The 56702-nt window shown below is 73.9% G+C and carries 48 protein-coding genes (1 of these 48 running past the window's edge); 24 read left to right on the top strand and 24 right to left on the bottom strand.

The features are described from left to right. Both IEZ31_RS38965 and IEZ31_RS38960 read right to left on the bottom strand, forming a co-directional pair. A protein-coding gene (locus IEZ31_RS38965; RefSeq protein WP_190255128.1) for a response regulator crosses the window boundary here: on the bottom strand, positions 1–169 show its start. It extends 248 nt beyond the left edge of the window; the window shows 169 of its 417 coding nt (coding positions 1–169); the start codon lies at positions 167–169; its stop codon lies off the left edge, out of view. Positions 170–273: 104 nt separating this feature from the next. Continuing rightward, on the bottom strand, positions 274–1356 hold the full coding sequence (locus IEZ31_RS38960; RefSeq protein WP_190255127.1) for a hypothetical protein: 1083 nt from the start codon (positions 1354–1356) through the stop codon (positions 274–276). A 303-nt stretch (positions 1357–1659) separates the two neighbouring features. Between IEZ31_RS38960 and IEZ31_RS38955 the strand changes: the two genes are divergently transcribed. Continuing rightward, entirely contained in the window at positions 1660–2625 is a 966-nt protein-coding gene (locus IEZ31_RS38955) for a sodium:calcium antiporter (protein ID WP_190255126.1), read from the top strand. 47 nt (positions 2626–2672) lie between these two features. Further along, positions 2673–3047: an STAS domain-containing protein gene (locus IEZ31_RS38950; protein ID WP_229836305.1), complete on the top strand. Its 375-nt coding sequence runs from the start codon at positions 2673–2675 to the stop codon at positions 3045–3047. 22 nt (positions 3048–3069) lie between these two features. On the opposite strand, the gene IEZ31_RS38945 is transcribed toward IEZ31_RS38950, so the two are convergent. The 4 genes from IEZ31_RS38945 to IEZ31_RS38930 form a co-directional block, all read right to left on the bottom strand. Further along, positions 3070–3849, bottom strand: a complete 780-nt coding sequence (locus IEZ31_RS38945; RefSeq protein WP_190255124.1) for a hypothetical protein — start codon at positions 3847–3849, stop codon at positions 3070–3072. Positions 3850–4133: 284 nt separating this feature from the next. Further along, positions 4134–4799 (bottom strand): hypothetical protein, encoded by a 666-nt coding sequence (locus tag IEZ31_RS38940; RefSeq protein ID WP_190255123.1) that lies wholly within the window; start codon positions 4797–4799, stop codon positions 4134–4136. A gap of 124 nt (positions 4800–4923) precedes the next feature. Then, on the bottom strand, positions 4924–6207 hold the full coding sequence (locus IEZ31_RS38935) for a citrate synthase (protein ID WP_190255122.1): 1284 nt from the start codon (positions 6205–6207) through the stop codon (positions 4924–4926). Positions 6208–6464: 257 nt separating this feature from the next. Next, the gene (locus IEZ31_RS38930; RefSeq protein ID WP_190255121.1) at positions 6465–6713 is read right to left on the bottom strand and encodes a hypothetical protein; all 249 of its coding nucleotides are present in this window, start codon (positions 6711–6713) and stop codon (positions 6465–6467) included. A gap of 19 nt (positions 6714–6732) precedes the next feature. Here IEZ31_RS38930 and IEZ31_RS38925 point away from each other — a divergent pair, with 19 nt between their 5' ends. Together IEZ31_RS38925 and IEZ31_RS38920 are read left to right on the top strand one after the other, a co-directional pair. Continuing rightward, entirely contained in the window at positions 6733–7065 is a 333-nt protein-coding gene (locus IEZ31_RS38925; RefSeq protein ID WP_190255120.1) for a hypothetical protein, read from the top strand. A gap of 452 nt (positions 7066–7517) precedes the next feature. Beyond that, on the top strand, positions 7518–8147 hold the full coding sequence (locus tag IEZ31_RS38920; protein WP_190255119.1) for a class F sortase: 630 nt from the start codon (positions 7518–7520) through the stop codon (positions 8145–8147). Here IEZ31_RS38920 and IEZ31_RS38915 read toward each other — a convergent pair. Next, entirely contained in the window at positions 8113–9258 is a 1146-nt protein-coding gene (locus IEZ31_RS38915) for a hypothetical protein (protein ID WP_190255118.1), read from the bottom strand. The genes IEZ31_RS38920 and IEZ31_RS38915 overlap by 35 nt on opposite strands. A gap of 338 nt (positions 9259–9596) precedes the next feature. Between IEZ31_RS38915 and ung the strand changes: the two genes are divergently transcribed. From ung to IEZ31_RS38900, 3 genes are all read left to right on the top strand, one after another. Further along, positions 9597–10271, top strand: a complete 675-nt coding sequence (gene ung, locus IEZ31_RS38910) for a uracil-DNA glycosylase (protein WP_190255117.1) — start codon at positions 9597–9599, stop codon at positions 10269–10271. Between the two features lie 2 nt (positions 10272–10273). Then, positions 10274–11527, top strand: coding sequence for a MacS family sensor histidine kinase (gene macS, locus IEZ31_RS38905; RefSeq protein ID WP_190255116.1), 1254 nt, complete (start codon positions 10274–10276; stop codon positions 11525–11527). Positions 11528–12565: 1038 nt separating this feature from the next. Then, entirely contained in the window at positions 12566–13204 is a 639-nt protein-coding gene (locus IEZ31_RS38900; RefSeq protein ID WP_190255156.1) for a response regulator, read from the top strand. Between the two features lie 3 nt (positions 13205–13207). On the opposite strand, the gene IEZ31_RS38895 is transcribed toward IEZ31_RS38900, so the two are convergent. Then, positions 13208–13510, bottom strand: coding sequence for a hypothetical protein (locus IEZ31_RS38895; protein ID WP_190255115.1), 303 nt, complete (start codon positions 13508–13510; stop codon positions 13208–13210). Positions 13511–13617: 107 nt separating this feature from the next. Between IEZ31_RS38895 and IEZ31_RS38890 the strand changes: the two genes are divergently transcribed. Continuing rightward, positions 13618–17019: an SCO7613 C-terminal domain-containing membrane protein gene (locus IEZ31_RS38890; RefSeq protein WP_190255114.1), complete on the top strand. Its 3402-nt coding sequence runs from the start codon at positions 13618–13620 to the stop codon at positions 17017–17019. A 15-nt stretch (positions 17020–17034) separates the two neighbouring features. On the opposite strand, the gene IEZ31_RS38885 is transcribed toward IEZ31_RS38890, so the two are convergent. The 6 genes from IEZ31_RS38885 to IEZ31_RS38860 form a co-directional block, all read right to left on the bottom strand. Continuing rightward, on the bottom strand, positions 17035–17928 hold the full coding sequence (locus tag IEZ31_RS38885; protein ID WP_190255113.1) for a Gfo/Idh/MocA family protein: 894 nt from the start codon (positions 17926–17928) through the stop codon (positions 17035–17037). A gap of 296 nt (positions 17929–18224) precedes the next feature. After that, entirely contained in the window at positions 18225–19244 is a 1020-nt protein-coding gene (locus tag IEZ31_RS38880) for a 1-acyl-sn-glycerol-3-phosphate acyltransferase (protein ID WP_229836303.1), read from the bottom strand. Further along, positions 19244–20080 (bottom strand): patatin-like phospholipase family protein, encoded by an 837-nt coding sequence (locus tag IEZ31_RS38875; RefSeq protein WP_190255112.1) that lies wholly within the window; start codon positions 20078–20080, stop codon positions 19244–19246. The genes IEZ31_RS38880 and IEZ31_RS38875 overlap by 1 nt, the downstream gene beginning before the upstream one ends. Beyond that, on the bottom strand, positions 20073–21713 hold the full coding sequence (locus tag IEZ31_RS38870; RefSeq protein ID WP_190255111.1) for a protein kinase domain-containing protein: 1641 nt from the start codon (positions 21711–21713) through the stop codon (positions 20073–20075). The genes IEZ31_RS38875 and IEZ31_RS38870 overlap by 8 nt, the downstream gene beginning before the upstream one ends. A 129-nt stretch (positions 21714–21842) precedes the next feature. Continuing rightward, positions 21843–23102, bottom strand: coding sequence for a glycosyltransferase family 4 protein (locus IEZ31_RS38865; protein ID WP_229836301.1), 1260 nt, complete (start codon positions 23100–23102; stop codon positions 21843–21845). A 217-nt stretch (positions 23103–23319) separates the two neighbouring features. Then, a complete protein-coding gene (locus IEZ31_RS38860; RefSeq protein ID WP_373294753.1) occupies positions 23320–25200 on the bottom strand; it encodes an amylo-alpha-1,6-glucosidase in 1881 nt (626 codons plus the stop codon). A gap of 153 nt (positions 25201–25353) precedes the next feature. On the opposite strand from IEZ31_RS38860, the gene IEZ31_RS38855 reads away from it, so the two are divergent. Beyond that, a complete protein-coding gene (locus IEZ31_RS38855; RefSeq protein WP_229836300.1) occupies positions 25354–28008 on the top strand; it encodes an MGH1-like glycoside hydrolase domain-containing protein in 2655 nt (884 codons plus the stop codon). A 14-nt stretch (positions 28009–28022) separates the two neighbouring features. On the opposite strand, the gene IEZ31_RS38850 is transcribed toward IEZ31_RS38855, so the two are convergent. Beyond that, positions 28023–30302 carry a LuxR C-terminal-related transcriptional regulator gene (locus IEZ31_RS38850; RefSeq protein WP_190255108.1) on the bottom strand — a complete coding sequence of 760 codons (2280 nt, stop codon included), beginning with the start codon at positions 30300–30302 and terminating at the stop codon, positions 28023–28025. Positions 30303–30366: 64 nt separating this feature from the next. On the opposite strand from IEZ31_RS38850, the gene IEZ31_RS38845 reads away from it, so the two are divergent. Further along, positions 30367–31191, top strand: a complete 825-nt coding sequence (locus IEZ31_RS38845; RefSeq protein ID WP_190255107.1) for a PP2C family protein-serine/threonine phosphatase — start codon at positions 30367–30369, stop codon at positions 31189–31191. A 7-nt stretch (positions 31192–31198) separates the two neighbouring features. Here IEZ31_RS38845 and IEZ31_RS38840 read toward each other — a convergent pair whose 3' ends face one another. Beyond that, positions 31199–32284 (bottom strand): FAD-dependent oxidoreductase, encoded by a 1086-nt coding sequence (locus tag IEZ31_RS38840; RefSeq protein ID WP_190255106.1) that lies wholly within the window; start codon positions 32282–32284, stop codon positions 31199–31201. A gap of 60 nt (positions 32285–32344) precedes the next feature. On the opposite strand from IEZ31_RS38840, the gene IEZ31_RS38835 reads away from it, so the two are divergent. Together IEZ31_RS38835 and IEZ31_RS38830 are read left to right on the top strand one after the other, a co-directional pair. After that, on the top strand, positions 32345–32860 hold the full coding sequence (locus IEZ31_RS38835; RefSeq protein ID WP_190255105.1) for a TetR/AcrR family transcriptional regulator: 516 nt from the start codon (positions 32345–32347) through the stop codon (positions 32858–32860). 63 nt (positions 32861–32923) lie between these two features. After that, entirely contained in the window at positions 32924–35557 is a 2634-nt protein-coding gene (locus IEZ31_RS38830; protein ID WP_190255104.1) for a putative bifunctional diguanylate cyclase/phosphodiesterase, read from the top strand. 168 nt (positions 35558–35725) lie between these two features. Here IEZ31_RS38830 and IEZ31_RS38825 read toward each other — a convergent pair whose 3' ends face one another. Beyond that, positions 35726–37078, bottom strand: a complete 1353-nt coding sequence (locus IEZ31_RS38825; protein WP_190255103.1) for a serine/threonine-protein kinase — start codon at positions 37076–37078, stop codon at positions 35726–35728. Between the two features lies 1 nt (position 37079). After that, positions 37080–38063, bottom strand: a complete 984-nt coding sequence (locus IEZ31_RS38820; RefSeq protein ID WP_190255102.1) for a LacI family DNA-binding transcriptional regulator — start codon at positions 38061–38063, stop codon at positions 37080–37082. Positions 38064–38275: 212 nt separating this feature from the next. Between IEZ31_RS38820 and IEZ31_RS38815 the strand changes: the two genes are divergently transcribed. The 6 genes from IEZ31_RS38815 (at position 38276) to IEZ31_RS38790 (ending at position 44978) form a co-directional block, all read left to right on the top strand. Further along, positions 38276–39094: a serine/threonine-protein kinase gene (locus IEZ31_RS38815; RefSeq protein WP_229836299.1), complete on the top strand. Its 819-nt coding sequence runs from the start codon at positions 38276–38278 to the stop codon at positions 39092–39094. 178 nt (positions 39095–39272) lie between these two features. Further along, complete coding sequence (locus IEZ31_RS38810; RefSeq protein WP_190255100.1) at positions 39273–39434, top strand: LPXTG cell wall anchor domain-containing protein; 162 nt, start codon at positions 39273–39275, stop codon at positions 39432–39434. A gap of 3 nt (positions 39435–39437) precedes the next feature. After that, complete coding sequence (locus IEZ31_RS38805) at positions 39438–40748, top strand: glycosyltransferase family 2 protein (protein WP_190255099.1); 1311 nt, start codon at positions 39438–39440, stop codon at positions 40746–40748. 123 nt (positions 40749–40871) lie between these two features. Further along, a complete protein-coding gene (wecB, locus tag IEZ31_RS38800; RefSeq protein ID WP_190255098.1) occupies positions 40872–42041 on the top strand; it encodes a non-hydrolyzing UDP-N-acetylglucosamine 2-epimerase in 1170 nt (389 codons plus the stop codon). Positions 42042–42103: 62 nt separating this feature from the next. After that, positions 42104–43906 carry a DUF2334 domain-containing protein gene (locus tag IEZ31_RS38795; protein ID WP_190255097.1) on the top strand — a complete coding sequence of 601 codons (1803 nt, stop codon included), beginning with the start codon at positions 42104–42106 and terminating at the stop codon, positions 43904–43906. Positions 43907–44051: 145 nt separating this feature from the next. After that, positions 44052–44978 (top strand): hypothetical protein, encoded by a 927-nt coding sequence (locus IEZ31_RS38790; protein ID WP_229836298.1) that lies wholly within the window; start codon positions 44052–44054, stop codon positions 44976–44978. 70 nt (positions 44979–45048) lie between these two features. Here the strand turns inward: IEZ31_RS38790 and IEZ31_RS38785 are convergent, their stop codons facing one another. Beyond that, a complete protein-coding gene (locus IEZ31_RS38785) occupies positions 45049–45414 on the bottom strand; it encodes a hypothetical protein (RefSeq protein WP_190255095.1) in 366 nt (121 codons plus the stop codon). A gap of 233 nt (positions 45415–45647) precedes the next feature. Here IEZ31_RS38785 and IEZ31_RS38780 point away from each other — a divergent pair, with 233 nt between their 5' ends. Then, on the top strand, positions 45648–46961 hold the full coding sequence (locus tag IEZ31_RS38780) for a glycoside hydrolase family 88 protein (RefSeq protein ID WP_190255094.1): 1314 nt from the start codon (positions 45648–45650) through the stop codon (positions 46959–46961). Next, positions 46958–47713, top strand: a complete 756-nt coding sequence (locus tag IEZ31_RS38775) for a 3-ketoacyl-ACP reductase (RefSeq protein ID WP_190255093.1) — start codon at positions 46958–46960, stop codon at positions 47711–47713. Before IEZ31_RS38780 ends, IEZ31_RS38775 begins: the two co-directional genes overlap by 4 nt. On the opposite strand, the gene IEZ31_RS38770 is transcribed toward IEZ31_RS38775, so the two are convergent. The 5 genes from IEZ31_RS38770 to IEZ31_RS38750 all read right to left on the bottom strand — a co-directional run bounded on the left by IEZ31_RS38770 (position 47673) and on the right by IEZ31_RS38750 (position 53152). Beyond that, entirely contained in the window at positions 47673–49085 is a 1413-nt protein-coding gene (locus IEZ31_RS38770; protein WP_190255092.1) for an MFS transporter, read from the bottom strand. The two genes, IEZ31_RS38775 and IEZ31_RS38770, sit on opposite strands and share 41 nt — an antisense overlap. 643 nt (positions 49086–49728) lie before the next feature. Beyond that, positions 49729–50442, bottom strand: a complete 714-nt coding sequence (locus tag IEZ31_RS38765; protein WP_190255091.1) for an ABC transporter permease — start codon at positions 50440–50442, stop codon at positions 49729–49731. Then, positions 50442–51353, bottom strand: coding sequence for an ABC transporter ATP-binding protein (locus tag IEZ31_RS38760; protein ID WP_190255090.1), 912 nt, complete (start codon positions 51351–51353; stop codon positions 50442–50444). The genes IEZ31_RS38765 and IEZ31_RS38760 overlap by 1 nt, the downstream gene beginning before the upstream one ends. Before the next feature lies 1 nt (position 51354). Further along, positions 51355–52221 carry an ABC transporter permease gene (locus tag IEZ31_RS38755; protein WP_190255089.1) on the bottom strand — a complete coding sequence of 289 codons (867 nt, stop codon included), beginning with the start codon at positions 52219–52221 and terminating at the stop codon, positions 51355–51357. Continuing rightward, on the bottom strand, positions 52205–53152 hold the full coding sequence (locus IEZ31_RS38750; RefSeq protein ID WP_190255088.1) for an ABC transporter ATP-binding protein: 948 nt from the start codon (positions 53150–53152) through the stop codon (positions 52205–52207). The genes IEZ31_RS38755 and IEZ31_RS38750 overlap by 17 nt, the downstream gene beginning before the upstream one ends. 247 nt (positions 53153–53399) lie before the next feature. On the opposite strand from IEZ31_RS38750, the gene IEZ31_RS38745 reads away from it, so the two are divergent. The 4 genes from IEZ31_RS38745 (at position 53400) to IEZ31_RS38730 (ending at position 56546) form a co-directional block, all read left to right on the top strand. Continuing rightward, positions 53400–53654 (top strand): DUF6412 domain-containing protein, encoded by a 255-nt coding sequence (locus IEZ31_RS38745; RefSeq protein ID WP_190255087.1) that lies wholly within the window; start codon positions 53400–53402, stop codon positions 53652–53654. Between the two features lie 140 nt (positions 53655–53794). After that, entirely contained in the window at positions 53795–54403 is a 609-nt protein-coding gene (gene yidC, locus IEZ31_RS38740; RefSeq protein ID WP_229836297.1) for a membrane protein insertase YidC, read from the top strand. Positions 54404–54534: 131 nt separating this feature from the next. After that, complete coding sequence (locus IEZ31_RS38735) at positions 54535–55668, top strand: inositol-3-phosphate synthase (protein WP_190255086.1); 1134 nt, start codon at positions 54535–54537, stop codon at positions 55666–55668. Then, positions 55665–56546: an SCO3242 family prenyltransferase gene (locus IEZ31_RS38730; RefSeq protein ID WP_190255085.1), complete on the top strand. Its 882-nt coding sequence runs from the start codon at positions 55665–55667 to the stop codon at positions 56544–56546. The genes IEZ31_RS38735 and IEZ31_RS38730 overlap by 4 nt, the downstream gene beginning before the upstream one ends. The last annotated feature ends 156 nt before the right edge of the window (positions 56547–56702 follow it).

Genomic DNA, 56702 nt, shown 5'->3' with positions numbered 1-56702 from the left:
AGTCGATGAGCGACAGCCCGGGCTGGAGGTCGTCGTCCCAGATCTGGTCGAGCGCGTCCTTGCCGTTGGTGGCTTCGCGCACCTCGAAGCCCAACGGCAGCAGGATCCGTTTCAGGATGCCCCGCATCGCACGCGAATCGTCGATGACCATGGCGAGCTTGGTGTCCATGCAGGCTTCCCCTCTCCGCACTGCCCATCGGCGGGGGCCCACAGATCCTGAAGGAAACCCCGGTGGGGCCGCCGGCGCACCGGCGGCCCCACCGGCCTCAGGGGTCACGGCGCGCTGCTCGTCCGCCTCATCTGGACCGTCATGGCCGGGTTGGTCAGGCTCATCGCCACCGAGCCGCAGTTGATCTTCATCGGCTGCGGGACCCGGGCGAGCAGCTTGCCGCTGTAGTCCTGCACGCCGTTGCGGAAGAACGTCTCGGTGCCGTTGGGGCGGGGGTCGCCGTACACGACCATGCCGTTCTCTACCTTGAACGTGTAGCTGATGTACCCGCTGAACACGTAGTCGAAGGTGCTGGTGCCGTTGGTGCCGGTGAGGTGCACGCCGTTGCCGTAGTCGAACACCGCGCGGCCGGTGTCGCTGTACCGCTGGAACGTCCCGCTGCTGCGGAACGGGAACACGCCGGTGTTGAGCACGGTGACCTGCTCGTCGTGCTGCTCCTCCAGCCAGACGCCATAGACGCAGGCGGCGTCGGCGGCCGCCGAGGCGCTCGGCGACGCGCTGGCCGACGGCTCCGCCGTCGCGGTGGCGGACGGGCCGGCGGTGACGGCCGGGCTCGCGCTGGCGGCCGCGGAGGCCGAGGAGGTGACCGACGGCGCGGCGGCCGGTAGGGCGTCCTCCTCGCCGCCGGACGTCGCCGCGTAGACGATCACGGCCCCGACGAGCAGCAGCGCGACGACGCCGAAGATCAGGCCGGGGATGAGCAGCGGGTTGCGCGGCCTTGGCGCCGGGACACCGGGATGGCCCGGCGGGTAGCCACCGCCGGACGTGGGCGGCACGGGCGGGAAGGGGCTCGTCGGCGACCGGCCGTAGGCGGCCGGGAACGGGCCGCCGGCGGGCGCCGCGGGGACCCCTCCGGTCGCCGGGCCCGGGGCCGCCGCGGGGAACGCGCCGGTCGCCCCGGCCGGGCCGGGGGTCGCCGGGCCGGGGGTCGCCGGGCCGGCGGGCTGGGCCGAGGTGGCGGGGTAGCCGTTGGTGGGCTGGGGACCGCTGGCGGGGGTCGGTGGCCGGCCGGGCGCACCGGGCTGGGCCGGTGGCTGGGCTGGGCCGGGCACGCCCCGGAAGAGGCGGCAGTTGGCGCAGAATCCCTGGGCGTCGATTCCGTTGGCTCCGCAGCGCGGGCACTGCACAGCGACCCCTCCCTCCGTAGGAGGCCAACCTATCGTGCGGCGCCAAACTCTTGCGACGCCCGACAGTGTCGTCGCACAGCGGGTCGTCCACTGTGGAGGGCCCGGAAATGGGCGAGACCGGCATCCACGGGGGAAGACGCCGGTCTCGATGAAAACTGTAAGGCCCGCCGGGCGTTTCCGCCAGCCGTGCGGGGGCCTGAAACTCCCGGAAACGATTTCGGGTTTCGCGACCGCCCGGCCGGGCCGCGACGGGCCGGCCGGTATGGTGTCCAGCCAGGTGGGCGCGACGCGATGAGGAGGCGGATGTCGACCCTGTTGGTGGTCGTGCTCGGCATCGCCGGCCTGGCCCTGCTCACCGTCGGCGCCGATCAGCTGGTCGTCGGGGCCGGGCGGCTGGCCACCGTGCTGCGGGTCGCGCCCGTGATCGTCGGGGTCATCGTCATCGGGCTCGGCACCAGCGCGCCGGAGTTCGTCGTCTCCGGGACCGCCGCCGTGCAGGGCAACGCCGGGCTCGCGCTGGGCAACCTCGTCGGATCGAACATCCTCAACGTAACGCTGATCCTCGGGGTCGTCGCGATCGTCTCGCCGGTGCTGGTCCGCTCGTCGGTGCCGGTGCGCGAGGCCCCGCTGATGGTGGCCGCCGTCGCCGTCTTCGGCGCCTTCGCGCTGGTCGGCATGAAATTCGTGGCGGGGGTACTGCTGGCAGCGCTCAGCCTGGGCGCGCTCCTCCTGCTGGGCCGCCTGTCCCGGGTACCGCCGGATGATCCGCTCCCGGACGACGTGGCCGCGTTCGTCGAGCCGTCCCCGCCGCCCGACCGCTGGTGGGTCGAGGCCTGCCGGACGCTGCTCGGCCTGGCCGCGACCCTCGGCGGGGCCCAGCTGCTGGTCGCCAACGCCAGCACGCTCGCGTCGCGGTGGGGCGTGAGCGACACGGTCATCGGCTTCACGCTCGTGGCGGTCGGCACGTCGCTGCCCGAGCTGATGACGTCCGTGCAGGCCCAGCGGCGCGGCGAGGGCGACCTCATGGTCGGCAACCTGCTCGGCAGCAATCTGTTCAACAGCCTGATCGGCGGGGCGGTCGTGGGCCTGGCGGCGGGCGGCGACACGATCGCGCCGTTCGGCTTCGCGGCCGTCACCGCGATGGTGCTGGCGGCGGCCCTGGCCTGGCTGCTGCTCAAGCGGGGCAGCCGGATCACCCGGCCCGAGGCGGCGGTGCTGCTGTGCGCGTACGCCGCGATCCTGCCACTGTTGATCTCCGCGAATCCGTGACGTTTCCTCTTCGACCGGTTGGGTACGCGGGTCGAATGGGCGACGCAATGGTCCGGACTCACCGCTCCGACGACGGTCCGGACAGCACGATCGTGGTGGAAGTGCTCGGGCCGCTGGAAGCGGCCACCGTGGGGGCGTTACGGTCGGTGGTCCTCGACACCGTGGATGCGTACCGGCCCCGGACGCTGACCGTGGACCTGCGACGGGTCCCGTTCATGGACTCGATCGGCATCGGGACGCTGGTCGCGATCAACAACAAGACCCGCGAGCACGGTGGCGTGATGGTGGTGAGCAGCCCGTCACCGTTCGTGCACCGCCTGCTGCAGGTGACCGGCCTGACCGACCTGTTCGGCCTGCCGGAGCTGCCCGAGGACGCCCCGGTCTCCGGCGCGGGCGTCATCAGCCTTCCGGAGCGTGGCTGACCGCCCGCCCCGTTCCTGCGTCCTACATGTGGTCGACCGTGATCGTGCCGACGCCCGACGTGGCGTCCAGGTCGTAACGGTCGGCTGCGGCGTCCCAGCCCGCCGACGCGAACGTGGCGCCGGCCGCGACGCCGTTGTTGCCGGCGCCGTCGAGGGTCACCGCACCCGCTCCGCCGCCCGCCCGGACCCGCACCGGGGTGCCCTTCGGGGCGTGCAGGGCCACCGTGTTCGCGCCGCCGGACAGGCGGACGGGCACCGTGCCGTGCGCGGCCGGCAGGGTCAGGTCCACCGCGGCGACGCCGCCGACATACTCGACCGCGGCGAGGTTGCCGAGGTCGCGCAGGTCGGCGGTGCTCGCGTTGGCGCCGGCGGTGAAGCGGACCGTCCAGCGGACGCCGCGGTTGAGGCGGACCTCCACGGCCGCGCCGCCGGGGCCGCCGCTGTCGCCGTCGAGGGTCAACTGGACCACGCCGTCGTCGGTGACCTTGGCCCGCGGCGCCAGCCGGCCGTCGCGCGGGGTCTCGGCCTCGAACAGCCGGTCGCCGAGGTCGGCCGCCTTGACGGTGACCGCGGTGGCGCCGCTGAGCAGGTCGAGCACGGCCGCGTCGCGACCCGCCGCGGGAGCGCTGACCACGTGGTCGCGGGCGTCGGCGGGGTTTTGCGGACCTGTTCGGTACACAACAACGGCGACGACGGCCAGGACCACCACGGCCAGCGCGATCATGCCGCCGATGAGCCAGACCGTGCGCGGCGGCGGGCCGGAGGGCGCGGCGTGGCGCGGCGGGATCTGGACGGTCGTCATGGCGAAGTCTTCTCCCGCATCGACGTGCGCGAAACCCTGCGGGCACCGGCGGGCGCGCGAAACCCCACATCACGGCAAAGGCCGGGGCCGCCGCCACGGGGGAAGCGGCGGCCCCGGCTGTCCTTGGGTTGCCACGCAATGTACTCCACCGCGCGCCGCTCCACAGCCCCTAAATCGTGCCGTCTTGGCGACGTTCGGGAAGTGTCCACTGTGGAGGACAGATCCGCACACGATCGAACAGAACCGCAGTGGCGCAACGGGTCCGGCGCACTACCGGTGCAACATCATCCGGCGGGTAGCTGGGCCGCCCGCCGGGACACCTCGGCCGGGGTCAGCAGCTCGCCGTCGAGGACGACCGCCCAGAAGGCGTCGAGCGGGATCCGCTCGAACAGCGGCGAGCCGAGGCCGCCGAAGACGGACTCGGGCACGAGCTTCAGCGAGGTGGTCACCACGATCGTGGGGACGCTGCGCGCCAGTGCGAGCGTGCCCTTGATGTTGAGGACCCGGGTCGGGCTGATCGCGTCGGCGCCGGCGAGGCCGGTGACCGGCTGCAGGCCCTCGGTGCCGGGGACGTCGACGGTCCCGGCGGGCAGGCCGGCGACGACCGCCTTCACGAGGGCACTGCTCGGCGCGGTGCGGGCCCAGCCGCCGCGCTGGTGCATCAGCCGGGTCGCGGTCGCGACGCTCCGCTCGACGTCGGTGTCGAGCTGATCGCGGATCGCACGCAGGGCGGGCCCCGGGTCGGCGCTGTTGGCGGCCCGGGCGATGTGCCACATCGAGGCGTAGCCGGGCAGCAGTCCCGGCAGGGGCGCGACCACGGTGCGCAGCGCCGGCGGGTCGTGCACGAACTCGGCGAGACCGTCGAGGACCTGCCTGGCCACGCCGGTCGCACCGGACGTCCGGTCCTGCACGGCGGCGGTCAGCAGCGGCGACAACGTTGGCGCGCTCATTTGGCTCAGTTTGCTCCTGTCGATAAAACGGACAACGACCCCAGACAGACTCATGTATGAGACAGCCGGGGTCGATCTCCGTCAAGTAGACAAACGAGCAAGAACCGGTTGGCGCTGCGGGTCTTTACCGACCGGCAATCGGGGCGTAATCGCGGGCGCCGTACCCGGTGTAGACCTGCCGCGGACGGCCGATCTTGGTCTCCGGGTCGTTGATCATCTCGCGCCACTGGGCGATCCAGCCGGGGAGCCGGCCGAGCGCGAAGAGCACGGTGAACATCGTGGTCGGGAAGCCCATGGCCTTGTAGATGAGGCCGGTGTAGAAGTCGACGTTGGGGTACAGCTTCCGGGAGACGAAGAAGTCGTCCGCGAGGGCGATCTCCTCGAGCTGCATGGCCAGGTCGAGCAGCGGGTCGGGCTTGGCCATGCGGCCGAGCACGTCCTGGGCGGCCTTCTTGACGAGGGCCGCGCGCGGGTCGTAGTTCTTGTAGACCCGGTGGCCGAAGCCCATCAGCCGGACGCCGGCCTCCTTGTTCTTGACCTTGCGGACGAACGCGCCGACGTCGCCGCCGTCGGTGTGGATCTCCTGGAGCATCTCCAGCACGGCCTGGTTGGCCCCGCCGTGCAGCGGGCCGAAGAGCGCGTTGACGCCGGCGGACACCGACGCGAAGAGGTTGGCCTGGCTGGAGCCGACGAGGCGGACCGTGGAGGTCGAGCAGTTCTGCTCGTGGTCGGCGTGCAGCAGCAGGAGCATGTCGAGGACCTTGACCTGCACCGGGTCGAGCTCATACGGCGTGGCGGGCACGCCGAAGGTCATCCGCAGGAAGTTCTCGACGTAGCCGAGGGAGTTGTCGGGGTAGAGCATCGGCTGGCCGATGGCCTTCTTGTACGCGTACGACGCGATCGTCGGCACCTTCGCCAGCAGGCGGATGGTGGAGATCTCGACCTGCTCCGTGTCGAACGGGTTGAGGCTGTCCTGGTAGAAGGTGGACAGCGCGCTCACGGCCGACGACAGCACCGCCATCGGGTGCGCGTCGCGGGGGAAGCCGTCGAAGAAGCGGCGCATCTCCTCGTGCAGCAGCGTGTGGTGCTGGATGCGGTCGGTGAACTCCTCCAGCTGCGCGGTGGTCGGCAGCTCACCGTGAATGAGCAGGTAGGAGCTCTCGAGGAAGGTGGACTTCTCGGCCAGTTCCTCGATCGGGTATCCGCGGTAGCGCAGGATGCCCGCGTCGCCGTCGATGTAGGTGATCGACGAGACGCAGGAGGCCGTATTGACGAAGCCGGTGTCCAGCGTGACCTGACCGGTGTTGCTCAGCAGCTTGCCGATCTCGAGACCGCCGGGGCCCTCGGTCGCTTTGCGTACCGGCAGATCGAGTTCGCCGTCCGAATAGGTGATCTTGTACTCACTCATGCGCGTCGTTCCCGTCTCGTCCCGCAGTCCGGCTCATGGCCGCGGCCGCCATTGCCCGCGACCGGCGCTTATGGCGCCGACCGGCAGGATTCCAGATGCATCCGTCCCACCGGCAGCCGGGGCGCGTCACTGCGACATTTCCTACTCGTAACCGCGCCGTACCCCAGGACTTCATCGTCCCATCGTGGGTGAAACCAGGCCATCTTTTCGTGGACGCCCGCTGGCCGCTGTGTTCGCCCGCCCGGGGTGTCGAGCGTTCACCCGGGGTTCCCGGCCAATGAACCCATGCGACGAATGCTCTGCGGCGCCGCGCTGGGCGGCGTGACCGCGCTCCTCGTGCTGCCGGGCGCCGCGGCGGCCGACCCGAGCGCGTCAGCGTCGGCCTCGCCCTCGCCCTCAGCCTCGGCCTCGGCCTCGACCTCGGCCTCCCCGACGGCGACGGTCTCGCCGGCCAGCCCGATCGGGTCGGTCAGCCCGGAGACGACCCAGCCCGGCGGCCGCGTCACGTTCAGCATCGTCTGCGCCGTGGGCGTGCGCTCGGCCGACGTCGCGGGCACCGTGCTGGGCCTCGACGCGCAGATCCCGATGACGCCGGGCACGACCAGCGGGGTGTTCTCGGTGTCGGTGACCATCCCCACGACCATCAGCCCCGGGACGTTCCTCGTGAGCCTGGACTGCGCCGACGGCACCTCGTCGGTCGTCCAGCTGGTCGTCTCGCCGACGGGCGCGGTGCCGGCGGGCGGCGGCTCGACCTCGCGCGGCGTGAACCGGGCCCTGATGGCCACCGGCGGCGGCATGCTGGTCATCGGCGCGGCAGGGGCGCTGATCCTGCGCCGCCGGCCCGACGGCTTGCCGTGACCGCGTACCGCAGCCGCCACGCCCGCGCCACCGCCCCGACCCGGACGGCACCGGGACCGCCGATGGGCAGCTGGCCGCCGGCGCCGGTGCCGGGCGCGGTGCCGCCGGCGCCGGTCTCCGCGGGACGCTCGCCTGTGGGCGCCGGCGGGGCGGCCGCGGCGCTCGTTCCCGCCGGATATTACGGACATATCCGTCATACGAGTCCGGGGGTGGCATGGCGCACGGACCCGCCGCAGCGATGGGCGGCGGCGCAGTCGCAGGTGGCCTGGCCGCCACGGCCCCCGACGATGAACGGGAGCGGGCGGCACGCCGCCGGTGACGCCGGGCCGTTTGCCGGGGGTGGGCCGGCGGCGCCAACGAGCAGGGGTGCCGGGCGCCACGCGGGCGGGCGGCGCCGGGGCGGGGCGCCCGCGGTACACCGGCATGCTCGGCGGCGGGGCGAGCGGTTCCTCATGCGGCCGGACGGATCCTGGCGGGGGACCACCGCCCTGGCGCTCATCGCGACCGTGGTGTGCGGGGTCTCGCTCATCGGGACGTCCTTCGCCGGGACGGCGCCGCCGTACGTGCCGACGGCCGCCGGGGCGTCGGCCGGGATCGGGGCCGCGGTCACGGCGCCCGCCTCGGTGCCGGTGCGGCTGGCGGTCGGAGCCATCGGGGTCGACGCGCCGGTGCGCAACGTCGACGTCGACCAGGTCGGGATGCTCGAGGCGCCGCCGCTGGCGACGCCGAAGGAGGTCGGGTGGTACCGGCGGGGGCCCACGCCCGGGGAGGCCGGCAACTCGGTGCTGGTCGGGCACGTCGACACGGCGGCGACCGGGCCGGCCGTGTTCTACCAGCTGGGGCGGCTCAAGGTCGGGGACGAGGTCAGCGTGTCGCGGGCGGACGGGTCGGCGGTCAGCTTCCGGGTGGACTCGGTGCGGATGTTCCCGAAGACGGACTTCCCGGCCGACCTGGTGTACGGGCCGGCGGCGAAGGCGCAGCTGCGGCTGGTGACGTGCGGGGGGACGTTCGACCAGCGCCAGCGCAGCTACCTCGCGAACACCGTCGTCACCGCGACGATGACGGGGTGGCGTCCGCGGTGAACGGTTCCAGGGTGACGGTGTGGATGCGCTGCCCGGCGACGCGGCGCTGGAGGAGCATGGTGCGCAGGACGCCCACCGCGAAGGGGGAGCCGCTCAGGTAGACGTCGTGGGAGGTCCACTCGGCGAAGTCGACGACGACCTGGGCCAGGGAGCCGCTGAGGTACGGGTGGGCGGGGCCGCGGGCGACGACCGGGTGGACGGTGGCGTGGGCGCAGCGGGCGGCGTGCTCGCGCAGGGACTCCAGGTCGTAGAGGTCGTCGCGGACGGAGACGCCCCAGAAGAGGTGTACCACGCGCTCGTCGCCCCGCTCGGCGAGCCCCGACAGCAGGGCCTTGACCGGCGTGACGTGCACGTCCTCGGCGACGACGAGCACGGCCCCGGCGGAGCCGCTCCCGATGACGAAGTCGCCCTCGGCGCGGTGGAGGCGGATGGGGTCGCCGGGGCGGGTGTCGCGCACGAGGACGCCGGTGGCGTCGTCGCCGGGGAGGGCCTGCACGTGGATCTCGATGCGGTGGTCCTCGGCCGGCGGGTCGCCGATCCAGCAGGCCCGCCAGGCGCCGGGCACCTGGTGCGCCTCGACGATGGCGCGCTGGCCGGCTCGGAAGGGGTACGGCAGGTCGGTGCGCACGGTGAGCACGGCCACGTCGTCGCGGCGCCGGTCGTGCGCGAGGACGGTGCCGGTCCAGAACGGCGCCTCGCCGTGGAACAACTGGGCGCCCTGGCGCAGCCAGCCGACCGCGAAGCGCCACGCGTCCCGCCAGGCGAGCTCGTCGTCGTCGGACCACTCCCCCTCGGCCCGGACGGCGTCGAGCAGTGACTCGGCGAACAGCTCGAACTGCCGGCCCCGGGCGCCCGTCAGCGCGTCGAGCGCCGGAGCGTACGGGGCCAGGGCCGGCACCACGGCGCTCGGCTGGTCGAAGTGCTCGAGCAGCCAGGCGAAGCCGCGCTCGGCCGCCGCGGGGTCGTGGGCGACGGCGGCGTGCAGGACGGTGCGCCGCTTGGGCGGGGTGCCGGCGAGTCGCTCGACGATCCGCCGCGGGTCGGCGCGCTCGCGCAGCTTCGCCTGGAGCTGGGAAAGGTACCCCTGATCGCCCGCTTTCGGCCCGTCCACCGGCCCGTCCTGTGCAAGACTGTCCTGCGGACGATCTTGTTGCCGCTGACGCGGCCGTCCGGGCGCCGGTGGGCGCTCGTGGGCGGCTTGTTCGAGATTCGCCTGCCGCCAGGCCCAGAGCACGGTCAGCGGCTCGTTGCCCCCACCCACCGGTCCAACGTGTGTCACCCGTCCAGTCTCCCGGCTCCCCGGCCCGACGTGCGGGCATTCGTCCAGAATGCACCGCGTCGACGGGAGCGACCTCTGCCCCGCCCGCGTGCGAGAAGCCGCGCTTCGATGTCGGCCGCTCGACGTTACCCGGCCGGATTTTGTCGTACCGGTTTCGTAGAGTGCCGGGCATGTCGTTGGATCTGCTGGAACTGCTGCCCGCCGGTTGGCGGGACCTGATGAAGCCGCATCTCGACCTCGAGGTGGTGCACAAGCTGGAGGCGTTCGTGGAGGCCGAGTATGCGGCCGGCCCCGTCTATCCGCCGCTTCCCGACCTGTTCACGGCGTTCCGGCTGTGCTCGCCCGAGCAGGCCCGGGTGCTGATCCTGGGCCAGGATCCGTATTTCAAGGAGGGCCAGGCCCACGGGCTGAGCTTCTCGGTGCGCCCGGGCGTGTCGGTGCCGCCGTCGCTGCGCAACGTCTACAAGGAGCTGCGCGAGGACCTCGGGGTGACCCCGCCGTCCAACGGCGACCTGACCCCGTGGGCGGCCGACGGCGTCCTGCTGCTCAACGCGGTGCTGACGGTCCGCGCCGGCAAGGCCGCGTCGCACGCGGGCCGCGGCTGGGAGCACTTCACCGACGCCGCGATCAAGGCGCTCGACTCGCTCGACCGGCGGGTCGTGTTCGTGCTGTGGGGCAGCTATGCCCGCAAGAAGGCGGCGCTGGTGACCAATTCGCAGCATCGCATCATCGAGGCCGGGCACCCCAGCCCGATGAACCCGGCGGGCTTCCTCGGCTCGCGGCCGTTCAGCCAGGTCAACGCGGCGCTCGACGAGGCCGGCCTGCCGCCCGTGCACTGGGCCTGACGATGATCCGCGGGGGGCCGGTGTCCGGCCTGGAGGGTCCGCTCTGGCGGGCGCTGCTCGTCTTCCGCATCGCCGCGCTCGGCTACGCGGCGGTGCTGATGGTGAACAACTTCCGGGAGTATGCCTGGCCCCCGGGCGGCTGGCTGGTCATCGCGGTGATGGCGGCGTGGACGGTCGTGGCCAGCCTGGCGTATGCGCGACCCGAGCACCGGGGCTGGCCCCTGCTCGCGGCCGACCTCGCGGTGGCCGGCGGCTGTCTGCTCGCGTCCCGCTGGATCGTCAACCCGGACGGCCTCGGCGTCGGCTCCCCCACGCTGCCGATGGCGTGGGTCGCCTCTCCGGTGGTCGCCTGGGCCATCTCCGGCGGCCGGCGCCGCGGCGCGATCGCGGCCCTCCTGCTCGGCGTCGCCGACGTGGTCGTCCGCAACGGGTTCAGCCAGGCCACGGCCAACGGCCCGGTGCTCATGCTGCTGGTCGGCGTCGGCGTCGGGCACATCGCCCGGCTGGCGATCGACGCCGAGGCCCGCCTGCAGCGCGCGGTCGAGCTGGAGGCCGCGACGCGCGAGCGCGAGCGCCTGGCGCGCGGCATCCACGACTCGGTCCTGCAGGTGCTGGCCCTGGTCCAGCGCCGCGGCGCCGAGCTCGGCGGCGAGGCGGCCGAGCTGGGCCGCCTGGCGGGCGAGCAGGAGGCCACGCTGCGCGCCCTGGTGTCGTCGAGCGGCCCGCTGGCGGCACCCGCGCCCGATTCCGGCGCGCGCGTGCGGCAGACGCCCCACATCCGCCCGGCCCACATCCGCCCGGCGGTGCGCTCGCGCTCCTCCGCCCGCGTCCGGCCGCACGGTCCCGCCGACCTCTCCCCCGCCGGCGCCGAGCGGGCCGACCTGCGCACCCTGCTGGAGCCGCACGCCGCCGCGGGCGTGACGGTGGCCGCGCCGGCCACGCCGGTGCTGCTCCCCGCTCCGGTGGCCGCCGAGGTGGCCGCGGCGGTGGCGGCGGCGATCGACAACGCGCACCGGCACGCCGGCCCGGACGCCCAGGTCTGGCTCCTGCTGGAGGAGCTCCCCGATGGCGTGACCGTCACGGTCCGCGACAACGGGGCCGGCATGCCGGCCGACCGGCTGGCCGAGGCCGAGCAGGCGGGGCGGCTGGGAGTGGCGCAGTCGATCCGCGGACGGATCCGGGACCTGGGCGGCTCGGTGACGGTGACGTCACGGCCGGGCGCGGGGACGGAGGTGGAGCTGCACATTCCACGCTGAGGCTTCACCCACGGGCGCCGCCGCCGGCCCGGCCCCGGCCACCGACTCGGCCACGCCACCACCGACTCGGCCACGCCGCCAGCACGCTCAATGCGGCCGCCGCCACGGGCTCGGGTCCGGCCAGCGCCGACTCGGCCCAGCCCGCCACGCGTGCGGCCCGGCCGCCACCGGCTCGATTCAGCTCCCACCGGCTCGGCTCGGCCGCCGCTGGCTCGGTTCGGCTGCACCGGCTCGGCCGCCACCGGCTCGGCCGCGACGCCGACACGCTCCAGCGGCAGCCCTCAACGGACGACTCCGGTCGGCGCTGACGCCAGCGCGCCCCGCACGGTCCGTGCGACCACCATGGGCTCGGGTGCGGCCGGCGCCGAACCGGCCAGCCCGCCACGCGTGCGGCCCGACCGCCACCGGCTCGGATCGGCTGCCACCGGCTCGGGTCCGCTGCCACCGGCTCGGCCACGCCGGCCGCGCGCTCCAGGGGCCGCCGCCCGAGGGTTGGTTCCGGCCGCCTTCGCTTGGGCCGGCCGGGTGCCGTTCGCTTGGGCCGGCCGGGTGCCGTTCGCTTGGGCCGGCTGTCGGGAGGGGGCTGGATCTCGGGGTCGGGATTGATGCTCTGTTCTGCGGCATCGGAACGACGCCTGTCCGTGTGGGCGTGGTCACCCCCGGCCGAGCGCTGCGATGAGGTGGCGAGGTGGTTGGCGAGGGCCATGATCGATGGAGAGTTCTGGCTGCCATGGCGACCAGGACTCTCCATCGATCATGGCGCCAGGCGGCGCGACGGGTTTCTGCCGTGCGCTATCCGTCGCCGCTTGGGCGACATTTCCGTTAAGTCGGGCACCGAGCGCTGACGGCAGGGCGCCGCGGGGCGGGTGCATCGGGGTGCGGGCGCCGGCGGCTCGGGGAGGTCCATGACCGTGGGAAGGGAATGGCCGGCCCCCGGCCGCCAGATGGTTCCCACGATCATGGGAGCTGGGCGGGCGCCGGTGGGAGTGGCTGCGCCGTTAGGGTGCAGGGGTGGATGGGCGTGCGGCCTTGCGGGTGATGGTTGTCGATGACCATCCCATGTGGCGTGACGGGGTGGCTCGGGATCTGGCCGAGGCCGGGTATGAGGTTGTGGCCGCCGTTGGGGAAGGGGCGCAGGCCGTGCGCATCGCCGGGTCGGTGCGGCCCGGGGTCGTCGTCCTTGACCTGCAGCTGCCCGACCTGCCCGGGACCCAGGTTATCCAGGGGATTCTCGCCAGCTGCCCGGACGCCCGGATTCTCATGCTGTCGGCCAGCGGCGAGCAGCAGGACGTGCTCGACGCCGTGAAGGCGGGCGCCACGGGGTACCTTGTCAAGTCCGCCGCGCGTGAGGAGTTTCTCGCGGCGGTGCGGCGGACGGCGGAGGGCGATCCCGTGTTCACGCCGGGGCTGGCGGGGCTGGTGCTCGGGGAGTTCCGGCGGCTGGCCAGCGTCACCCGCGCGGAGGGCCCCGAGGCGCCGCGGCTCACCGAGCGGGAGACCGAGGTGCTGCGGCTGGTCGCCAAGGGGGTCACGTACAAGGAGATCGCCGAGCGGCTGGTCCTGTCGCACCGGACCGTGCAGAACCATGTGCAGAACACGCTCGGAAAGCTGCAGCTGCACAGCCGGGTCGACCTGGTGCGGTATGCGATCGAGCGGGGGCTCGACGAGGACGGGTGAGGCTCACGCCACGCCGTAGATGTCCAGCAGGTAGTGGCCCAGCACCGACTCGGTGGACAGGTCCAGCACCAGGACCAGGAACACGTTCGGGGTCTCGCAGTTCACCAGCACGTGCTGGCGGTTGCCGCGCGGCATGTGCCAGGCGTAGGTCACGCTGCCCTCGGAGAAGTCGTGGCCGCCCAGGTCCTCCTCCGGGACCTCGTCGAAGTAGGGCCAGAAGTCGAAGGGTGGCTCGTCCTCCGGCCCGATCTGGATCGGCTCCGGCTCCATCGTCGCCCGGTACTCGGCCTCGGTCAGCAACCGCATCCCGCCAAGCATGCCGTCCCGCAGGGTGGACCGGAAGGACGTACTCAGGCGAAGTTGAGTACGCCGGACGATCCTGAAGCCGGCGGTACCGCCGCATGCTGTGACCCATGGTGACCTATCCCTGCCCGTTCTGCGGTGCGCCGGCCGACCTCGACGCCGGGTGCTCCGGCTGCGGCCGCCCGGCCTACCCGGACGCCGCCGAGGTGCTGCGGCTCAACGGGCGCACGATCGAGTTGTACCGCGAGGTGCAGGGCGCCCGCGCGCAGCTCGACGAGGCGCGGACCCGCTACGGCGCCGCGGTCCAGCGGTTCACGGCCGCCCAGTCGCAGCGCGACCTGCTCGCCGCCCGGGTCCGGCAGGCGGTCGCCATGGCGGGCAGAACCGAGGCCGCAACACCCCGGCCGGCCGTGCAACCGCCGCCCGCCGCGCCGCCGTGGCAGCAGGCGCCCCGGCCCGAGGCCCGCCCGCGGACGGTCCAGAACCTCCTCTTCATCCTCGGCGGACTGCTCCTCGGCAGCGCCGCCGTCGTCTTCGCCGCCGTCGCGTGGGCCAACTTCGGCGTCATCGGGCGGGCGGCCATCCTCGCCGCCGTCACGCTCGTCACGCTCGCCGTCCCGCTGGTCGCCCTGCGCCGCGACCTGCGCGGCACCGCCGAGACGTTCGCGGCGCTCGGCCTGCTGCTCGTGGTCCTCGACGGGTACGCCGCCTGGTACGTCAACCTCGTCGGCCTCGCCGACGCCATCCGCCCCAGCGCGTTCGCCGGCCTGGTCGGCCTGGTCACGGCGGCGATCGGCGGCGGGTACGCGGCCGCCACCAAGCTCCGCGGCCCGCGCCTCGCCGCCGTCCTCGCGCTCCAGCCGGTGCTGCCGCTGCTGGTCACCGACCGCGGCCTGGGCCCGGCCGGCTGGGCGGCCGTGTTCGTCGCGCTGGCGGCGGTGAACGTCCTGCTCGCCCGTACCGTCGACATCCTCGCCTGGGCGTTGGCCGGCTGCGCGTCACTGGTCGTGCTGCCACCGCTCCTCTATGCGCTCGCCACGGCCGACGGGGTGCCCGCCGCCGCCCGCGCGTCGGCGAGCGCGCTCCTGCTGGCGGCGCTGGTCGTGGCCACCGGCCTGCTCAACCGAGTCACCGCCCACGTGGCGACCGGCGTCGCGGCCGGGCTCGTCGCCGCGGCCGGGATGCGGCTGGTCGCCGAGGCCGCGCCCGGGCAGCGGTACCTCGGCTTCGCGCTCGTCGCCGCGCTGGTCGCCGTCGCCTCGAGCGTGCTGCCCGGCCGGGTCCGGCGCGGCGGATGGATCGGCGCGCTGGTCGTCGCCGGCGTGACGGCGCTGCCGTTCGCGGGCGGGGCCGTCGGCGGCGCCGCGATCGCGGTCGAGGCCGCCCTGCCCGCCTGGCGGGCGCACGCGGGGACGATCGACGCGGTGTACGACTGGCAGGTCCCGGCCGCCCTCGCCGTCCTCGGCGCCGCCGTCGCGCTGCTCGTCCGGCACCGCGCGGCCGGGTACGCCACGGTCGTCACCGTCGCCCTCTCCGCACCGGAAGCCTGGACGACGCCGCTCGCCGCGGTCCTGCTCGTGGACGCCGCGCTGCTCGTCGCGCTGGCCGCCGTCGCGCTCCGCCTGGACCGCGGCGCCGCCGTCGCGCTGCCGGTCGTGGCGCTGCACCTGCTGCTCACCGGCCTGGCCACCGCGCCGCTGACGCTCGCCTCCGCCGTGGTCGTCGCCGCGGTGTCCGCGGTGGTCGCGGCCCGCGGTGCCGACCGCCCGCTCAGCCTCCCGGCCACCGTCGCGGCGTGCGGCCTCCTGCCCGTCGCGGCCGCCGCCGCCTGCCGCTGGGTCGTCAGCGGTACCGCACGTGTCGCCGACGTGCCGCCGCCGCTGCTGGCCGCGTTCGCCGGCCTGCTCCTGGGCACGGCGGCGGCCGTCCTGCTGGGCCGCCGCCTGGCGACCGGCGCCGGCCCGCTCGCCGTGTCGGTGACGGTGGCCGGCCTGACGATCGCGGCGGTCACGGTGTCGGCGACGGACGGCGGCCGTACCCCGTTCGGCGTCCTCGCCGCCGCCGCGCTGCTCTGCCTCTGGCCGGTCCGGGAACCGCGGCCGGCGGAGGCCGGCGGGGCGGCGCCGGGGTGGGCCGCGGCCGCCTGGCTGCCCGGTGCGGTCGTCGGCGGGCTCGCCGCGCTGGTCGCGGTGGTGCCGGCGGTGCTCGTGGTGGTGTTCCGGCCGTACCAGTGGCTGACCGCGGTCTGGCGCGGCGCCCCGTCGGGGGTCGGGCTCGGCACCGGGCCGGGCGACGCGCTCGAACCGTTCGTCCCCGCGCTGCGGGCCGGTCCCGCCGCGGCCGGGCTGTTGCTGCTGGCGGCGTCGGCGCTGCTGGCCGCCCGGCGCTTCCGGCTGCCGGTCCGGTCGGTGGCGGTACCCCCGCTGACCCTCGCCGCCGTCCTCGCCTGCGTCGCCGTCGCGGCGCCGTGGCCCGTCGTGCCGGCGGTGACCCTCGCCGGCGGCCTGGTCACCGGCGTCCTGGCCGCGGTGCGTCCGCTGCGGGTCAACGTCGGCGCGGTCACCTGCTGGCTGACGGCCGGCGCGGGCCTCGCCGGCTGCCTGCCGACCGAGGCCGCGACGCTCGCCGCGCTGGGCGCGATCGTGGTGGCCGCCGCCGTCGCGGGGGTCGCCGGGCAGCGGTCCGGGGCGCGGGTCGCCGGCTGGCTGGTCGCGGCGGTCGCCGCGGGCTGGCTGGCGTTCGCCGCCGGGCGGGCCGCCGACCTGCCGCTGCGCTGGACCGCGTACGCCGTGCTCGGCGCGGCCGCGCTCCTGCTGCTGGTGGCGCGGGCGGTGGCGCGGCTTCGCACGGGCGCCGAGCGCCGGCGGGAGGCGCTCGTCGTCGAGGTCGCCGCGCACGCCGCCGCCCTGGTCGCGGTGCTGCTCGCGATCGGGAACCCGGGCGCCATGGCCGGGATCGCCGGGCTCTGGGGCGTCGCGCTCGGGCTGCGGGCGCTGGCCGGCGGGCCGCGCGGATGGTTCGCCGGGGCGGCCACCGGTGCGGAGCTGGTCGCGTACTGGCTGGTGCTGGCGGCGAACGGCGTCGACGTGGCGGAGGCCTACACGGTGCCCGCCGGCGCGCTCGCCGTGGCCGCCGGATGGGTGGTCAGCTCGCGCAACGCCACCGTCACCAGCTGGGTGGCGTTCGCGCCCGGGCTGCTCGCCGGGTTCGCGCCCAGCCTCGCGCTCGTCTTCGTGGGCGACGGCGCGCCGCTGCGGCGGCTCGTCCTCGGCGCGGTCGCGCTGGCCGTCGTCGTGGGCGGGGCCGCGTGGCGGCTGCAGGCGCCGTTCGTGGTCGGCGGGGTCGTGCTCGGCGTCCTGGCCGTGCACGAGGTCGCGCTCTACTGGGACCTGCTGCCCCGCTGGGCGCCGCTCGCCGTGGCCGGCCTGGTGCTGGTCACGCTGGCCACGACCTACGAGCGCCGCCGCCGCGACCTCGACCGGCTGCGCTCCGCCGTGGGCCGGATGCGCTGACCCGGCCCCGGTCGGCTACGGCGCGACGATCGTCGACGTGCGGCGGGCGTGGTCGGCGGCGGCCAGCACGCGCACCACCTGAGCGCCGAAGGCGGCGTCGCACGGGTGCGGGGTGCCGGTCGCCGCGGCCTCCATGAGCGCCGTGGCGGCCGCGCCGAACGCGCCGAGGGCGGTCGTGTCCCAGGTGGGGAGGGTCGTGGCGCCGTGCTCCCCGAAGTACGAGAACCCGAACGACAGCGCGTCGGGGGCGGCGTCGAGCGTCAGCGAGAGGGTGCTGGCGGCCCCGCCCTCGTGCCGCAGCAGCAGGTGGACGGTGTCGCGCGGCCCCTCGGCGGCGGAGAGGTCGACGACCGGCCCGAGCAGCGGCAGGATCACCGAGAGCGCGTGCGGCCCGAGGTCCCACAGCCCGCCGTGCTCCTTCCGCCAGGCCGACCCGGCGTAGGGGTTCCCCGGCTGGAAGATCGAGGCATACATGGTGCCGTGGGCGGCGTACCACCCGCCGAGCGCCGCGTTCTCCCGCAGGAAGGCGTCGACGGCGGGCACGAACCGGTTGGTGAAGAACACGACGGAGGCGACCCCGGTCTCCTCGACGGCCGCCACGACGGCGTCGGCGGACTCGGTGGTCAACGCGAGCGGCTTGTCGAGCAGCAGGTGCCGCCCGGCCCGGGCCGCCCGGATGGCCAGCTCCGCCTGCACGTCGGGCGGCAACGCGATGGCGACGGCGTCCACGTCGGCGAGCAGGGCGTCCACGTCGGCATACGCGCTCGCCCCGTATTCGGCGGCGATCCCGGCCGCCTTCTCCGGATCGCGCCCCCAGACCCCGACGAGCTCCGCATCCGGGTGCGCGGCGAGTGCCGCCGCCTGCGTCGCCCGCGCCCAATGCCCCGTACCCAACACTCCGAATCGCACGCGGCCATTCTCCACGAGCCGGCGGGACGCCCGCGCCCGCCCCGCGACGATCGACGCGAGTCCCGCCCTTCGCTGCCGCCAGCTGCCCCCTGGACGGAACTCCGCCGGGTCCACCCGACATTCCGGAAATGTCGGGCGCAGATCGGGCCTGCTGGCGGCGGACGGCGCGGCACCCCATGATCCATGGCAACTTCTGGCTGCCATGGCAACCAGGACTCTCCATCGATCACGGCCGAACGGAGGGCACGGCCGGCGGAGGCAGCGCCGGCGGAGGCAGGGCCGGCGGAGGCAGGGCGTCAGGTGCGTTCGGCGGGTCGGGTGGGTTCCTCCGGGGCGTGGCGGCCGATCCAAGCGTCGATCTTGGCCCACCACTCGTACAGCCACTCCACGCGCTCCTCCTGGCCCGTCGGGACCTCATCGGGCTCGACCGACCACCAGCGCATGGTGATCGTCAGGTCCAGCGGGAGGTGGCGCCACACGTCGGCCACGGTCAGGAGCTTGTCCAGGCCCGTGTGGGCCACCCAGATCACGCCCGCCTCCGGGGCCGCGTCGAGGGCGGCCAGCGTGCCGCCCGGGCGGGGCGCCAGGACGTGGCGCATGCGCTCCGCACGCTCGGCCATCGTGTGCAGGCCCAGGTCGTGCAGGCGTTGGATGGCTCGGACGCGGCGGTTCGGGGTGAAGTTGCCGCCCTCGGGGAACAGGACCAGGACGTCGTTGTCGTCCAGGCCGGTCGCCAGGCGGCCGATCATCGACTCGGCGCCCTCGGCGACCGTGATGAAGTGGTTCGGGAGGCGGTTCAGCAGCACGTCGATGACCGGGTCCCACTGCAGGGTCGCCTTGAGGACGATCCGCGGCTCGCGGTCGAACCAGTTCACCAGCGCGTGGACCAGCAGGAACGAGTCGCCCGGGCCGGCGTGGCGGCAGAACACGAGCTCCGGCTGGCCCGGGGCGGCCACGTCGGGATCGGTGCCGACCACGGCCACCTTCACGCCCAGGGCCCAGCGCGCCTGGCCGTACAGGATCCGGAGGAAGCGGCCGACGAGCACGTAGTGGGCGCGCTGGAAACGGGGGCCGCGGATGCGCCAGCCGAAGCCGCTGGCCACCCAGAGCACGAACAGGACGACGAGGGCGACCAGCTCCAGGAACAGGTAGACGGCGACCATCCAGGAGACCCGCAGGGCACGCAGGCGGCCGGAGCCGAGCGGGCCCAGGGCGCCGGCCAGCAGCAGCCACACCGGCATCGTCACGAGGACTGCGCTGATCAGGACCAGCGCCACCGGCGCGACGACGATGCGGCGGACCCAGCGGGGCGGCACTATCCCATCGCCTCCAGATAGGCGCAGCTGGCCCGGTAGGCGCGCTCGATGCGGGCGCGGGCGGCGGCGAGGTTGCGGTAGGACAGCGGGGAGTCGTCGCGCGGCGAGCCACCGCCGGTGGGCAGGACGTGCACGGTCACCTCCGGCGGCGCCTCGCGCAGTTCCCGCGCAAAGCGGTGCCGCCGGGCCACCTCGAACGCGACCTGCGCAACCTCCCACGGCCGGCGGGGCGGGCGCAAGGGCCGTTCGACCCGCCCGACCTGCATGACGAAGACCGTTCGCGCGCCCAGCTCCACGGCCCGGCCGACGGGCACCGAGTTGACGATGCCGCCGTCGATGAAGTGCTCTTCCCCCAGGTGTACCGGCGGCAGGAGCCCCGGCACCGCGGCGGACGCGAGGACCGCATCGACGAGCGGGCCGGCGGAGAACCAGTGCTCGGCGGCCCGTTCGATGCTCGCGGCGCAGCACTGGAACGGCACCGGCAGGTCGGCGAAGGTGGTGACGTCGCCCAGCTCGCGCTCCAGGAGCCGGCGCAGCGGGGCCGGCGAGTGCAGATGGGTGCGCCGGGCGAAGCGGCCGAGCTGGCGGGGCAGGGAGTCGCCGTAGACGGTGCGGGCCTCCTCGGACGCCCACAGCTCGACCAGCCGGTCGGCGACCTCCTCGGTCGGCCGGGCGGCGACGGCGGCGCCGTTGAACGCCCCGATCGAGGTGCCCACCACCAGGTCGGGCCGGATGCCGGCGTGCAGCACGGCCCGGGCCATGCCGACCTCGTAGGCGCCGAGCACGCCTCCCCCGCCGAAGACGAACCCGATCGGCGGGGCGAGTGGTTCAGGCACGGACGCGGGGCCTCTTCCTGGTGCGCTGGGCCGGCGGTGTGGTGTAACCGTAGCTCGGCGGCGGCTGGTCGTCAGACCGGCGGCCACCACCCGGCGGGGGCCCGCCACCCGGCGGCGGCCCGCCGCCCGGGCCGGGGTTCTGCGGCCGGGCGGGCGGGCGGTCCTCGGTCTTCGGCGCGTCGATGACGCCGCCGGTGAGGCCGGGCAGCTGCTCGTCGGGCTGCTGCTGGGCGACGCGCGTGTCGCAGTCGGTCTCGTTGAGGGCGAAGCCCTCGGGCGGGATGGGCTGGCCGCCGAACCCGTCGACGCCGAAGGTGACCGCCTTGCCGGGCGGGAGCGACTCCTCGCCGGTGACCCGCATCCCGCCGACCTCCGAGCGGTACCGCAGCACCCCGTCCATCCGCTCGATGCTCTGGCCGCCGGGCAGCCGGAACACCAGCACCCAGGGGTCGAGCGCGCGGTTGCCGGTGTTCGCCACGGTCACCCGGGCCTCGAACGCCCGGTCCTGGCTGCCGAGCGCGGCCGGGCGGATGTAGAAGTCGACCTGGCAGGCGGGGCGCGCGACCCAGGGCCGCCAGATGACCACGCCCGTGGTCGCACCGGTGGCGACGACGGCCGCGATCACGGCGGCCCACATGCGCCGGCGCCGGCGGCGGGCCAGGCGGGCGCGGCGCGTGGGCACGTCGACCCGCTCGCGGACGGGCGTGGCCGATCCCGCCGGGACGGGCGGGATCGGCGGCACGTGGACCTCCTGCGTGGAGGAGCCGTCCTCGCCGGGCAGCACGACGTGGATGCCGGTCGCCGCGGCGAGGACGCGGGCCACCTCGACCGCCGGCGGCCGGGCCTCCGGGTCCTTGGCCAGGCAACGGCCGACCAGGGCCGGGATCTCCTCGGGCAGGCCGGGGATGCCGGGCAGCGGGTGCGGCGGCTCGTAGACGTGGTTGGCGATCATCTGGGTGGGGGTGTCCGCGTGCCAGGGCAGCCGGTCGGTGAGGCAGCGGTACACGAGCAGCCCGACGGTGTAGACGTCGGTGGCCGGCACGACGCCCCCGCCGAGCAGGCGCTCCGGGGCGAGGTAGGCCGGGGTGCCGAAGACCCGGCCCTCGTACTCGTCGTCGGGGTCGAGCGACCCGGTGAGCCCGGCCACGCCGAAGTCGAGGATCTTGGCGCCGGCCGAGGTCAGCATGACGTTGCTCGGCTTGATGTCGCGGTGCACGACGCCGCGCTCGTGCGCGGCGGCCAGCCCGGCGGCGACCTGCGCGCAGATCTGGGTGGCGCGGCGCCAGGACATGGGGCCGGAGCGGAGCCGGTCGGAGAGCAGCTCCCCGGCGAGCAGCTCCATCACGACGTACGGGCGGCGGCCGTTGCGCCCGTCGGCGAGGTCGCCGGCCTCGCCGTAGTCGTGCACGGCGGTGATGTTCGGGTGCTGGAGGCGGGCGACGACCTGGGCCTCGGCGCGGATGCGCTCCCGGTTGCCGGCCTTGCTGGCGAGTTCCCCGGCGAGCAGCTTGACGGCCACGTCACGGTCGAGCACGAGATCGGTGGCCCGCCAGACCACCGCCATGCCGCCGGTGCCAACAGGTGCGATGAGCCGGTACCTGTTCCCGAGGACTTCGTCGGCTTGGCCGCTCACCCAGTTGCCCCTGATCGACTCCGGTCGCTGTTCGTGAGCAACCGTACCGGGCGATGGGCCTGCTGGCGAGCCCCAAAATGTGACCGACCCCGGCAAATGACTCACCGGGGCCGTCAGGTATCGGACGTATCAGATGGTGAGCAGGTTACCCTCCGGCACCACGATCTGGGGACGGCCGTGCTCCAGGACACTGGCGGCCTGCCGGGCGGCGAAGCCGGGGGCCTCGGCGATCGCGGTGCGGTAGACGTCGGCGGTGCTGGCGGCGATCGTGGCCCAGCCGTACCGCTCGCTGACCATGGCCCGGGCCTGCTTGGCCACCCGGCGGGCGAACGGCTCGTCGTCGAGCAGCGTGCCGACCGAGGCGGCGAGCGCGTCGGGGCTCTTGGCCGGGAACGTGACGCCCGTCTCCCCCGGCTCGACGATCTCCGCGAGGCCGCCGGTCGCGGCGACGGCGAGCGGCGCGCCGGCCGAGGCACCCTCGAGCGCGACCATGCCGAACGGCTCGTAGATGCTCGGCACGACGAGCGCGTCGGTGGCCGCCATGAGCGCGGGCAGCTCGCCCTCGCCCATGAAGCCGGCGAAGCTCACCGCCCGCTGCAGGCGCAGGCGTCGCACGTCCTCCTGCAGCTCGGTCCGGTGCGGGCCGTCGCCGGCGATGACGACCCGCAGGCCGTTGTGCCGGGCGCGCAGCTCGGGCAGGGCGGCGATGAGGTCCTGGACGCCCTTCTCGTAGACGAGCCGGCCGGCGTACCCCAGCAGGGGTCCGTCGCCGGCGAACCGCGCCCGGGCGGCGTTGACGGCCCGGGACGGCGCCTTCCAGACGCTCGAGTCGACGCCGTTGGCGACCACCGACACCCGCGCCGGCGCGAGGTCGAGCAGCCGGGTGACCTCCCACCGCATGTACTCGGAGCAGACCACGACCCGGCAGGCCTCGTGGCCGAGCCACCACTCGACCGAGTGGATGCACTTGTTCATCTCGCCGGGCAGCCAGCCCTGGTGCCGGCCGGCCTCGGTGGCGTGGATGGTGGCCACCAGCGGCAGGTCGAGGCACTCCTTGAGGGTGACCGCCGTGTGCGTGACGAGCCAGTCGTGGGCGTGGACGACGTCGTAGTCGCCGCCGGCCGCGGCTCGCAGCGCGGCGCGCGTGAGCGTGTGGTTGAACGCCATCGTCCAGGCCAGGAGCGTGCTGGTCGACAGCGGGAACAGCGGCGGATCCTCGGCGGCGCGGACGATGCGAACGCCCTCCGAATACTCCTCCAGGGGTGCCCCGGGCGCGTGCCGGGTCACCACGGTCACCTCGTGGCCCGCCGTCACCAACGATGTGGCGAGGGCGTGCACGTGCCGCCCGAGGCCGCCGACGACGACCGGCGGATACTCCCACGAGAGCATCAGGATTCTCAATGGCCGAGTCCGCAGTCCGCTGATGTCGTTCACGTGGCCGCCCCCACAGAAGATCAGATCAAAAAAACGCCCGCCCTGATACCCACGCGCGCCAACGGTTACACACGCAAACTTTGTCGGCGTGTGACCTGGTGGGTGGGCTTGAGTCTCATCCTGCCGGGCGAGGGTTACCGGGGAGGCAAATCTCATTTCTAGGGTGTAACGGTCACTCGACGTTTCGGCGGACGCGCAGGGTCTCGGCCACGGACCAGGCCTGGAACGGACACCCGGTGGCCCGGTGCGGCGCGGCCCCGTCCGCCGTCTCGCTGACCGAGCCCACCCCCCACTCCCACAGATGCGCTTCGATGCCTTGGAGGATGTCCGCGCTGGGGCCCGGTCGCGCGTCGGCGTAGGGGCCGATCAGCCACGGCCAGACGGTGCCCTGGTGGTAGGCACCGTCCCGCTGCGCGGGACCGCCCCGGTGGGTCGGCACGAAGGCCGGGTCGGTGGCCCCCAGGCTGCGCGGCCCGAGCGGCGTGAGCAGGGCCTCGACCGCCTCCGGCAGCGGCCGACCGCGCATCGGCCCGCGGGGCAGGCTCCAGGCCAGGAGCTGGTTCGGGCGCAGCGAGGGGTCGTCCCCGGCGGGTCCGTCCACGACGTCGTAGAGGCCGGTCGGGGTCGGCATCCGTCGCTCGAAGGAGGCGTGCGCCGCCGCGCGCAGGCGGTGCTCGGCGGCGGCGTCGCGGCCCAGCCGCTCCTTGAGGGCGGCGACCGCGCCCAGGCCGTTGATCCACAGCGCGTTCACCTCGACCGGCTTGCCGGCCCGCTGGGTGACCGGCACGCCGTCGACGCGCGCGTCCATCCAGGTGAGGGCCACACCCGGGGCGCCCTGCGTGACGAGGCCGTCGGCCGGGTCGACCCGGATGCCGTAGCGGGTGCCGGCGAGGTGCGCCGCGACCACGCCGTCGAGGGCGGGCAGCAGCTCGGCGGCGAGGTCGTCGTCGCCGGTGGCGGCGACGTGCCGCTCGACGGCGTGCAGGAACCACAGGGTCGCGTCGACCGTGTTGTGCTCGGTCTGCCCGGTGTCGGCGGTGTTGGCGAGCATGCCCCCGGACAGCGTGCCGGCGTAGGCGCGCAGCAGCTCGCGGCCCTCGTCCCACCAGCCGGTGGCGAGGAACAGCCCCGCGTAGGCGGTCATCGTGTCGCGCGACCAGGCGCCGAACCAGGGGTAGCCGGCCACGACGTCGGGTGCGCCCTGCGGGCCGGCGACCACGAAGGCGTCGGCGGCCAGGACGAGCGCGCGGTCGGCGGCGTCGGCGGCGTCGTGGACCAGGGCGCGGTTGCGGGCCCGGGCGCGGGCCACGATCCGCTCGGCGCCGCGCGGCGACGAGTCACCGTGCCAGCCCTCGACCTCGATGCTCTCCCCCGGTGCCAGCTCGGCGGTGAAGCTGCCGGCGCACCAGAGGTCCTCCTCCGCCGGCAGGCCGCGCTCCTCCTCGACCCGGGTGCGGGCGCCGCGGTACCACTGCCCGATCGGCTGCCACCCGGGGCCCTCCAGGCGGAAGGCCCGCTCGACCTCCACGCCGCCGGCGGTGGGCTCGACGAGCGGCGGCGGGCCGGCCGCGGTCCGCTCGCCGTGCACGTCGCGCCAGGTGACCAGCGCCTTGAGGGTGAGCGTCACCGGGCCGGGCGCGCTGACGAGGCGGTGCACGATCCCGACGTGTGCGCGCCCGTGGATCATGGCCAGCTCCCGCTCGAGCACGACCGGGCCGATCCGCCAGCGCCAGCGGGGCAGCCCGTCGACGAGCTCGAAGCGCTCCAGCAGGGTGTGGCCCTGGGGGCTCACCGTCCCGCCGGACCACTCGTGGGCGGCCAGCTCGACGGTGGCGCCGGACGGCAGGGTGAGCACCGGGTCGAGCGCGGCGAGGCCGAGGTGGCGGCGGGCGGGCCGGCCGGGCTCGGCGACGACGAGGAGGCCGTGGTACCGCCGGGTCCGCAATCCGGGCACGGTGCCCATGGCGTACCCACCGGCACCATCGGGGACGAGCCACTCACGCGTCGCTCCGATGGACAAATCACCACAAACCTGCGGACCGAACACCACCATGCGCACAATCTTGGTGGCTCGGGGTGGCGGGTGACGAGCGGTTCGCCACAAGATTATTGATCAAGGGATGATCTGGTGTAGGAACAAATACCCCGGAACGGGTCGAACGGCGGCCTCAACTTGGTCGAAACATGGGCGACGGAGAATGGTTACGTGATCGAGGACGATGGGAACGCCGAACGCCGGAGGTTGGCGGAAGCCGACAGCGGGGAGCGCCCATGGCGGGGCTGGGGGCCCTACCTGTCCGAGCGCGCCTGGGGCACCGTCCGCGAGGACTACAGCCCGCACGGCAACGCTTGGGACTACTTCCCGCACGACCAGGCCCGTTCCCGGGTGTACCGGTGGAACGAGGACGGCATGGCCGGCATCTGCGACGACCGGCAGACGTTCTGCTTCGCCCTCGCGCTGTGGAACGGCAAGGACCCGATCCTCAAGGAGCGGATGTTCGGCCTCGGCGGCGACCTCGGCAACCACGGCGAGGACGTCAAGGAGTACTGGTGGTATCTGGACTCCACGCCCACCCACTCGTGGATGAAGTGGCGCTACCACTACCCTCAGCAGGCGTTCCCCTACGACGAGCTGGTGGCGGAGAACTGCCGGCGCGGGCGGGACGAGCCCGAGTACGAGCTGGCCGACACCGGGATCTTCGACGAGGACCGCTACTGGGCGGTGGAGGTCGACTACGCCAAGGCCGGCCCGACCGACATGTGCATCCGGATCACCGCGAAGAACATGGGCCCGGAGCCGGCGACCCTGCACATCCTGCCGACGCTGTGGTTCCGCAACACGTGGGCGTGGGGCCTGCCCGGCCGTGACTACAGGCCGGAGATCCGGGCCAAGGACAACGGCCTGCTGGCCGAGCACCGGCTGCTCGGCCGCCTCGCGCTGACCGGCGACGGCTCGCCCTCCCCGCTGTTCTGCAACAACGAGACGAACGGGCCGCGGATCTGGGGCAAGGCCGGCCAGGAGTACCCCAAGGACGGCATCGGCGACCACGTCATCCACGGCAAGGACAGCGTCAACCCCGACGGCGTCGGCACCAAGGGCGCCCTGCACTACCTGGTCTCGGTCCCGCCCGGCGGCACCCACGAGATCCGGCTGCGGCTCAACCTCAACGCGCCCGGCGCCAAGGACCTCGCCCCGGCCGACCTGCGGGCCGACTTCGAGTCGACGATGAGCCGCCGCCGCGCCGAGGCCGACGACTACTTCGACGCGCTGGTGCCGCCCGCGGCGAGCGCCGAGGAGAAGATGATCGTCCGGCAGGCGGTCGCCGGGCTCATGTGGGGCAAGCAGTTCTTCCACTTCGACGTGGCGCGCTGGCTGCAGGGCGACCCGGTGTCCGAGGCGCCGCCGGACAGCCGCCGCTACGGGCGCAACTCCCACTGGTGGCACATGAACAGCTGCGACGTGCTGTCCATGCCCGACCCGTGGGAGTATCCCTGGTACGCGGCCTGGGACCTGGCGTTCCACTGCGTCGCGATCGCCCGCGTCGACCCCGGCTTCGCCAAGGAGCAGCTGCTGCTGCTCCTGCGCGAGTGGTACATGCACCCCAACGGGCAGATCCCGGCCTACGAGTGGGCGTTCAGCGACGTCAACCCGCCGGTGCACGCCTGGGCGGCGCTGCGCGTGTTCGTGCTCGACGGCTCGCGTGACTTCGACTTCCTGGCCCGCGTGCTGCACAAGCTGCTGCTGAACTTCACCTGGTGGGTCAACCGCAAGGACGCCGAGGGCAACAACGTCTTCGAGGGCGGCTTCCTCGGGCTGGACAACGTCGGCCCGTTCGACCGCTCGGCCGCGCTGCCGGTCGGCGGCCGGCTGGAGCAGAGCGACGGCACCGCCTGGATGGCGATGTACGCGCTGAACCTGCTCGACATGTCGCTGACCCTCGCCGTGCACGACCGGGTCTACGAGGACATCGCCGCCAAGTTCCTGGAGCACTTCGCCTACATCGCCGACGCCGCCTACGAGTTCGGGCTGTGGGACGAGGAGGAGGCGTTCTTCTACGACGTGCTGCGGACCGCGGGCGGCGACCGGATCCCGCTCAAGGTCCGCTCGGTCGTCGGCCTGCTCCCGCTGACCGCGACGACGATCATCAGCTCGACGACGCTGCGCCGGCTGCCCGACGTGGCGGCCCGGCTGCGCTGGTTCCTCACCAACAAGCCGGAGTACGGCGACGTGGTCGGGGCGAAGAAGAGCCGCGGCGGGCAGCAGCTGCGGCTGCTGTCGATGGTCGGGCCGGACCAGCTGATCCGCATCCTGCAGCGGATGCTGGACGAGGACGAGTTCCTGTCGCCCTACGGGCTGCGCACGCTGTCCCGGGCCCACAAGGACGAGCCGTTCACGGTACATCTGGGTGAGCACGCGTACACCGTCGGCTACGAGCCCGGCGAGTCCACCAGCGGCCTGTTCGGCGGCAACTCCAACTGGCGGGGCCCGATCTGGTTCCCGGTGAACTACATCCTCATCGAGGCGATCCGGCGGTTCGCCGAGTTCTTCGGCGACGACCTGCAGGTGGAGTACCCCGCGGGCAGCGGGACGATGGCGACGCTCGGCACGGTCGCCGACGACCTGTCGCTGCGCCTGGTCAAGCTGTTCACCGACGGCAAGGACGGCCGCCGCCCGGTCTTCGGCGACGTCGACCTGTTCCAGCGCGACCCGGCCTGGCACGACCTGCTGCTCTTCTACGAGTACTTCCACGGCGACACCGGGGCCGGCCTCGGCGCCGCGCACCAGACCGGCTGGACGGCGCTGGTGCTGGACCTGATCCTGACCCTGCGCACGCCCCCGCCACCGGCGGCGCAGGGCTGAGGCCCGGCCCGCAGCTACGCGACGGGCCCGACCCGGTGCCGCACGGCCCACAGCGCGGCCTCGGTGCGTGAGGTCGCGCCGGTCTTGCGCAGCAGGTTCGACACGTGCACGGCCACCGTGCGGATGGAGATGCCGAGCGAGCTGGCCACCTGCTGGTTCGTCATGCCGGCGGCGAGGCAGCCGAGGACCTCGACCTCGCGGGCGGTGAGCTCGCCCGGCACGGCCGGGCCGGCGAGAGCGGCCAGCGCCACCCGCTCGCCGGCGTCGGTCTCGATCGGCAGCCGCGACCAGACCAGGGCCTCGGCCCGGGCCGGGTCGCCGGCGCGCAGGGCCACCTCGGCGGCGAGGCGGACCGTGCGGCCGACGCAGAACTCCAGCCCGTACCGCGCGAGCTGGGCCACCGCCTCGTCGCACCGCCGCCGGGCGGTCGTTTCGTCGAGGCGGGGCAGGGTGACCGCGAGCAGCTCGTGGATCGCCCGGCCGCGCGTCACCGGGTCGTGGTCGCGCTCGCGCTCGCGCTCGTGCTCGTGCTCGTGCTCGTGCTCGGCGAGTTGGCGGGCGGCGCGCAGCAGGGCGGCGCCGCGCTCGTGGACACCGCGCCGGGCCAGGGCCGCGCCGAGGGTCACCGCAGCGGGCGCGATGCCGATGCCGGCCCGTTCGGCCGCGGCGAGGGCGGCCTCGGCGAGCGGCAGGGCGGCCCCGGCGCCCTCGGTGTCGAGGGCGAGCTCGGCCTCGGCGGCGAGCTGGCGGGCGACGGAGGCGGGCGAGCGGCCTACGGCGGCGGCCCGGTCGAGCGACCGCCGCTGCCCGTCGTGGTCGCCGAGCGCACGCCGGGCGGCGGCGAGCAGCCGATGCGCGTCGGCGGCCTCGTCGCTCCGGCCCTCGCCGTGTTCGGTCGGTCGACCGACCGAATGGCCGTTACCGTCAGTCGGTCGACCGACCGAATGGCCGTTACCGTCAGTCGGTCGACCGACCGAATGGCCGTTACCGTCAGTCGGTCGACCGACCGAATGGCTGAGCCACTCCGCGGCCAGGTCCGCCGCGGTCGTGAAGCGGCCCGCGACGTACGCCGCCTCGGCCGCCGCCCGCAGCAGGCCCGCGTCGGCGACGCCGGGGAGGCTCAGGACCGTCTCGGCGAGGTCCACCGCGGCGGCCGGGCGCCCGGCGGCCACCAGGGTGCGGACGCCCTCGACGGCGGCGGCGCGGGACTCCTCGGCGCGGCCCAGGGCGGCGGCGTGGCGGGCGCGGGCCGGCGCGTCGCCCAGCTCCAGGGCCAGCTTGAGGGCGCGGGCGTGGACCCGGGCCCGCTCGGCCGGCAGGGCGGTGTGGGCGAAGGCCTCGCGCAGCAGCGGGTGCCGGAACCGCAGCGGGCCGGCCGGGGCCGCCTCCGGGGCGATCACCAGCATGCCCAGGTCGAGCAGGCGGCGCAGGGCCGGGTCGACGTCGGTCGCGCAGACGTGGGCCAGCACGTCGCTCTCGACCGGGTCGCCGAGCAGGGCCGCGGCGCGGGCGACCGTGCCGACCAGGGGCGGCTCGCCGGTCAGCGGCTCGACCAGCAGGCCCGTCACGTGGGCCGGCAGCGAGCGCTGGGTCAGGGCGCCCGCCGTCAGCAGCTCGGTGAGCCAGAAGGGGTTGCCGCCGGTGCGGTGCAGGGCGGCGCGGACGGTGTCGGGGGGCGGGGGCGTCCCGCGGTACCCCTCGATGAGCTCGGCGGTCTCGCGCGCGTCGAACGGGCGCAGGTCGACCCGCAGGACGGCCGGCGCGCCGCCGAGCTTGCGCAGCGTGCGGGCGGCGGCCGCGGCCGCGGGCGGGCGGCTGGTGACCAGCAGCAGGGCCGGCAGGGCGGTCGCGGCCAGCTCACCGACCAGCGTGAGGCTCGCCGGGTCGAGGTCGTGCAGGTCCTCGACGACGAGGACACCGTGGTGGCCGCCGAGCAGGGCGCGGACCACGTCGACCGCCGCGCGCAGCATCGCGGCCGGGGCCAGGCGCGGGGGCGCGCCCTCCGGGGCGCGCTGGGTCAGCTGGGCCAGGACCGCCGCATCGACGACTGCCGAGGACAGCGGGTGGCGGCCGAGCACCGACGCGAGCCAGTCGTGTGGTGCGGCGCCGAGGGTGCGCGCGGCCCCCGCCAGCACCACCGGAGCGTCAATCCTGTCGATGACCTCGGCCACCAGGCGGCTCTTCCCGCTGCCCGCCTCGCCGGTGACCAGCACCACCCGGGGACGGGCGGCCCGCCACGCGCCCGTGATCTCGGCCAGCGCCGAGGCGCGTCCGACGAACGGGGCGGGGGGCATGCCCGTCACCATACGCACAACTGCGTAGAGACGCCGTGTGGTGCGGTACGGCAAGGTGTCATCCATGGCAGAGGAGGAGGGGCGCCGTCCCCTGGCGCTGGAGTGGGCGGCCCGCACCGAGATCGGGCTGGTGCGGGGCAGCAACCAGGACTCGATGTTCGCCGGCGACCGGCTCCTCGCGGTCGCCGACGGCATGGGTGGCATGGCGGCCGGCGACGTCGCCAGCCGGCTCGCGATCGAGGCGATGACGCCCCTCGACGAGGAGTTCGCCGGCAACGACATCCTGACCGCGCTGCGCACCGCGGTCTCCGACGCCAACCGGCGCATCCGCGACGAGGTCGAGACCGACCCGGACAAGCAGGGCATGGGCACGACGCTGACGGCGATGCTGTTCGGCGGCGAGCGCATCGGGCTGGTCCACATCGGCGACTCCCGCGCCTACCTGCTGCGCGGCGAGGAGTTCAACCAGATCACGCGCGACGACACCTACGTGCAGCTGCTCGTCGACGAGGGGCAGATCACGCTCGACGAGGCGGCGATGCACCCGCAGCGGTCCCTGGTCAGCCGGGTGCTGCAGGGGCTGCCGACCGATCCGGTGTACTCCGTGACGCCCGCCCGGGCCGGCGACCGCTACCTGCTGTGCAGCGACGGCCTGTCGAGCGTGCTGCGCGCGGAGACGATCGAGGAGGCCATGCGCGAGCAGCCCGGCGCGCAGGAGTGCGTCGACCGGCTGGTCGACCTGGCGCTGCGGGCCGGCGGGCCGGACAACATCACCGCGGTCGTGGCCGACGTCGTGGGCGACGACGTGCCGGAGCCGGGCGGGCTGCGCCGGCGGCTGCGGTCGTGGCTCGGCCGCAGCGAGGTCACCGGGGCGCGCCTGCCCGCGTAGCCGGCACTCACGGCGTCACTGCCTCCGGCCTCGGCGGTTCCCATTCCGTCACCGCCAGGGCGCTCGACAACGCCGCCCGGTCGGGCAGCAGCCGCGCCGCGGTGCGCACCACGGCGCCCGCCAGCCGCCCCTTGGCCCCCACCAGCCGGCCCATCTGCCAGGACCGGTCGACGATGCGCCGCACCCGGGGCTCGCGCAGTGCCGCGTACCGCCCCAGGTCCGGCGCCAGCGCGGCCAGCGTGACCGCGTCCTCCAGGGCCTGGCAGGCGCCCTGGCCGAGGTTCGGGGTCATGGCGTGGGCCGCGTCGCCGACCAGCGCCACCCGGTCACCGAACCGCATCGGCGCCACCGGATGCAGGTCCTGCAGCGGGTGGTGCAGCAGCGCCGCCGGGTCGGTCGCGGCGAGCAGTCCCGGGATCGGGTCGTGCCAGCCGCCGAGCCGTTCGCGTAGCTCCTGGAGCTGCTCCTGCGGGGTGCCGGTGCGCAGCGGGCCGGGCGCGGCGACGTACCAGTAGATCCCCCGCCGGCCCGCCGGCGCGGCGCCGAACCGCCAGCCGCGCGGCCCGACGGTCTCGCCGCCGCTGGTGAGGCCGCCGTCGTCGGGCACGATCGCCCGCCAGGAGACCTGGCCGCTGTCGCGGATGCGGATATTCGGCGCGTACCGCGCGCGCACCGCGCTGCGGATGCCGTCCGCGCCGACGACCAGGTCGGCGTCGAGGCTGTCCACTGTGGTCACGTCGACGCCGGTGCGCACCGTGACGCTCGCCGGGAGGGCCCCGGCCAGGATCTCGTGCAGGTCGGCGCGGTGGACGACGACGAGGCGGTGGCCCGTCATGTCGACGCGGCTCAGGTACCGCCCGTCGGCGCCGCGCATGCCGCTGCGCTCGGGCATCCGGCCGCCGGCGGCCTCGACCGCCGCGCCGATGCCCAGCCAGTCGAGCGCCCGCAGCGCGTTCGGCCAGAGGGACAGGCCGGCGCCGATCGCGCCCAGCCGGGGCTGCCGCTCCAGCACGGTCACGTCCCACCCCCGCCGCCCCAGCCCGATGGCGGTCGCCAAGCCGCCGATCCCGCCGCCCACCACGATCGCGTGCATCGATCCTCCCGGGTCCACTACATCTGTAGCAACCAACGCTACACCTGTAGCATCGGTCGGGTGAGTGTTCGTGACGGGGATCGCAAGCTGCGGCTGGCCGACGCGGCCATCGACGTGCTCGGCACCGACGGTGTCCGCGCCCTGACCCACCGCGCCGTCGACGCGCGGGCCGGCCTGCCCCAGGGCACCTGCAGCTACCACTACCCGACCCGCAACGCCCTGCTCACGGCCGCGCTGGAGCGCATCGCGGCGCTCGACCTCGCGGATTCGGACGCGAATCCGGATCTCGCGGCGGTCCTGGCGGGCTGGGTCACCGAGGGCGCCACCCGCACGCGGGCCCGGTTCATGCTCATGCTGGACCCGCAGACCCGGGCCGAGCTGGGGCCGGCCGCGGCGCGGCTGGCCGGCTCGTTCGTGGAGCGGGGCGCCGCGCTGCTCGGCTCGGTCGAGCGGGCCCGGCTGCTCATCGGCCTGCTCGACGGGCTGCTGCTGGACGAGCTGACCCGCGGCACGCTGCCCGAGCAGCAGCGCCGCGAACGCATCGACACGGTGCTCAAACTCGTCGGTAACCGCTGAGGCCATGCCTCGTTGACCATGTTGAGCACCTCCCCAACGCTCCCCCTCGAAAGCGGCACGCCCGTGGTCAGCAACCCACGCACGTTCTGGCTCGTCCTGCTCACCGCGGCGGTGGCGCTCGGCGCCGCCGCCACCACCGGGCCGGTGCTCGGCCTGTACGCGGTCCTCGCCGTGGTGACCGCCGGCTCGCTCGCGCACGCCGGCGTGCTCATCCGGCTCGCGCTGCGCATCCATCGGGGCCGCCGCAGCTTCGGGCCGTGCCGCGGCGCCGGCTTCCTGGGCATGGGCGCCCTGGTCACCGGGGCCGGCGCGGCGGCGGCCGGCGTTGCCGCGCTCACCGGCGGTACCGCCGCGCCGGGCCTGATCGCCGCCGGGGCCGCCCTCACCGCCGCGCCCACCTTCCTGCTCGGGCTGCTCCTGCTGCCCGGCGCCGCGCCGACGACCGGCGCCCGGCTGCGCCGGGTGCTCGACGGGCTGGGCATCGGCATCAGCCTGTTCGCCTGCGGGTGGATGCTGTTCCCGGCGTTCGCGCCGGGCGGGCTGGCGGTGTCGCTGACGTGCTGCGTCACCGTGTCGGTCGCGGTCGTCACCGGGCTGCGCGCGGTCCGGCACCGCCCCGCCGCCCTGGCCTGCAGCGGCGGCGCGGCCGTGAGCGTGCTCGGGCTGACCGGCCTCGCCTCGGTACTGCTGGATCACACCGGATCGCCGTGGCCGACCGGGCCCGCCTTCGTGCTCGCCGGCCTGGCCCTGCTGGCCGGGCCGTTCCTCATCGTCACCGGCGCCCGGCGGGCCGACGACCGGCCCGGGCAGCCGCACGCCGCGGACGAGAGCGGGACGTTCGCCGGCTACCCGCTGCTCGTCGGGCCGGCGGTGCTCGGGGCGGGCGTCGCCGCGTACCACTTCCTGACCGGCGGCTCCTTCGACCGGACCACGGTCGTGCTCGGGCTGTGCGCGTTCGGCGCGATGGCGGGGCGGGAGCTGCTCGCCGCGCGGGACATCCGGCGGTACGCCCAAACCCTCGTGCGGCGGGAAGCACGCTTCCGCGCCCTGGTCTCCGGCTCGACCGACGTCGCCGTCGTGCTGGACGACGACCTGGTGGTGCGCTGGCAGTCACCGGCGGCCGCCCGGCAGTTCGGCCTGTCGGACCAGGACGTGCTGGGCCGTCCCCTCACCGACCTGTTGCACCCGGCGGACGCGACGACGGCCGCGGCCGCCCTGCAGTCGGTGCTGGGCAACCCGGCGGGCCGGTCGCACGTGCTCGTGCAGGCCCGGCTGCGCGACGGGTTCGGCCGGTGGCGGGAGACCGAGTCGACGGTCAGCGACCAGCGCGCGGCACCGGAGGTCGGCGGGCTCGTGGTGCACGTGCGGGACGTCGGCGACCGGGCCCAGCTGCAGCGCACGCTCGACGAGGTCACCTGGACCGACGACCAGACCGGCCTGGCCAACCGCCGCAAGTTCGTGGCCGCCGTGGCGGACGCCCGGGCGACCGGCGCCTGCGGGTCGGTGCTGGTGCTGGAGCTCGACCGGTTCGAGAGCGTGGCCGACCTGCACGGCCCGACGGTCGCCAACGCCGTGCTCATCGAGGCGGCCCGCCGGCTGCGCAGCGCGGCCGGCCGCGACGACCTGCCCGCCCGGCTCACCGCGGCGGCGTTCGCGGTGCTCACCGACGCGCCGCTCGTGCCCGCGTTCGCATTGGCGACCCGGCTGGCGACGGCCCTCGCCGAGCCGTTCCACCTGCCCGGCCACACCGTCCACCTGACCGCGGACGTCGGGGTGGCCGACCTGTTCACCGCCGCGACGGCCGAGGAGGCGCTGCGGCACGCCGACGTGGCCCGCCGCCGCGCGCAGCAGGTCTCCCGCGGCCTCCCCGGCGGCCGGGTGGAGTGCTACGACAAGGGCTTCGAGGCGGCGCTCGTGCGGCGCACCGAGATCGAGCAGCAGCTCCCCGGCGTGGTCGGCCGGGGCGAGCTCGACCTGGTGTTCCAGCCGGTGACCGACCTGACCCTGCGCCAGCCGGTGGGCGCCGAGGCGCTGCTACGGTGGCGCCACCCCCGCCTCGGCCCGATCCCCCCGGCGGAGTTCCTGCCGATCGCCGAGGAGCTGGGCCTGGCCGCCGAGATCGGCGCGTGGACCCTGCACCGGGCCTGCCGCCAGCTCTCCCGCTGGCGCGCCGACGGCCGCGAGCTGTGGATGTCGGTGAACGCCTCGGCCCGCCAGCTCGCCGACGCGGGCTGGCTCTCAATGGTGGCCACGGCGATCGACACCCACTGCGTCCCGGCCGACGCCGTCATCGTGGAGGTCTCGGAGGCCGCGCTCCCCGACGACGTGCTGGCCGTCGAGCAGCTCGCCGGCCTGCGCGCCCTGGGCGTCCGCACGGCCATCGACCACTTCGGCACCGGCCCGACCGCGCTGGCCCACCTCCGCCGCCTCCCGGTCGACGTCCTGAAGATCGACCAGGCGCTCTTCAACGAGCCGGCCGGCCACCGCGGCCCGGCGACCCCGATCGTCGACGTCGTGGTGGGCCTGGCCCAGCGCCTGGGCATCGACGTGATCGCCGCGGGCCTGGAGACGGAGTCGCACGTGGACGTGGTGCGGGCCGCGGGGTGCCGGCTGGGGCAGGGCTTCCTGCTGAGCCGGCCGGACCACGCGGAGCACGTGGAGGCGTACCTGGAGCGCCACCGCACCCGCCTGCTCTAGGCGATCCTTTGCCGGCCAGAACTCTCCATCGTTCCGGGCGGGATCGGCAGGGGTGGATCGATGTGCAAATTGGCCAGTTCGCTGTGAGGCGTTGGTCGATCCACCCTCAAGTCGATCTCGGAAACTGAGGGTGGATCGACCGACGTCTGGGAGAGGGCGGGCGGGTGGTCAACTCTGGGACAGGGAGTCGCCCAGGGTCACCACCGCGGCGTCGAGCTCCTCGTAGACGGCCTGCGGCAGCGACTGCTCGCGCTGGCGGCTGCGGAGGTTGTCGCGGAGGGCGGCGATCTTCTGGGCCGCGTTGAGCTGGTTCGACATCAGGTTGTTGACCTGGTTGCGGATGTCCTCCGCCACGTCCGTGCGGATCTCCCCCGTTGCCGCGTGGCGGTCGACGATGTCCAGGACCGCGCGGGCGGCCTGCTCCGGGGTCAGCCCGGGTGCGGACGCGGTCGGGGACGCCGGTGGGCGGCTGGTCGGGGCGGCCGCGGCCGACGTCGTGCGGGTGCCCGGGCGCGGGGAGGCCGTGGTCGTGGGCTGCAGGATGATCGGGGGCGGCACCGACACGACGATGCTGACCTCGGGGCCGGCGTTCGGCTGGGCCGGCGGGCCGTCGTCCTGGAGCAGCAGGACGAGCACCAGCAGTACCACCGCCGAGGCCAGCGTCGCGGAGACCGCGGCCAGCCAGCGGCGGCGGCGCATGGACTGCAGCGGCGGGTTGAGGGTCGCGGCCACCTCGGCGGCCGTCGGGCGGTCGCGCGGGCTGGCCGACAGGCAGCGGTGGCAGATCGCGGCCACGCGGGCCGGGAGGCCGGGGACCGCCAGCGGCGGGTAGTAGCCGTCGGCGAGGGCCCGCTCCAGCTCCTCCCAGGTCGCCGCCGGGTACGGCGTCGCTCCGGTGAGCATCTCGTACAGCAGGACGCCCAGCGCGTACACGTCGGTGGCGCCCGTCGCGGGGGCGCCGACCAGGCGCTCGGGGGCGACGTACGGCGGCGTGCCGAACGTGACCTCCTCGCGCTGGCCCTCCTCGGCCGCGATGCCGAAGTCGAGCAGCTTGACGCCGTCCGTCGTCAGCATGACGTTCTCCGGGGTGACGTCGCGGTGGACCACTCCGCGGCGGTGGGCGGCGTTGAGGACCTCGGCCACCGTCGACGCCACCAGCAGCGCCTCCTGCCACGGCAGCGGGCCCTCCACGAGGCGGCTGGCGAGCGACGCGCCGTCGAGCAGCTGCATCACGACGTACGCCGCGATCCGGCCGCGCGGGGTGACCGTCTCGCCGTAGTCGTACACGCCGATCGCGTTCGGGTGCTCGATGCGCGCGGCGGCGCGGGCCTCCCGGCGGATGCGGTCGCGGTGGCCGCCGTCGGTCCCGATGGGGCCGTCGAGGACCTTGACCGCGACGGTGCGCTCGAGCGTGGAGTCCCACGCGCGCCACACCACCGACATGCCGCCCGTGCCGACGGGCTCTTTGAGGATGTACCGGCGGGCGAGGACGTCGCCCTCCCGGAGCTGTCCGGCGCGCATCCTACGTGGAGGCTCGCACGACGAGCTCGGTCGGCAGGACCGGGTTGTCCAGCGACGGTTCGAGCAGCAGTGCCGCGATGAGCGCGCCGAGCTCCTCCACCGGCTGGCGGACGGTGGTGAGGGCCGGCGTGGTGAACCCGGCGAGCGGCGCGTCGTCGAACCCGACGACGGCCACGTCCTCCGGGACCCGCCGGCCGGCCTTGCGCAGCGCCTGGAGGGCGCCGGCGGCCATCGCGTCGGAGGCGACGAAGAGGGCGTCGAGGCGCGGCACCCGGTCGAGCAGCCAGGCCGCGGCGTGGCCGCCGGACGGGGTGGTGAAGTCACCGTACGCGACGATGGGCTGGCGCCCGGCCGCCTCCACCGCCCGGCGATACCCGTCGAGGCGGTCGGCGGCCGCCGGCGAGTCGGGCGGGCCGGCGATGGTCGCGATCGTGCGGCGGCCGCGCAGGAGCAGGTGCTCGACGGCCTGGCGGGCGCCGTCGCGGTTGTCGACGTCGGCGAACGGCATCTCGATCGGCGGGCGGCCGGCGGCCCGCAGGGGGACCAGCGACGCGGTGAGCGAGACGACGAGCGGGTGCTTGGCCTCGGCGCCGAGCAGGAGCACGCCCGACACGCCGCCCGAGGTCAGGAACTGGGTGGTGGTCGCCACGGTACCGCGGGTGGCCGTCATCGTCACCAGCGGTACACCGGCGCGGGAAAGGGCTTCCTCGGCGCCCCCGAGGAGCCTGGCGCAGAAGTTGTCGTGGAACATCCGGGCCGTCGGCTCGAACACCAGCGCGGCGATGGGGCCGCTGACGGCCTGTCCGGCCTGCCGGGGGGCGCGGTGGCGGACGTATCCGAGCCGGTTGATGGCGTCGTGGACCTGGACGCGGGCGGAGGTGCTGACCCGGACCCGCCCGGTGAGGACGCGCGACACGGTGGCGGCGGAGACCCCCGCCGCGGCGGCGACCTCGGTGACGGTTGGCGGCGAGGGCTCGTCAGGCATCCCGTCTCCTGTGGGAGCGAAACATTTCCGTTACCGGGCAACGCCGCGGGCGGTCGGCGTCGACCCTGCGGTCAGCGTCAGCCACGGTTACCGAGATGTCAACTATGGGTTTCGATCAGCCGGAAGGTCGCTGCAATTCCGACCAAATTGCACTGTGTCTAGCATCGCGGGGACTATCGCAACCGCGACCGAATAGGGAATAGTCGACGATTGTGTCCGGGATCGACGTTGGCCGCAGGGTGCTCGAACGATACCTGCTGGTCCGCCCGATCGCCCGGGGCGGGATGTCGCTGGTGTACGAGGCCGTCGACCTGGACCGGCTACGCCCGGCCGCGGTGAAGGTCCTGGCGCCGGCGTTCGCGCACAACACGCGCGCCACCCACGCCGCCCGCCGCGAGCCGCACCTCATGCAGCGGATGCGGCACCCGACGGTGCCGAAGATCTTCGGGTACGGCGAGATCGAGGCCGGCCGCGTGTCCGTCCCCGCGATGGCGATGGAGCTGCTCAACGGCATCCCCCTCGCCGAGCGCCTGGCCGCCGGGCCGCTGCCCTGGCAGGAGGCGGTGGAGATCGCCGCCTCGATCGCCGAGCTGCTGGCCGTCGCGCACCGCCGGGGCATCGCACACCGGGACCTGACGGCCCACAACGTCATGCTCACCACGGCCGGGGTCAAGATCATCGACTTCGGGCTGGCCGTGCCGTTCGCCCACCCGGCAGCCGTGAAGGCCGAGCACGCCCCCGCCTGGGACGTCTACGCGCTGGGCGTTCTGCTGTACCAGATGCTCACCGGCCGCTCCCCGCACGCGCCCGGCGCCCGGTTGCTGCACGCCGCCCCGACGCCGGTCGTCCTCGCGCCCGGCCTGCCACGGTCCGTAGCCGAGCTGTGCCGGCAGTGCATGGCGAAGCGCCCCGGCGACCGCCCGGAGAGCGCGGCGGTGGCGCTGTCACTGTGGGCCGAGTTCGCACCCGGCTGGCAACGGCCCGACGCTCTCACTGAGAGCTACGGCACACCGAGTAATCACGCTGTGTAACAGCCGCATTTGGCCTGCGTAAGGGCCTTGTCGGGTGCTTGGGCGGACTTCGGTCAGACCAGCCCATCACCCATTGTGATCGCCACTCGGCCGCGACAAGCTTCTCGGACAAGGTGCACGACGGTTGCCGTCAGGGAGCCGGAACGCATCACCAACGGATAGCCGAGGGGAAGCTGTCATGTCATGCACGAAGGTCGCCGGGGGCGCCGCAACCTGCGCCGCGGGTTCGCTGCCCGTCACCGGTAGCCCGGTCCTCGCCATCGTGATCGCCGGTGTCGCGCTCGTCGTCACCGGTGCTCTGATGGTCCGGGCGTCCCGCTTCAACCGCAGCGCCGCCTGACCCATGGCGGCGATCCTGCTGGTCGGCTTCGCGCTCCTGGCGCTGTGGCCGGCGTACAACCTGGCACTGGTGGTCTTCTCCGCCGGTGACTCGGCCACCGCCGCCCACCGCCGGCGGCGCGACGCCATCGCGCCGAACGGGAACGAGCCGCTGACCTTCTGGATCGTCGTGCCCGCCCTCAACGAGGAACGCGTGGTCGGCCGGACGGTCTCCGCCGCCCTGGCGCTGACCGGCCCGGTGGGCACCCGCACCAGGGTCCTGGTGGTCGATGACGGATCGGACGACGGCACCCCGGACGTGCTGGCCGCCATCGACCACCCGGGCCTGACGGTCCTGCGCCGCGACTTCCCCAACGCCCGCAAGGGCAAGGGCGAGGCGCTCAACGCGGCGTTCCGGGCCATCCGGGACCTGACCCTGCGCCACGGCGAGGACCCGTCCCGGGTCGCGGTCGGCGTCATCGACGGCGACGGCCGCGGCAGCGCGAACATCCTGACCGAGGTGTCGCGGCTGATGCGCGACCCCTCCGTCGGGGCGGTGCAGACCCGGGTGCGGATCCACAACCGCAACAAGGTGCTCGGCGCGGTGCAGGACCTGGAGTTCGCCGCGATCGCCAACGCCAGCCAGCTGCTCCGCGACGCGGCGGGGACGGTCGGGCTGGGCGGCAACGGGCAGTTCGCCCGGCTGTCGTCGCTGATGCGCCTCGGCGACGCGCCGTGGTCGCACTGCCTGGTCGAGGACCTGGAGCTGGGGCTGCGCATGCACCTCGGCGGGGACCGGATCCGGTACACGTCGATCGCGCACGTCAAGCAGCAGGGGCTCGTCGACGTGCGGCGGCTGCTGCGCCAGCGGACCCGGTGGGCGCAGGGGAACCTGCAGTGCGTCTCCTACGTGCCCCGGCTGGTCGCCTCGCGGCGCATCCGCAACCACGCCCTGCTGGAGATGCTGTACTACCTGCTCGCGCCGTGGCTGAACGCCTTCGGTACCGCGACGGTGCTGTCCCTGTGGACGGTCGCGATGTGGCGGCTGCTCCCCGGGCACGGCGAGACGTTCATGATCCACTCCTGGGGCCAGATGGGTCACGTCGCCGCCTTCTGGGCGGCCGGCATGACGGCGCCGGGGCTCATCTGGGCGCTCGTGCACCGGCTGCAGCTGCGCGACGAGAAGCTGTCGACGCTGCTGCTGGCGGCGCTGGCGTACCCCTTCTTCCTCATGCTCGGCCTGGTGAGCACCTGGCGGGCGATCGGCCGGCAGGTCGGCCGCCGCCAGACCTGGGCCAAGACCGAACGGCTCGCCGAGGAACCGGCAGCAGCGTAATCAACATTGATTCGTCAACATTGATTTTTCGATGTTGACGAAAATCAACCCCAGAGTGGTCCACAGGACGCGGTCACTCCTCCCCGCACGGACGCGGCCCACCCCGCAAAGGTGACGCACAAGATGCTTCCTGAAGTCCTCCTCATCGCCGGCACCCGTCCCGAGGCCATCAAGCTCGCCCCCGTCGCCGCCGCGATGCGCGCCGCCGGCCGGCTCAGCCCGGTCCTGGTCGCCAGCGGCCAGCACCCGGCGATGGTCGCCCAGGCCCTGGCCGCGTTCGGCGTCGAGGCCGACGTGACGCTCCCGCTGCAGCGGGTCACCGGCAGCCAGCCCGAGCTGCTGACCGAGATGATCAAGCGGCTGGACGCGCTGCTCGCCGAGCGGCCGCCGGCCGCGGTGGTCGTCCAGGGCGACACCACGACGACGCTCGCGGGCGCCATGGCCGCGTTCTGGCGGCGGATCCCGGTCGTGCACCTGGAGGCGGGCCTGCGCTCCGGCGACCTCGACTCCCCCTTCCCGGAGGAGGCCAACCGCAAGCTCGTCGGGCAGCTCGCCGCGCTGCACCTGGCGCCGACCGCGCTCGCCGCGACGAACCTGCTCGACGAGAGCGTCAACCCGGCCAACGTGCTCATCACCGGCAACACCGTCGTCGACGCCGCGCTGGAGATCGCCGCGAAGGAACTGCCGTTCGAGGACGCCGGCGTCGCCGCCGCGGTCGACGCCGCCACCCACGGCCAGGCCCGGCTGGTGCTGGTCACCGCGCACCGGCGCGAGTCCTGGGGCGAGCCCCTCGACCGCATCCTGCGCGCGGTGCGCCGGATCGTCGCGGCGTACCCCGACATCCGCGTCGTGCTGCCCGCCCACGCCAACCCGGCGGTCCGGGCGCAGGTCGAGGCCGGGCTGGCCGGCGTGCCCCGGGTGACGATCACCGACCCGCTGCCGTACCCGGCGCTGGCCCGGCTGCTCTCCCACGCGTACCTGGCGCTGACCGACTCCGGCGGCATCCAGGAGGAGGCGCCGTCGTTCAAGGTGCCCGCCCTGGTGCTGCGCGAGGTCACGGAGCGCGTCGAGTCGCTGCACGCCGGTTGCGCGAAGCTCGTCGGTACCGACGAGGAGCTCATCGTGTCGGAGGCCGCGCGCCTGCTGGACGACCCGATGCTGCGGCAGTCCATGACCGCCGGCGGCAACCCGTACGGGGACGGGCTCGCCTCGCAGCGCACCGAGCAGGCGGTGGCGGCGCTGCTCGGCCTCACCGCCGCCCCGTCCCCCATGCCTTCCCCGTCGTTCGCCTAGCTCGTATCGCTTCGCCTGGCTCGTATCGCTTCGCCTAGCTCGTATTGCAGAGGTTGCTCATCATGCGTAGACGATCCCCCGTCCGCCGTACGATCGCCGTCGTCGTGACGGCCGCGCTGGCCGGTGCCATCGCGCTCACCGTCGGGACCGCGCCGAGCGCCGCCGCGCCCGGCCGCCAGCACCACCGCGGTGCCGGCGACGCGGTCGAGCGCGAGGACGCCAGCCAGTCGAAGGTCCCGGCGCCGCCGCGGCCGGCGCGGCTGGTGCCGACCGAGCGCGTCGTCACCACCGGCCAGACCAAGGCGCGCTCGTCCGCCCCGACCGCCGCCAAGGCGGCCGTGACCACGAACGCGGCGACGAAGACGTCGAGCGGCACCGCCGCGCCGGGCGGCAACGCGGCGACGAAGACGCTGGTCCTGTACGACAACACCGGTCCGTACTCCTGGCTCGGCGAGGACTACGGGATGATGGCGACGAACCTGGTCTCCCACTTCGGGGCCTGGACCGCGCACCCGGTCGGCTCGTACACCGCCGGCGAGCTCAACGGCTACACTGCCGTCGTCTACGTCGGGTCCACCTACGACGAGCCGATCCCGGTCGCGTTCCTCGACGACGTGCTGTCCACCAGCAAGCCGGTCGTGTGGATGTACGACAACATCTGGCAGTTGACGGCGCGCTCCGCCGACTTCGCGACGAAGTACGGGTACACCTGGAAGGGCTTCGACGTCTCGTCGGTCGCCCGCGTCGACTACAAGGGCACGACGCTGACCCGCGACGCGCGCAACGCCGGTGGGATCATGGACTACGCGATCTACGACACCGCCAAGGCGGTCAGCGTCGGTACCGCGGTCCGCGCCGACGGCACGTCGTTCCCCTGGGGCGTGAAGTCGGGCAACCTGACGTACCTCGGCGAGATCCCGTTCTCGTACATCACCGCGAACGACCGGTACCTCGCCTTCTCCGACCTGCTGTTCGACGCGCTCGCTCCGCAGACGGCCGCGCGGCACCGGGCGCTGGTGCGCATCGAGGACGTCGGGCCGGACGCCGACCCGGCCGAGCTGCGCGCGATCGCCGACTACCTGTCGTCGAAGAAGGTGCCGTTCACCGTCGCCGTCTACAGCCGCTACCGCGACCCGAAGGGCGTGAACAACAATGGCAAGGCCGAGGACTACGCGCTGCGTCAGAAGCCACTGGTGGTCAGCGCCCTGAAGTACATGCAGCAGAAGGGCGGCACCCTGCTCATGCACGGGTACACCCACCAGTTGGACGCGCTGAACAACCCGTACGACGGCGTGAGCGCGAACGACTTCGAGTTCTTCCGGGCCCACGTCGACGCCGACGACGCGGTCATCTACGACGGCCCGGTCAAGAACGACTCGGCGCTGAACGTGACGTCCCGCGTCACCGCCTCCCGCGCCGACTGGCTGCTGGCCGGCCTCAAGCAGCCGACCATCTTCGAGCCGCCGCACTACGCCGCGAGCGCGCTGGACTACCGGACGATCAACACGCTGTTCGGCGTGCGCTACGACCGCGGCCTGTACTTCCCGGGCGTCCTGTCCGGCGGCACGGTCGACAACTCGGTGGCGCACATGGTGGGGCAGTTCTTCCCGTACACGGTGCGCGACGTCTACGGCTCGACCGTGATCCCGGAGAACATCGGCAACATCGAGCCGGAGCCGTTCAACCAGCACCCGGCGGTGCTCCCGGCCGACCTGGTCGCGAACGCGAAGGCCAACCTGGCGGTGCGCGACGGCGTGGCCAGCTTCTTCTACCACCCGTACCTGGGCACCTCGTACCTCAAGCAGACCGTCGAGGGCATCCAGGGCCTGGGCTACACCTTCGTCGCCGCGTCCGCGATGTCGTAAGGCTTCCCGCATCGCGCGAGGGGCGGCTCCGGTACTGCCGGATCCGCCCCTCGATCATGAAAAGGTTGTCCACAGGTCCCGGGATCGCCTTGCTCCGAGCTTCACCGGCGGGAAATGCTGGTCCGTGCAACACGAATCACGGGGAATGGCCCGGCTGCGGCTGAGCCAGAAGAGGATTATCGCGGCGGCGCAACTCGGGGACGCGGGGGTCACCAGGGGCCGGCTGCGGTGGGAGCTGTCGAAGGGGCGCTGGCAGACGGTGCTGCCATCGGTCTACGCCATGTTCGACGGTCCGCTGCAGGAGCAGCAGCGGCTGATCGCGGCACTGCTCTACGGCGGACCGGCCGCACAGCTGACCGGGGCGGCGGCGCTCGGCGTGCACGGGCTCCGAAACGTGCCGAAGGACCGGTTCATCCGGGTGCTCGTCCCGGTCGGGCGCCGGGTGCGGTCGAGCGGCTTCGTCCGGATACACCGCACGACCAGGCCCGATCCGTTCGCCCGGCCGAACGGGGTGCTGCGGCTGACCTCGCCGGCCCGCTCGGTCGTGGAGGCAGGGCGGCTGTGTGACGACCGGAGGCGGGTGCGGGCGATGGTCGCGGAGTCCGTGCAGTCGGGGCTCTGCCGGCCGGACGAGCTCGTCCGGGAGCTGGGCCGCGCGGCACGTGCGGGGACGGCTGCGCTGCGGGCGTCGGTGCGGGAAGTGGTCGACGGCGTGCGGTCGGTGGCCGAGGGCGAGGCCCGGACGCTGCTGCGCCGGTCGCGAGTCCTGCCGGAGATGGTGTGGAACCCGGCGCTGTCCACGCCCGCCGGGGCTCCCTTGCCGACGCCCGACGGCTGGGTCGCCGATGTGGACCTCGCGCTGGAGATCGACTCGCGCGCCTATCATCTGTCGCCCGAGGACTGGGAGCGCACGATGCGCCACCACGCCAGGCTGGCCGCGGCCGGGGCGGTGGTCCTGCACTTCTCGCCGCGGCAGGTCCGCGACGATCCGCGCGGGTTCGTGGAGACGGTCGAACGCGCCTACCTGGCCCGGTTGAGCGAGGGATACCGGAGCCGGATCCACGCCTCATGATCTGTCTCTTGATCTTTCTCATGATCGATGGAGAGTTCTGGTCGCCATGGCAGCCAGAACTCTCCATCGATCATGAGGAGCCGAGGAGGAGGTCGGGGAGGAGGCGTTCTACGGCGTCCAGGTCGTAGACGCGGCGGACCTCGGTTACCAGGCCTACCTCGTCGACCACCAGGAACTCGGCCAGGCGGAAGGTCTCGGCGCCCAGCGTGCAGTTGTAGACGAGGGCCACGCGGCCGTCGATCACCGTCTGGGAGAAGACGGTGACGGCGTCCAGCGACGCGGCGTAGTCGGTCAGGATCTCGATGAAGTCGCCGTCCGGGTCGAGGTTGGACTCGATCAGCGGGGCGGCGGCCAGCAGGCGGAACAGGTCGCTCGTCCGGCCGTGTGTCCAGGCCGCGACCCAGCGCTCGGCGATGTCCTCAACCGCGGTCTCCATTGCGCATATCCTCGCATGCCCGCGTTGCCGCCGGGCCGGCCATGGAGGGACGCCCGCGCCGGGTGAGACCGGCGGGTAAGGGGCACGGCGCGAGCAGAGCGCGGCGCGAACCGAAAGCCCGCGAGCCGAGCGCCGCGCGCCGGAGCAGGGCGAACGGTGAGCCGGTGGGCGGGTGCGACCGGCGGGGGAAGTCGGGGCCCCCAGGAAAGGGCTTTCCTCGGTACCATCCGTGCATGTTGCGCATCGATGACGCCCTCGCGGTCGGAGCACTGCGGCCGGCCATGCAGCGGATGTGGGAGCTCTCCGCCGGGAAGATCGACGCCCTCGCGACGGACACCGGGGGCTCGTCGCCCGTGTTCACCGTCGACGGGCGGTACACGGCGCGCGGGTGGACCGAGTGGACGCAAGGGTTTCAGGTCGGCTCCGCGCTGCTGCAGTTCGACGCCACCGACGACAAGCACTTCCTCGAGCTCGGCCTCCGCCAGACGAAAGCCCTCATGCCGCCGCACGTGAGCCACATCGGCGTGCACGATCACGGGTTCAACAACGTCAGCACCTACGGGGCCCTGCTGCGGCTCATGCGCGAAGGGCGCATCGACGACGGCGCGAAGGGCGAGGCCGAGCTCGCGCTCAGGGTCAGCGGGGCCGTGCAGGCCGCCCGCTGGCAGCGGACCGAGGACGGGACCGGGTACATCTACTCGTTCAACGGCCCGCAGTCGCTGTTCGTCGACACGATCCGGTCCTGCCGGGCGCTCGCGCTCGCGCACCGGCTCGGGCACGTCCTCATGGGCGAGCACGACGAGCGGATCGACCTGCGGGAGCGCCTGCTGCAGCACGGCCGCAACACCGCGCGGTACAACGTCTACTACGGCGACGGCCGCGACATCTACGACGTGCGCGGGCGCACGGCGCACGAGGCGCTGTTCAACGTCAACGACGGGCGCTTCCGGGCGCCGAGCACGCAGCAGGGGTACTCCGCCTTCTCCACCTGGACGCGCGGCCTGGCCTGGGCGATGCTCGGCTTCGCGGAGCTGGTCGAGCTGGAGGACGAGCCGGTCTTCGCCGAGGCCGCGAAGGCGACCTGCGACTTCTACATCGAGCACTCCCCCGCCGACGGCATCCCGTACTGGGACACGGGCGCGCCCGGCCTGGCGCGGCTCGACGGGTACCTCGACCGCCCCGCCGACCCGTACAACCCGCACGAGCCGGTCGACTCCAGCGCCGCCGCGATCGCCGCGCAGGGCCTGCTGCGCCTGGGCCGCCACCTCGGCGAGCGGCGCTACACGCAGGCCGGCCTGACGGTCGCGCGGGCGCTGCTCGCCGAGCCGTACCTGTCGGTCGACCCGCCGCACGAGGGCCTGCTGCTGCACTCGGTGTACCACCGGCCCAACGGCTGGGACCAGGTTCACGAGGGGCAGCGCGTGCCGAACGGCGAGTCGAGCATGTGGGGCGACTACCACCTGCGGGAGCTCGCGCTGTACCTCGACCGCCTGGAGGACGGCCCGTACTACACGTTCTTCGCCGGAGTCGAAGGGGGCGTCGCGTGAGTGCCGCCATCGTCACCGGTGGATCGCGAGGCATCGGCCGCGGCATTGTCCTCGCCCTGGCGAACGCGGGCCACGACGTCGTGATCAACTATGCGGCCAACCAGACGGCCGCCGAGGAGGTCGCGGCGGAGGTCGAAAAGACAGGAGCAAAAGCGGCAGTCGTACGGGCGGACATCGCCGACGCCGCCGACCGTGAACGGCTGGTGGCCGCGGCGTACGACGCGCTCGGCCCGATCGACCTCCTCGTCAACAACGCCGGCGTGGCGCCGTCGGTGCGGGCCGACATCCTGGAGGCCGGCGAGGAGTCGTTCGACCGCCTGGTCGGCATCAACCTCAAGGGCCCGTACTTCCTCACCCAGCTCGTCGCCCGGCGGATGATCGAGCACGGGACGCCCGGCCGGATCGTGACGATCTCGTCGATGTCGGCGTACACGGCGAGCGTCAACCGCGGCGACTACTGCGTGACGAAGGCCGGGCTGTCGATGATGACGAAGCTGTTCGCGGCCCGGCTGGCCGAGCACGGCATCACCGTGTTCGAGATCCGGCCCGGCATCGTCGCCACCGACATGACGGGCGCGGTGCGGGAGAAGTACGACCGGCTGATCCTGGAGCAGGGCATCACGCCGATCCGCCGGTGGGGCCGGCCGGACGACGTCGGCCGGGCCGTCGTCGCGGTCGCGCAGGGCCTCTTCCCGTTCTCGACCGGACAGGTCATTGACGTTGACGGGGGCTTTCACCTGCGGACTCTGTAGCGGCCCGCGCGCGCAGCAGGGAGTGGACGGCCTCGATGTCCTTCGGGGCCGTCCGCGACGCCAGCCAGTACATGATCCCCGTCGGCACGAAGAAGACCTGGAACGCCGCCAAGCCGATGGCCAGGTTCGCCGGCGGGGGGAAGCTGCGGGCGAGCGCCGCGAACACGGCCCCCACGAGCCCGTTGCCGGCCGCGCGGCCGACGCCGTTGACGAGGTTGCCCAGGGAGTACACCGTGCCGCGGTGCTCGGGCGGGTTGACGTCGGCGATGAGCGCGAACCAGTTCGGCGAGTTGGCCGAGGTCAGCGCCAGGGCCACGACCGCGCACAGGAACGCGGCGAGCAGGCTCGGCTCGGTGAACAGCGCGTCGGTGACAGTGGCGAGGCCGCCCCGGTCCCCGGGCTCGGGGAGGTGCACCGGGGCGAAGAAGAGGATGACGTACAGCGGGATCCCGGCGAGGATCCCGATCGCCGCCACCTTCGCCCGGCCGCCCGGGTCGCGCCGCTGCCACCGGTCCCCGATCAGCCCGCCGACGATCGACAGGACGCCGCCGAGCTGAAACAGGGTCGCCAGGAGCCCGCCGATCTGGATGGCGGTCTGCTCGTCGTACCCCTGGGCCTCGGCGCGCGCCTGGAAGAGCCGCGGCAGCCAGACCAGCGACCCGAACGCGGCCTGGGCGGTGAGCCCCTGCAGCACCAGCCAGTGGTTGGTCCGCCGGGCGGCGATGCGGGGCAGGTCGGCGCGCGAGATCCGGTGCTCGTACTCCTCCCCCGCCGCGAACACCGCCGCCAGGTCCGGCTCGCTCTGGCCGCGGCGGATGTCGGCCGTCGTAAAGTACAGCGCGGAGGCGACCACGCCGAGCACGGCGAGCACGTAGAACGGCGTGCGCCAGTCGGTGCCGCCCAGCTGGCTGGCGACGAGCACCCCGGCGAGCGTGCCGACGCCCTGCGACAGCCCCCAGAGACTCATCACGAGCCCGCGCCTGCGCGGCGAGATGAGATCGCTGACGACGGAGAACCCGACGGAGCCGACGGCACCGAGCCCGACCGCGGCGAAGAGCTGGGCGGCGAGGAACGTCCAGTAGCCGCCCGCGAGCACGGTCCCGTACGTGCCGGCGGCCCAGATGAGCGTGCCGACCATGAGGACGGGCTTGCGGTCGGTGCGGTCGCCGACGTACGCCCAGGCGACAGCGGCGACGGCCGTGACGAGGTACCCGACGGCGGTCACCACGCCGAGCGCGCCCTCGGGGACGCCGAGCTCCCGGCTGATCGGCGAGTACAGCGGCGGGACGAGGCTGATCGCCACGTTGTCGAGCGACGCGAGGATGATGAAGACCACGACGCTGTAGACCCGGTGCGCTGTCACGGGGCCCATGGGATCACGCTTTCGCTCCTCCTGCCACGCCGCCCGCCGCCGCACCCGCCCTCGGCCCTCCCACTCGCCGCCGCGCCCGCCCGCGCCCGCCCGCCGCCGCGCCCGCCCCTCGGCAATCCCGCCCGCCGCCGGGCCCGCCCGGCCCGCCCGCGGCCGCCCGCCCCTCGGCCCGCCCGCTTGCCGCCGCGCCCGCTCCCAAGCCCGCCCCTGGACCCGCCCGCTTGTTGGCGCAGCGCCCGCACCCCTCTCCTCCGCCCACCGCCGCGCCCGCACCTCGGCGCCCGGCATCCCCCTCTGCCGCACGCCGCCGCGCTCCTGTCCCCCGCCGTGCCTCCGTCCCTCGCCCGCGCTTCTCTTCGTCGCCCGCCTGCCGCGCGCACGCTTCCCTTCCTCGGCGATCTTGGAGTTGCGGTCCCAGAAATGTCGGATAAAGGGGACAAATACGGGACCACAAGCCCAAGATCGCGGCGGGTAAGGCGGGTGATCCTCGCGAGTCGGCGCGGGCCGGCGCGGGCCGGCACGGGGTTGGTGTCGGCGCGGTGCGCGATCGGAGCGGAGAGCGGCGCGGTTGGCGCGGGATTGGTGTGGGAGGACGGCAGCGGCCCGCGGACACCCCCGTCCGCGGGCCGTTGCCGTGTGCGGGTCAGCCGGTCTCGCCGGCCACCGAGAAGGTGCGCAGGCGCTGGACCGCGTAGGCCGACGCGGCGACCGTGAACACCGCGGCCATCACGAAGCTCACCGGGACCGACACCTTGCCCTGCAGGATGTCGGTCGGGGCGAGCCAGTCGACGATCGACAGGACGTACTGCTGGATGCTCAGCTTCTGCGTGCCCGAGAGGATGTTGCCGAGCAGGCCCTCCCACAACACTACGTACACCAGGCCGAGCAGGACCGGGCGGCGGGTCATGACGCTCACCATCACGAACAGGGCCGAGTAGGCGAGCGAGCCGACCACGGCGCCGACGACGAGGGCGAAGGCCAGGGGGAGGGAGTTGGCGATCACGCCCGCCACGAAGAGCGGGGCGCCGGCGAAGGCCGCGGTCACGCCGACCGCCACGGCGAGCTTCGTGAACACGATCTCGGCGCGGGGCAGCGGCTTGGCCAGGATGTGGGTGATCGTGCCGTCGTCGATCTCGGAGCCGAGGACGCCGGTGCCGACGATGAGCGCGATGACCGGCAGCACGGCGGTGAAGCCGAGGCCGACGATGACCGGCTCGCCCCACTCCTGCGGCGTGGCGCCGAACGCGCGGGCCAGCAGCGCCAGGCCGACCAGGATGAGGGGCAGCGGCACGAGCAGCCAGATGCGGCGCCGGCCGAGCAGGCCACGGGCGGTGATCCGGGCGATCGTCGGGTTCATCAGGCACCCACCAGGTAGGAGAAGACGCTTTCCAGGGACTCGTCGGCGGGCAGCAGCTGGCGCACGCGGACGCCCTCCTTGAGCGCGATCCGGGGCAGGGCCCGCGTGAACGTGCCGTAGTCGGAGGCGCGGACCTGCAGGCCGGCGGCGTCGACCTCGACGCCCTTGACCGAGGGCTGCCCGATCAGCGCGACCGCGAGCCGGCGGTCGTCGCTGGAGCGGATCGTGAACACGTGCGGGCGGTTGGTCATCAGCCGCCGGATCGTGCGGAAGTCGCCGGAGGCGGCCAGCCGGCCGGCGACCATCACCTGGACGGTGCCGGAGACCTGCTCGACCTCCTCCAGGATGTGCGAGGAGAACAGCACGGTGCGGCCGTCGTCGCCCATCTTGTGCAGCAGGTCCATCATGTGGAACCGCTGCCGCGGGTCCATGCCGTTGAAGGGCTCGTCGAGCAGGAGGACGCCGGGGTCGTGGACCAGGGCGGCGGCGACGCGGATCCGCTGGCGCATGCCCTTGCTGTACGTATCGATGCGCCGGTCCTGCGCGGGCTCCATCTCGACCAGGGCGAGGGCCTGGCGGGCGGCCTCCTCCGGCTGCGGCAGCCGGTGCAGGCGGGCGCTCGCCACGACGAACTCCTTGCCGGTGAGGAACCCGTGGACGGACTCCCGCTCGCTGACCAGGCCGAGGATCTTGTACACGTCGGGGTTGCGCCAGGCCGGCGTCCCGTCGACGGTCAGCTCGCCCTTCGACGGCGCGAGGAACCCGGACATCATGTGCAGCAGGGTGGTCTTGCCGGCGCCGTTCGGCCCGAGGAGGCCGGTGACGCCCGGCCCGAGCGTCATGGTGACGTCGTTGACGGCCACGACGTTGCCGTACCACCGGGAAACGTGCTGCAGGTCGACGGTGCTCATGTCAGGCGGCCACCTTCCGGTAACGGGCCAGCAGCAGGAGGAGCGTCCCGGCGAGCAGCGCGACCGCTCCGACGCCGTAGACCGGGCCCATGTCGCCGATCGGCATCCCCTCGCCGCCCGGCCGGCCGAAGATCCACTGCTCCAGACCCTGGAGCAGGGTCATCGGGTTGGCCAGGAAGGCGAGGTGCAGCAGCGTCTCGTTGCCGAGCGCGCTGAGGATGCCGACGACGGGCGCGGTGATGACGAAGACGCCGACGATGAAGGCGGCGGCGAACGCCCGGCGCCCGGTCGTGGAGGCGACCAGGATCGCGACGCCGGCGAGGACGACCGCGCGGATCAGGGCTCCGGCCAGGCCGGGACCCATGTCGCCGAGCTCCTTCATGGCGCCGGAGAACCCGTCGGTGCGGGTGAAGATGGCGCCGATGTAGATGAGCAGCTGCGGCACGCCCAGCAGGAGCAGCACGGCCGTCGCCAGGGCGGAGTACTTCGCCAGCGCGTAGTCCGACCGGCTGAGCGGCCGCGAGAAGTACAGCGGCAGCGTGCGGTCCCGCAGGTCGCGCGACACCAGCTCGGGCGCGACGACGGCCAGGAACAGCATGATCGGGAAGGACAGGCCGGCGGCGAAGCCGCGGTACGTGATGAGGGCCTCGCCGGTGATCGACCGGACGGCGATCTCGACGATCGCCACGCCGAGCACGATGCCGATCACCAGCCACGGGAAGATCTTCGCCTTCGCGCCACGGCCGATGCCGAACGCCGTGCGCAGGCTGTGCTCGTAGAGCGAGCGGTTCGCATACCACCGGCCGAGGCGGGCACCCTTGTACCGCTGGTAGCCGATGTCGTGGATGACACTAGTTTGCGGCGCCACGGCCGACCTCCTGGGGTGCTGGGCTGGTGACGGCGGGGCTCTGGAACAGCTCGGCGACCCGGTGCCGGCGCTGGTCGAGCCGGTGCAGGGGCAGGTCGAGCTCGGCCACGGCCTGGAGGATGCGGTCGTAGACGTCCTCGGTGTCCATCGGCACGGTGAGCGACAGGCCCTCGCGGGTGGCCGGGATGCCCAGCTCCGCGAGCCGCTTGGTGAGCAGGTCGACGCCCTCGGCGACCTCGACCGTGAGCACGTCGCGGCTCGTCGTCATGTCCGACACGGTGGCGGAGCGCAGCAGGCGTCCGCCGTCGATCGCGACCAGCGAGTCGCAGATCCGCTCGACCTCGCCGAGCAGGTGCGAGCAGACCACGATCGAGATGCCGAACTCGTTGCCGATGCGGTGCACCAGCTCGAGCATCGCGTCGCGGCCGGCCGGGTCGAGGCCGTTGGTCGGCTCGTCCAGCAGCAGCAGGTCGGGGTCGTGGGCGAGCGCCTGGGCCAGCTTGACCCGCTGCTTCATGCCGGTCGAGTAGCCGCCGATCTGCCGATACCGCTCCTCGTAGAGCCCGACGTGGCGCAGCGCCTCCGACGCGCGCTCGCGGGCCGCGTTGGCGGGCAGCCCGCTCATGCGCGCGAGGTGCGTGACGAACTCGGCGGCCGACACCTCGGACGGCAGGCAGTCGTGCTCGGGCATGTACCCGACCCGGGCCCGCACCTCCTCCGAGTGGGTCGTCGGGTCGAGCCCGAGCACGCGCAGCTCACCGGCGGTCGGCTGAAGCAGACCCAGCATGATCTTGATAAACGTCGACTTGCCGGCGCCGTTGGCCCCGACCAGCCCGATGATCCCCGGCTCCACGGCCAGGGTGAGTTCCGACAGGGCGGTGACGCCACCCCCGTAGCGCTTCGTCAGCGCACGCGTCTCGATGAGTGCCACGTCGCCGACACTACGGACAGTGTGCGGGTTCGGGCCATCCGGATCGCACCTGAATGCCATCACCTAGGGGTTCAACCTGTGAATTCCCTCAGGTTGACCCCCGCTTTGTCCTGATCCGCCAAGGTGCGGGCTGCTCCCGCCGAGGATGCGACGTGGCCGCCGACATCGACGATGCGTTGCTGCGCCAGTCCGCCCACCGCGAGAACTCTCCGCCCGAGGGTTGCGGGTCGGCGGTACGGTTGAGGGCATGTCGTGGTCGATGACCACCCTCTTCGCCGCGTGGTCGAGTGTCACCACGCCGGGCGACGTCGTCGCGGTGGCGACGGCGGTGCTGGCCGCGCTGGCCATCGTGCTGGCGATGCGGCTCATGGCGAACCCGCCGGCCGGGGACACCCGCGCCCGCGTGGTGCCGGTCCGGGTCCGGGCCGGGCGGGTCTCCCGCATCCGGTCGGCCGATCCCGACGCGGCCGGGCGGCCGCGTCCCCGCGCGCCTGGACGTTGATCCTTTCGCGGCTCCCCCGACGGGTTGAGCCGATCTCGCCGTTGTTCTGCAACTGAGACCCTGCCGGGTCCCGGCGCGCCCGCCTGCCTCCAGGCGTGAGCGCTGCGCCGCGGCCTGCGCACAGCGGAAGGAAACGTCCAGTGGTTCATGTCGTGCTGTCCTGGTTCGCCGGCTCCCTCGGGTCGATGCCGGCCGCCATCGTCGTCGCCACCGTGCTGCTGCGGTTGGCCCTGTTGCCGCTCAGCCTCCGCGCCTATCGGGCGGAGAACGTCCGCACCCGGCTCGCGCCGCAGCTGCAGGAGCTGCGGGAGCGGCACGGGGGCGAGCCGGTCGTGCTCGCCGAGAAGACCGCCGAGCTCATGCGGCGGGAGGGGACCGGGCCGTTCGCCGGGCTCGTGCCGAGCCTCCTGCAGGCGCCGTTCGTGTGGCTGCTGTACCGCGAGTTCACCGGCGGGCGGCTGCGGGGGTACGGGTTCCTCGGCGCCGACCTCAGCCACCGGCTGCTCACCGAGCCGGCCATGCTCGCCGGCTGGCTGGTGGTCGCGGCGCTGATCGTCGTCGCGGTCTGGAACCGGCGGCAGCTGCCCGCCGGGACGCCCGGGCTCGTCGGCGCGCTGCAGTTCGCCACCGTCGCGTTCGCGCCCTTCGTGCCGCTCGCCGCCGGCATCTACCTGGTGACCACGTCGGCGTGGACGGCCGCGGAGCGGTGGGTGGTTCGGGCACGCTTTCGCAGTTCCCAACAAAAGTAATGCAGGTCAAGATAAAAGTTCGGTAGGTACTGGCGGAAGCACATGAACGAGTCTTAGGCTGCTGCATGCAGCGACAGTCGGCGATGTCGCCCATGGACCATGCCTTGAGGAGACCGCTGAGGGAGGCCCGCGTGCGTACGGGTGTGTGGCTGGTCGGTGCCCGTGGATCGGTTGCCGTCACCAGCATTGTCGGCGCAGCGGCGCTGCGCGCGGGGCTCACGGAGCCCATCGGATGCGTCACCGAGCATCCGGCGTTACGGTCGGCACGCCTGCCGGCCTACGGCGACCTGGCGTTCGGCGGCCACGACATCGCCACGACCGGGCTGGTGAAGAAGGCCGAGGCGCTCGCCGCCGCCGGGGTCGTCCCAGCCCGCCTGGTCGACACGCTCCACAGTGAGCTGGCCGCGGTGGACGACGACATCCGGCCGCTCCCGCACGGGGCGACCCAGGCCGAGACCGCCGCCGCGATGGCCTCCGACATCGAGGACTTCCGGCAGCGGTACCGCCTGGAGCGCGTCGTCGTGGTGAACGTCGCGTCCACCGAGGCGGCCCCGGCGCCGCACCCGGCGCACGACCGGCTGGACGCCCTGCGCGAGGCGCTCGCCGGGCCCGGCGCCGTGCTCCCGCCGAGCGCGCTCGCCGCCTACGCGGCGTTCACGGCGGGCTGCGCGTTCGTGGACTTCACGCCGTCGACGGGCGCGCGGCTGCCGGCGCTGCACGAGCTGGCGGTCGAGCGGGGCGTGCCCTACGGGGGTCACGACGGCAAGACCGGCGAGACGCTGCTCAAGGCGGTGCTCGCGCCGATGTTCGCCATGCGCAACCTGCAGGTGCGCTCGTGGTCGGGCATCAACCTGCTGGGCGGCGGCGACGGGGCGACGCTCGCCGAGCCGGCGGCCAACGCGGCCAAGTCGGCGAGCAAGCAGCGCGTGCTCAAGGAGACCCTCGGCTACCAGCCGGACGGGCACACCCGCATCGAGTTCGTGCCGGACATCGGCGACTTCAAGACGGCGTGGGACCTGATCACGTTCGCCGGCTTCCTGGGCACGCCGATGCGGATGGAGTTCACCTGGCACGGCTGCGACTCCGCGCTCGCCGCGCCGCTGGTGCTCGACCTCGCCCGGCTGGCCGCCGCCGCGCACCGGGCCGGGCGGTCGGGGCCGCTCACCGAGCTGGCGTTCTTCTTCAAGGACCCGCTCGGCGACGTCGACCACTCGCTCGCCGCGCAGTTCGCGGTGCTGGCCGAGTTCACCGGGACGCTCGGATGAGGCCCGGGAGGACTGGGACGCCCGGGAGGCCCGGCTGGCGGGAACTGGCCGAGCTGGTCCGGGCTCCCGCCGCGCTGTCGGTGCCGGGTGACGTCGTCGCCGGCGCCGCGGCGGCGGGGCGGCTCGGCCCGCGGACGGCCGGGCTGGCGGGCTCCTCGGTGCTGCTGTACTGGGCCGGCATGGCCGCCAACGACTGGGCCGACCGGCACCTCGACGCGGTCGAGCGGCCGGAGCGGCCGATCCCGTCGGGCCGGATCGCGCCGGGCACGGCCCTCGGCATCGCGGCCGGGCTGACCGCGGCCGGGGTCGCCGTGGCTGGGCTGGCCGGCGGCCGGCGGGCGCTCGCCGTCGCGGTCCCGCTCGCGGGCACGGTCTGGGCGTACGACCTCCGGCTGAAGAACACCGCCGCCGGGCCGGCCGCGATGGCCGCCTGCCGGGCGCTCGACGTGCTGCTGGGCGCCTCGGGCGGGCGGCTGCGCAAGGCCTGGCTGCCGGCGGCGACGGTCTTCGCCCACACGTACACGGTCACCGCTCTCTCCCGGGCCGAGGTGCACGGCGCCGAGCCGTCCCTGCCGGCGGCCACGCTCGCGGGGACGGCCGTGGTCGCCGCGAGCGCCGCGGTCGGCCGCCGCAAGCACTGGTTCGTGCCGGCCGGGCTGGCCGCCTGGTACGCCCACCGGTACGGGAGGCCGCAGGTCACTGCCCTGGACAAGCCGACGGCCGAGAACATCCGGGCGTCGGTCGGGGCCGGCATCCTCAACCTGCCGACGCTGCAGGGCGCGCTCACCGCCCGGGCCGGCGCCCCGCTCGTCGGCGTGGCGGTCGCCGCCGCGGCCCCGCTCGCCCGGCAGCTCTCCAAGCGGCTGTCGCCGACATGAGCGGTTCCGGAGCGAAGCGGAGGAGGCCGCTCATCATGAGTTCAGAGTGGAGCTCAGGCGTCCGGAGCGGAGCGGAGGGCGCATGAGTAGCCCTGTGTCAAGCCGCCGGTTGTTGGAGGGCTTGGAGTGCGCCGTGTTTGTCCGGGTTGTAGGGGG

The sequence above is a fragment of the Dactylosporangium sucinum genome, from assembly GCF_014647515.1.
Taxonomy (GTDB): Bacteria; Actinomycetota; Actinomycetes; order Mycobacteriales; family Micromonosporaceae; genus Dactylosporangium; species Dactylosporangium sucinum.
The sequence above is the reverse complement of the archived record's forward strand: the minus strand, read 5'-3'. Positions and strand labels throughout refer to the sequence as shown.

What these genes read in the sequence shown, in the direction of transcription:
- IEZ31_RS38955 (WP_190255126.1), top strand. Translation starts at nt 1,660, where the DNA reads ATGTCGACCCTGTTGGTGGTCGTGCTCGGCATCGCCGGCCTGGCCCTG.
- IEZ31_RS38950 (WP_229836305.1), top strand. Translation starts at nt 2,673, where the DNA reads ATGGTCCGGACTCACCGCTCCGACGACGGTCCGGACAGCACGATCGTG.
- IEZ31_RS38945 (WP_190255124.1), bottom strand. Translation starts at nt 3,849, where the DNA reads ATGACGACCGTCCAGATCCCGCCGCGCCACGCCGCGCCCTCCGGCCCG.
- IEZ31_RS38940 (WP_190255123.1), bottom strand. Translation starts at nt 4,799, where the DNA reads ATGAGCGCGCCAACGTTGTCGCCGCTGCTGACCGCCGCCGTGCAGGAC.
- IEZ31_RS38935 (WP_190255122.1), bottom strand. Translation starts at nt 6,207, where the DNA reads ATGAGTGAGTACAAGATCACCTATTCGGACGGCGAACTCGATCTGCCG.
- IEZ31_RS38920 (WP_190255119.1), top strand. Translation starts at nt 7,518, where the DNA reads ATGCGGCCGGACGGATCCTGGCGGGGGACCACCGCCCTGGCGCTCATC.
- ung (WP_190255117.1), top strand. Translation starts at nt 9,597, where the DNA reads ATGTCGTTGGATCTGCTGGAACTGCTGCCCGCCGGTTGGCGGGACCTG.
- macS (WP_190255116.1), top strand. Translation starts at nt 10,274, where the DNA reads ATGATCCGCGGGGGGCCGGTGTCCGGCCTGGAGGGTCCGCTCTGGCGG.
- IEZ31_RS38900 (WP_190255156.1), top strand. Translation starts at nt 12,566, where the DNA reads ATGGTTGTCGATGACCATCCCATGTGGCGTGACGGGGTGGCTCGGGAT.
- IEZ31_RS38895 (WP_190255115.1), bottom strand. Translation starts at nt 13,510, where the DNA reads ATGCGGTTGCTGACCGAGGCCGAGTACCGGGCGACGATGGAGCCGGAG.
- IEZ31_RS38890 (WP_190255114.1), top strand. Translation starts at nt 13,618, where the DNA reads ATGGTGACCTATCCCTGCCCGTTCTGCGGTGCGCCGGCCGACCTCGAC.
- IEZ31_RS38865 (WP_229836301.1), bottom strand. Translation starts at nt 23,102, where the DNA reads ATGCTCTCGTGGGAGTATCCGCCGGTCGTCGTCGGCGGCCTCGGGCGG.
- IEZ31_RS38860 (WP_373294753.1), bottom strand. Translation starts at nt 25,200, where the DNA reads ATGGTGGTGTTCGGTCCGCAGGTTTGTGGTGATTTGTCCATCGGAGCG.
- IEZ31_RS38850 (WP_190255108.1), bottom strand. Translation starts at nt 30,302, where the DNA reads ATGCCCCCCGCCCCGTTCGTCGGACGCGCCTCGGCGCTGGCCGAGATC.
- IEZ31_RS38845 (WP_190255107.1), top strand. Translation starts at nt 30,367, where the DNA reads ATGGCAGAGGAGGAGGGGCGCCGTCCCCTGGCGCTGGAGTGGGCGGCC.
- IEZ31_RS38840 (WP_190255106.1), bottom strand. Translation starts at nt 32,284, where the DNA reads ATGCACGCGATCGTGGTGGGCGGCGGGATCGGCGGCTTGGCGACCGCC.
- IEZ31_RS38825 (WP_190255103.1), bottom strand. Translation starts at nt 37,078, where the DNA reads ATGCGCGCCGGACAGCTCCGGGAGGGCGACGTCCTCGCCCGCCGGTAC.
- IEZ31_RS38820 (WP_190255102.1), bottom strand. Translation starts at nt 38,063, where the DNA reads ATGCCTGACGAGCCCTCGCCGCCAACCGTCACCGAGGTCGCCGCCGCG.
- IEZ31_RS38810 (WP_190255100.1), top strand. Translation starts at nt 39,273, where the DNA reads ATGTCATGCACGAAGGTCGCCGGGGGCGCCGCAACCTGCGCCGCGGGT.
- IEZ31_RS38805 (WP_190255099.1), top strand. Translation starts at nt 39,438, where the DNA reads ATGGCGGCGATCCTGCTGGTCGGCTTCGCGCTCCTGGCGCTGTGGCCG.
- wecB (WP_190255098.1), top strand. Translation starts at nt 40,872, where the DNA reads ATGCTTCCTGAAGTCCTCCTCATCGCCGGCACCCGTCCCGAGGCCATC.
- IEZ31_RS38795 (WP_190255097.1), top strand. Translation starts at nt 42,104, where the DNA reads ATGCGTAGACGATCCCCCGTCCGCCGTACGATCGCCGTCGTCGTGACG.
- IEZ31_RS38790 (WP_229836298.1), top strand. Translation starts at nt 44,052, where the DNA reads ATGGCCCGGCTGCGGCTGAGCCAGAAGAGGATTATCGCGGCGGCGCAA.
- IEZ31_RS38785 (WP_190255095.1), bottom strand. Translation starts at nt 45,414, where the DNA reads ATGGAGACCGCGGTTGAGGACATCGCCGAGCGCTGGGTCGCGGCCTGG.
- IEZ31_RS38780 (WP_190255094.1), top strand. Translation starts at nt 45,648, where the DNA reads ATGTTGCGCATCGATGACGCCCTCGCGGTCGGAGCACTGCGGCCGGCC.
- IEZ31_RS38770 (WP_190255092.1), bottom strand. Translation starts at nt 49,085, where the DNA reads ATGGGCCCCGTGACAGCGCACCGGGTCTACAGCGTCGTGGTCTTCATC.
- IEZ31_RS38765 (WP_190255091.1), bottom strand. Translation starts at nt 50,442, where the DNA reads ATGAACCCGACGATCGCCCGGATCACCGCCCGTGGCCTGCTCGGCCGG.
- IEZ31_RS38760 (WP_190255090.1), bottom strand. Translation starts at nt 51,353, where the DNA reads ATGAGCACCGTCGACCTGCAGCACGTTTCCCGGTGGTACGGCAACGTC.
- IEZ31_RS38745 (WP_190255087.1), top strand. Translation starts at nt 53,400, where the DNA reads ATGTCGTGGTCGATGACCACCCTCTTCGCCGCGTGGTCGAGTGTCACC.
- IEZ31_RS38730 (WP_190255085.1), top strand. Translation starts at nt 55,665, where the DNA reads ATGAGGCCCGGGAGGACTGGGACGCCCGGGAGGCCCGGCTGGCGGGAA.